Source organism: Chryseobacterium sp. HNCC26DJ241 (assembly GCF_057180505.1).
Window position 1 is genome coordinate 1 of sequence record NZ_JBXUGL010000029.1, and the last position, 41,713, is coordinate 41,713.

The 41,713-nt window shown below is 34.2% G+C and carries 48 protein-coding genes; 36 read left to right on the forward strand and 12 right to left on the reverse strand.

Annotation, left to right across the window (positions count from 1 at the left end; all coding sequences use genetic code 11):
* Nucleotides 1-342 precede the first annotated feature (342 nt).
* Complete coding sequence (locus AC2A1C_RS12545) at nucleotides 343-1,572, forward strand: hypothetical protein (RefSeq protein ID WP_484026097.1); 1,230 nt, start codon at nucleotides 343-345, stop codon at nucleotides 1,570-1,572.
* 73 nt (nucleotides 1,573-1,645) lie between these two features.
* Here the strand turns inward: AC2A1C_RS12545 and AC2A1C_RS12550 are convergent, their stop codons facing one another.
* Complete coding sequence (locus AC2A1C_RS12550; protein WP_484026099.1) at nucleotides 1,646-4,141, reverse strand: hypothetical protein; 2,496 nt, start codon at nucleotides 4,139-4,141, stop codon at nucleotides 1,646-1,648.
* Between the two features lie 3 nt (nucleotides 4,142-4,144).
* On the reverse strand, nucleotides 4,145-5,116 hold the full coding sequence (locus tag AC2A1C_RS12555; protein WP_484026100.1) for a hypothetical protein: 972 nt from the start codon (nucleotides 5,114-5,116) through the stop codon (nucleotides 4,145-4,147).
* Nucleotides 5,117-5,253: 137 nt separating this feature from the next.
* Here AC2A1C_RS12555 and AC2A1C_RS12560 point away from each other — a divergent pair, with 137 nt between their 5' ends.
* From AC2A1C_RS12560 to rplQ, 29 genes are all read left to right on the forward strand, one after another.
* Nucleotides 5,254-5,781 (forward strand): hypothetical protein, encoded by a 528-nt coding sequence (locus AC2A1C_RS12560; protein WP_484026102.1) that lies wholly within the window; start codon nucleotides 5,254-5,256, stop codon nucleotides 5,779-5,781.
* A 236-nt stretch (nucleotides 5,782-6,017) separates the two neighbouring features.
* Nucleotides 6,018-6,644, forward strand: a complete 627-nt coding sequence (rplC, locus tag AC2A1C_RS12565; protein WP_484026103.1) for a 50S ribosomal protein L3 — start codon at nucleotides 6,018-6,020, stop codon at nucleotides 6,642-6,644.
* Nucleotides 6,635-7,264 (forward strand): 50S ribosomal protein L4, encoded by a 630-nt coding sequence (rplD, locus tag AC2A1C_RS12570; protein ID WP_484026104.1) that lies wholly within the window; start codon nucleotides 6,635-6,637, stop codon nucleotides 7,262-7,264. Before rplC ends, rplD begins: the two co-directional genes overlap by 10 nt.
* Nucleotides 7,265-7,267: 3 nt before the next feature.
* A complete protein-coding gene (rplW, locus tag AC2A1C_RS12575) occupies nucleotides 7,268-7,558 on the forward strand; it encodes a 50S ribosomal protein L23 (protein WP_484026105.1) in 291 nt (96 codons plus the stop codon).
* Nucleotides 7,559-7,580: 22 nt separating this feature from the next.
* Nucleotides 7,581-8,402 carry a 50S ribosomal protein L2 gene (gene rplB, locus AC2A1C_RS12580; RefSeq protein WP_484026107.1) on the forward strand — a complete coding sequence of 274 codons (822 nt, stop codon included), beginning with the start codon at nucleotides 7,581-7,583 and terminating at the stop codon, nucleotides 8,400-8,402.
* 2 nt (nucleotides 8,403-8,404) lie between these two features.
* Complete coding sequence (gene rpsS / locus AC2A1C_RS12585) at nucleotides 8,405-8,683, forward strand: 30S ribosomal protein S19 (RefSeq protein ID WP_002983209.1); 279 nt, start codon at nucleotides 8,405-8,407, stop codon at nucleotides 8,681-8,683.
* 2 nt (nucleotides 8,684-8,685) lie between these two features.
* Nucleotides 8,686-9,084, forward strand: coding sequence for a 50S ribosomal protein L22 (rplV, locus tag AC2A1C_RS12590; RefSeq protein ID WP_050020604.1), 399 nt, complete (start codon nucleotides 8,686-8,688; stop codon nucleotides 9,082-9,084).
* Nucleotides 9,085-9,091: 7 nt separating this feature from the next.
* Complete coding sequence (gene rpsC / locus AC2A1C_RS12595) at nucleotides 9,092-9,832, forward strand: 30S ribosomal protein S3 (protein WP_484026109.1); 741 nt, start codon at nucleotides 9,092-9,094, stop codon at nucleotides 9,830-9,832.
* A gap of 97 nt (nucleotides 9,833-9,929) precedes the next feature.
* The gene (gene rplP, locus AC2A1C_RS12600; protein WP_484026110.1) at nucleotides 9,930-10,355 is read left to right on the forward strand and encodes a 50S ribosomal protein L16; all 426 of its coding nucleotides are present in this window, start codon (nucleotides 9,930-9,932) and stop codon (nucleotides 10,353-10,355) included.
* A gap of 12 nt (nucleotides 10,356-10,367) precedes the next feature.
* Entirely contained in the window at nucleotides 10,368-10,553 is a 186-nt protein-coding gene (rpmC, locus tag AC2A1C_RS12605; RefSeq protein ID WP_484026111.1) for a 50S ribosomal protein L29, read from the forward strand.
* 12 nt (nucleotides 10,554-10,565) lie between these two features.
* Nucleotides 10,566-10,820 (forward strand): 30S ribosomal protein S17, encoded by a 255-nt coding sequence (gene rpsQ / locus AC2A1C_RS12610; RefSeq protein ID WP_002661338.1) that lies wholly within the window; start codon nucleotides 10,566-10,568, stop codon nucleotides 10,818-10,820.
* Nucleotides 10,820-11,188 carry a 50S ribosomal protein L14 gene (gene rplN / locus AC2A1C_RS12615; RefSeq protein WP_327610434.1) on the forward strand — a complete coding sequence of 123 codons (369 nt, stop codon included), beginning with the start codon at nucleotides 10,820-10,822 and terminating at the stop codon, nucleotides 11,186-11,188. Before rpsQ ends, rplN begins: the two co-directional genes overlap by 1 nt.
* A 20-nt stretch (nucleotides 11,189-11,208) precedes the next feature.
* Complete coding sequence (gene rplX / locus AC2A1C_RS12620) at nucleotides 11,209-11,529, forward strand: 50S ribosomal protein L24 (protein WP_484026112.1); 321 nt, start codon at nucleotides 11,209-11,211, stop codon at nucleotides 11,527-11,529.
* 10 nt (nucleotides 11,530-11,539) lie between these two features.
* Nucleotides 11,540-12,091 carry a 50S ribosomal protein L5 gene (gene rplE / locus AC2A1C_RS12625; protein WP_484026113.1) on the forward strand — a complete coding sequence of 184 codons (552 nt, stop codon included), beginning with the start codon at nucleotides 11,540-11,542 and terminating at the stop codon, nucleotides 12,089-12,091.
* A gap of 3 nt (nucleotides 12,092-12,094) precedes the next feature.
* On the forward strand, nucleotides 12,095-12,364 hold the full coding sequence (rpsN, locus tag AC2A1C_RS12630; protein WP_419868960.1) for a 30S ribosomal protein S14: 270 nt from the start codon (nucleotides 12,095-12,097) through the stop codon (nucleotides 12,362-12,364).
* A gap of 149 nt (nucleotides 12,365-12,513) precedes the next feature.
* The gene (gene rpsH, locus AC2A1C_RS12635) at nucleotides 12,514-12,912 is read left to right on the forward strand and encodes a 30S ribosomal protein S8 (protein WP_484026115.1); all 399 of its coding nucleotides are present in this window, start codon (nucleotides 12,514-12,516) and stop codon (nucleotides 12,910-12,912) included.
* Between the two features lie 17 nt (nucleotides 12,913-12,929).
* Nucleotides 12,930-13,475 (forward strand): 50S ribosomal protein L6, encoded by a 546-nt coding sequence (gene rplF, locus AC2A1C_RS12640; RefSeq protein WP_484026116.1) that lies wholly within the window; start codon nucleotides 12,930-12,932, stop codon nucleotides 13,473-13,475.
* 14 nt (nucleotides 13,476-13,489) lie between these two features.
* Nucleotides 13,490-13,843, forward strand: a complete 354-nt coding sequence (gene rplR / locus AC2A1C_RS12645) for a 50S ribosomal protein L18 (RefSeq protein WP_484026117.1) — start codon at nucleotides 13,490-13,492, stop codon at nucleotides 13,841-13,843.
* Nucleotides 13,844-13,863: 20 nt separating this feature from the next.
* Nucleotides 13,864-14,385 (forward strand): 30S ribosomal protein S5, encoded by a 522-nt coding sequence (rpsE, locus tag AC2A1C_RS12650; RefSeq protein WP_047401284.1) that lies wholly within the window; start codon nucleotides 13,864-13,866, stop codon nucleotides 14,383-14,385.
* Between the two features lie 10 nt (nucleotides 14,386-14,395).
* Nucleotides 14,396-14,572 carry a 50S ribosomal protein L30 gene (gene rpmD, locus AC2A1C_RS12655; RefSeq protein ID WP_484026119.1) on the forward strand — a complete coding sequence of 59 codons (177 nt, stop codon included), beginning with the start codon at nucleotides 14,396-14,398 and terminating at the stop codon, nucleotides 14,570-14,572.
* Nucleotides 14,573-14,655: 83 nt separating this feature from the next.
* On the forward strand, nucleotides 14,656-15,105 hold the full coding sequence (rplO, locus tag AC2A1C_RS12660; protein WP_484026121.1) for a 50S ribosomal protein L15: 450 nt from the start codon (nucleotides 14,656-14,658) through the stop codon (nucleotides 15,103-15,105).
* 10 nt (nucleotides 15,106-15,115) lie between these two features.
* A complete protein-coding gene (gene secY / locus AC2A1C_RS12665) occupies nucleotides 15,116-16,495 on the forward strand; it encodes a preprotein translocase subunit SecY (protein ID WP_484026123.1) in 1,380 nt (459 codons plus the stop codon).
* Nucleotides 16,496-16,503: 8 nt separating this feature from the next.
* A complete protein-coding gene (gene infA / locus AC2A1C_RS12670; protein ID WP_095072756.1) occupies nucleotides 16,504-16,719 on the forward strand; it encodes a translation initiation factor IF-1 in 216 nt (71 codons plus the stop codon).
* A 105-nt stretch (nucleotides 16,720-16,824) separates the two neighbouring features.
* Nucleotides 16,825-16,941, forward strand: a complete 117-nt coding sequence (gene rpmJ / locus AC2A1C_RS12675; RefSeq protein ID WP_007839480.1) for a 50S ribosomal protein L36 — start codon at nucleotides 16,825-16,827, stop codon at nucleotides 16,939-16,941.
* A gap of 9 nt (nucleotides 16,942-16,950) precedes the next feature.
* Nucleotides 16,951-17,328 (forward strand): 30S ribosomal protein S13, encoded by a 378-nt coding sequence (gene rpsM / locus AC2A1C_RS12680; RefSeq protein ID WP_484026125.1) that lies wholly within the window; start codon nucleotides 16,951-16,953, stop codon nucleotides 17,326-17,328.
* A 12-nt stretch (nucleotides 17,329-17,340) separates the two neighbouring features.
* Complete coding sequence (gene rpsK, locus AC2A1C_RS12685; protein WP_484026127.1) at nucleotides 17,341-17,730, forward strand: 30S ribosomal protein S11; 390 nt, start codon at nucleotides 17,341-17,343, stop codon at nucleotides 17,728-17,730.
* A gap of 18 nt (nucleotides 17,731-17,748) precedes the next feature.
* Nucleotides 17,749-18,357, forward strand: a complete 609-nt coding sequence (rpsD, locus tag AC2A1C_RS12690) for a 30S ribosomal protein S4 (protein WP_484026129.1) — start codon at nucleotides 17,749-17,751, stop codon at nucleotides 18,355-18,357.
* Nucleotides 18,358-18,393: 36 nt separating this feature from the next.
* Nucleotides 18,394-19,389 carry a DNA-directed RNA polymerase subunit alpha gene (locus tag AC2A1C_RS12695; RefSeq protein ID WP_484026130.1) on the forward strand — a complete coding sequence of 332 codons (996 nt, stop codon included), beginning with the start codon at nucleotides 18,394-18,396 and terminating at the stop codon, nucleotides 19,387-19,389.
* A gap of 6 nt (nucleotides 19,390-19,395) precedes the next feature.
* Nucleotides 19,396-19,929, forward strand: a complete 534-nt coding sequence (gene rplQ, locus AC2A1C_RS12700; RefSeq protein ID WP_484026131.1) for a 50S ribosomal protein L17 — start codon at nucleotides 19,396-19,398, stop codon at nucleotides 19,927-19,929.
* A 60-nt stretch (nucleotides 19,930-19,989) separates the two neighbouring features.
* Here rplQ and AC2A1C_RS12705 read toward each other — a convergent pair whose 3' ends face one another.
* The gene (locus AC2A1C_RS12705; protein ID WP_484026133.1) at nucleotides 19,990-20,355 is read right to left on the reverse strand and encodes a hypothetical protein; all 366 of its coding nucleotides are present in this window, start codon (nucleotides 20,353-20,355) and stop codon (nucleotides 19,990-19,992) included.
* A gap of 110 nt (nucleotides 20,356-20,465) precedes the next feature.
* On the opposite strand from AC2A1C_RS12705, the gene eno reads away from it, so the two are divergent.
* Both eno and AC2A1C_RS12715 read left to right on the forward strand, forming a co-directional pair.
* Complete coding sequence (gene eno / locus AC2A1C_RS12710; RefSeq protein ID WP_484026134.1) at nucleotides 20,466-21,758, forward strand: phosphopyruvate hydratase; 1,293 nt, start codon at nucleotides 20,466-20,468, stop codon at nucleotides 21,756-21,758.
* A 207-nt stretch (nucleotides 21,759-21,965) separates the two neighbouring features.
* On the forward strand, nucleotides 21,966-23,252 hold the full coding sequence (locus AC2A1C_RS12715) for a citrate synthase (RefSeq protein ID WP_484026136.1): 1,287 nt from the start codon (nucleotides 21,966-21,968) through the stop codon (nucleotides 23,250-23,252).
* Nucleotides 23,253-23,311: 59 nt separating this feature from the next.
* On the opposite strand, the gene AC2A1C_RS12720 is transcribed toward AC2A1C_RS12715, so the two are convergent.
* The 7 genes from AC2A1C_RS12720 to AC2A1C_RS12750 form a co-directional block, all read right to left on the reverse strand.
* The gene (locus AC2A1C_RS12720; protein ID WP_484026138.1) at nucleotides 23,312-23,845 is read right to left on the reverse strand and encodes a hypothetical protein; all 534 of its coding nucleotides are present in this window, start codon (nucleotides 23,843-23,845) and stop codon (nucleotides 23,312-23,314) included.
* Nucleotides 23,846-23,922: 77 nt separating this feature from the next.
* Entirely contained in the window at nucleotides 23,923-28,947 is a 5,025-nt protein-coding gene (locus AC2A1C_RS12725) for a hypothetical protein (RefSeq protein WP_484026139.1), read from the reverse strand.
* Nucleotides 28,948-29,126: 179 nt separating this feature from the next.
* On the reverse strand, nucleotides 29,127-29,444 hold the full coding sequence (locus AC2A1C_RS12730) for a helix-turn-helix domain-containing protein (protein WP_484026141.1): 318 nt from the start codon (nucleotides 29,442-29,444) through the stop codon (nucleotides 29,127-29,129).
* A gap of 70 nt (nucleotides 29,445-29,514) precedes the next feature.
* Nucleotides 29,515-29,952: a hypothetical protein gene (locus AC2A1C_RS12735; protein WP_484026142.1), complete on the reverse strand. Its 438-nt coding sequence runs from the start codon at nucleotides 29,950-29,952 to the stop codon at nucleotides 29,515-29,517.
* A gap of 17 nt (nucleotides 29,953-29,969) precedes the next feature.
* Entirely contained in the window at nucleotides 29,970-30,407 is a 438-nt protein-coding gene (locus AC2A1C_RS12740; RefSeq protein WP_484026144.1) for a transposase, read from the reverse strand.
* 265 nt (nucleotides 30,408-30,672) lie between these two features.
* Entirely contained in the window at nucleotides 30,673-31,002 is a 330-nt protein-coding gene (locus tag AC2A1C_RS12745; protein ID WP_484026145.1) for a DUF4870 domain-containing protein, read from the reverse strand.
* A 92-nt stretch (nucleotides 31,003-31,094) separates the two neighbouring features.
* Entirely contained in the window at nucleotides 31,095-34,364 is a 3,270-nt protein-coding gene (locus AC2A1C_RS12750) for a beta strand repeat-containing protein (RefSeq protein WP_484026146.1), read from the reverse strand.
* Between the two features lie 669 nt (nucleotides 34,365-35,033).
* On the opposite strand from AC2A1C_RS12750, the gene AC2A1C_RS12755 reads away from it, so the two are divergent.
* The 4 genes from AC2A1C_RS12755 to AC2A1C_RS12770 all read left to right on the forward strand — a co-directional run bounded on the left by AC2A1C_RS12755 (nucleotide 35,034) and on the right by AC2A1C_RS12770 (nucleotide 39,269).
* Nucleotides 35,034-36,053, forward strand: a complete 1,020-nt coding sequence (locus AC2A1C_RS12755; RefSeq protein WP_484026147.1) for a helix-turn-helix domain-containing protein — start codon at nucleotides 35,034-35,036, stop codon at nucleotides 36,051-36,053.
* 145 nt (nucleotides 36,054-36,198) lie between these two features.
* Nucleotides 36,199-37,113, forward strand: coding sequence for a dimethylarginine dimethylaminohydrolase family protein (locus AC2A1C_RS12760; protein WP_484026149.1), 915 nt, complete (start codon nucleotides 36,199-36,201; stop codon nucleotides 37,111-37,113).
* A gap of 45 nt (nucleotides 37,114-37,158) precedes the next feature.
* A complete protein-coding gene (locus AC2A1C_RS12765) occupies nucleotides 37,159-37,887 on the forward strand; it encodes an SDR family NAD(P)-dependent oxidoreductase (RefSeq protein WP_484026150.1) in 729 nt (242 codons plus the stop codon).
* Nucleotides 37,888-37,904: 17 nt separating this feature from the next.
* Nucleotides 37,905-39,269, forward strand: a complete 1,365-nt coding sequence (locus AC2A1C_RS12770; protein ID WP_484026151.1) for an amidohydrolase family protein — start codon at nucleotides 37,905-37,907, stop codon at nucleotides 39,267-39,269.
* Between the two features lie 119 nt (nucleotides 39,270-39,388).
* Here the strand turns inward: AC2A1C_RS12770 and AC2A1C_RS12775 are convergent, their stop codons facing one another.
* Together AC2A1C_RS12775 and AC2A1C_RS12780 are read right to left on the reverse strand one after the other, a co-directional pair.
* Nucleotides 39,389-39,931, reverse strand: a complete 543-nt coding sequence (locus tag AC2A1C_RS12775; protein ID WP_484026152.1) for a hypothetical protein — start codon at nucleotides 39,929-39,931, stop codon at nucleotides 39,389-39,391.
* A gap of 53 nt (nucleotides 39,932-39,984) precedes the next feature.
* On the reverse strand, nucleotides 39,985-41,526 hold the full coding sequence (locus AC2A1C_RS12780; protein WP_484026153.1) for a T9SS type A sorting domain-containing protein: 1,542 nt from the start codon (nucleotides 41,524-41,526) through the stop codon (nucleotides 39,985-39,987).
* Between the last annotated feature and the right edge of the window lie 187 nt (nucleotides 41,527-41,713).

Here is a 41,713-nt window from a genome sequence, read left to right on the forward strand (position 1 = left end):
TATTTTGTTTTAGGAAATTTTTTCTTTTTAGGTTTTATCTATTTGAAATATTCAATGTTTTAAAATTATCTTTAAATTATCTTCAGTGTATTTTTTGTTGAAAAAAATATTTTATTTTTAAAATTATTCTATAAATATTAAAATTTAATGTATAATTTGTGTAAATTGAATTTTACATGTATTTTCGCGCGAATATTTTTCTGAAAGAAAATGAAAAGGAAGAGATTACTCATAATAGCAGCTTTGCCCCTTTTTTTATATAATTTTTCAGAATTTAATTTTTATCTACTATAAGTAGATTAGCATAAGTAATGCTAAAATAATTTACAAAAACATATTTTTATGAAAAAAAGTTTGCTAAACTTAAATGTGGTGGCATTTATTGTCATACCCATTATCTCTTATTCGCAAGTTGGGATTAATACAGATGCACCTTCAGCTACTCTTGACATTGTAACAAAATCATCGGAAACAAAATCTTTAGAAGTCAATAATACCTCAGGTATAGAAACTTTTACTGTTTTGGAAAATGGAAGTATCGGAGTTGGAGATGCATCTCCTACAGTTCCTATTCATTTCAATTTAAATAGTACACCTGCTATTACGGCAAAAAGTGTTGGATCTCAGATGTATGATGTTACAGGTTTTATTTCTGATCAAATTGTACAAAACGCTACTACTAATGCAAATAATGCACAGAGTTTATTCCAAAGTACTTTTTCATATACAGGTACTTCAAAGAACAATAGTGTGTTGGCAATAAACGCAATATCCAGATCTCCGGCTTTGAATAGTTATTCCGGTACTTTTGCTCTTACTGCAGTATCAGAAAACAGAAATTCTAGTAATGGTACAGTATCAGCAATTAATATTTTAAGTAGATCTGCTGCAAATATTGGAACACTTACAGGTGGGATTGCAGGTTTTTCTAATGATTCTGGAGCTGCGAATTTTGCATCGGGATTGCTTATTAGAAATTCTAACTCGGCGAATATTTCCAATTATAGAGGTATAGACCTGAGCAATATTATAAATACAGGTACTATAACCAATACAACGGGTATTTTTATCGGATCTTTAACAGCCGGAACGCAAACCTCAAAGTATTCCATTCAATCTACTGATGCGAATGCAGGAATGTGGCATAGAGGAAAATTGAGTTTGACTCCATTGGTTGATCCTAATTCTACAACTACACAATTTACTACTTCTTCCATGGCTGTAGCAATAGATCCTGATAGTGCTGTTCCAACAATCGGTCTCGGCTCGTTTCAAAATACTATAGTAATGGGAGACGCATTTGTTACTACTAATTCTACATATATGTTGCCTAATCCTAGTACAGCCAAAGGAAGGTTGTATACAATTATTGTGACAAGTACACTGTCTCCGGTTACTTTAAGTGTGAATGGAGGTGCAAGCATTTTTCATATAAATGCTTTTGGCGAGTATACAGGTGATGTTTCTTATGATTTGCAAAAGGGTAGTAGAACATATATTTCTGATGGTTTTAATTGGTATGTTACGGCAAGTACTACAGAAAAAAATATTGATGGATTTTCTTCAAATTAAATAAATTAAAATAAAATCCCGATTTTCAAAATCTTGAAAATCGGGATTTTTTATTTCTTACTATTTTTAAGGGTTATTTATTCATAAAATAGCTAAAATAAGAACAACTTCCCATCAGACTTTTTGCAGTTTGTGTTTGAGCATAATTTTTCTTTAGCTCCGTGAAATACGTTCTGTATTTTTCATTTTTTGTTCTATCCCAAAGATTCTGTCTGTTTTTTTCTTTTTCAGAATAGTTAGCATCGCTCCAATCCAAAGAATCATCGGTGGTATTTTCCCATTGGTAGTATTTTCCTTGTTCCGCACTTGCCATTTGGAAAAGTATTCTGGCTTTTTGTTCTTTATCTTTAGCTGTATTTAAAGCCTTTTGATAATAAATGATAGCCAGATCAAAATTATCAGGTTCTATATAGCTGTTACTTCCAAAATCTTTGTAATAATAATGATACGGATTAGAATTTTCATTCCAAAAGTGAAACTTAGGACCATTAGAATTATCAATATCCATCACAAAAATTTCACGGAAATATCCTAAAATAGAAGTATTGTAAAGTAGATTACCGATTAACTGATTGGCTTTTGCGGCTTTTTCGTTATTGCCTTCCCCTATTTTTTTCAACTGAATTAAGACGTTTGCTAATTCCAGCTTGTTCATTTTTGGTTTTATGAAAGGGAATAATGAAGTGTTTTCAGGCTTCATGCTTTCTTCGGGTTTGCTTTCAAAACTTTCCCAAACGTTATGCCCGAAAACTAATTCCGAAATATTATTAAAACCATTGTAATTATTTTTAAAATCATAAGGTTTTTCAGTTTGTGTAGCCTCGTCCCAGTAAGTAGTGGCAGATCTTGGTATTCCTGTAAAATTTTGAGCTTTTTCATAATAGGTTTTGGCTTTTTCAAAATCAGCTAAACGCATGGCTCTGTCTCCGTAAATTACATTGAAAAAAGAATCTACGTCTCCTACATTATTCAGGTTTTTAGCGATCAATTTTTCAAAAGAATTTTTATTGGTTTTACGATAAAAATCTTCTACACTTTTCACCAAAGCAGAGTTTGGGCTGTATTGCAGATCAGATAAAGTATTATTCATCAGAAATGACTTTCCGTCTTCACCTTGCAGAAAATACCGATTGGCAAGAATATCAAAAATAAAATCTTTGGTAGTTGGGTAGGTTTCCCAGTCGTATTTGCCTCTCTGTTTATCATTAGCAAAGAAATCACCGTATTTTTTCATCATTTCTTCTTCAAAGGCGGAAGTGATTTTAGGTTGGGAAACAATATCATTCAGCATTTTCAGCTTTTCAATTTCGGAAAGATAGTCTTTATCAGAAGTTTTGATCTGAGATAAAATAAGTTGGCTTCCTTTATAATCTTTGTTTAAAAATTTTACATACGCATTGCTTATTTGCCAAAAACTATCTTTTCTGTTTTGACTTACTTTTTCCAAAAACGCTCCTAATTCTTTTGCATAGTCTTTCGATTGCTCTTCTGAATCTATACTTTGAGAAAAAATAGGCAGGCGTTTCTCTTTTTTGTCACAATCTTTATTGCAATAGAGATAAATGGGCAGATAATTACGTTCCAAATCATTGATTGCTCTTGCTGTTAATACTTTCAAAATTTCAGAATCGGCATCATTGGCATACATTTTTTGCATCTGAGGAAGCGGATTGCTGTAATCATTGTAAGCTAAAAGAAAATACGCCATGTTTTTTTCTTCCAGTGTTTTTATTTTTGAAAGCAACTTATTGAAATCTTTTTCTTCCGCCAAAAACATAGAACAATAGGCACTTTCTTTTTTGTTTCGACTATGCATAAAAACTTGGAAAAAATTCCAGTTGGCTTCGTCTTTCATGTTCAGTCCTCTTTGTGCGCCGGCTTTTTGGTCAAGAGCGTACCAATAAATTGGAGTATCTGCTTTCACAGGCGTTACAAATTTGTCAAAACTTTGAATGGCTTCTTTGTAGTGCTTTGTATAATGATTGAAACGGACTAACTGATAAGCATATCTTAGCTTAATTTCCGGATTTTTTGTGGCGGTGTATAGCGAAGTAAGTGCAGAAACTGTTTTGGCATAATTCATTGAAGAAGCACTTTTCAGCGTAATTGGATGGTCATAGTCATTATTTTTATAAACAGTTTCGTCACTAAATCTCATATATGGCTCCAAATATTTTGCTTCTATAAGATAATCTATCCCTTCTTTATAATTGGAGTAAAAATCTTTGCTCGTTTTTTTGAATAAATCATGGCTTACAATTCCTTTCTTTAAATTATTGAGATGTTTGATGTCGATAATTTTTACCAAAGCATTGATTTCATCGTAATTTAGCTGATTTTTAAAATACTTTTGCCATGCTTCTATATTTTCGTCGGGAATATCTCTCTTTTCGCTATCTCCGTAAAAAGCATTGGAATAGGTAAGTAGAAAAGGTTCATACTCTTTATTATGAATTATTTCCTGAGTGAAAAGTCCAAAATATTCAAAATCCGGATCGTACCAAGCACAAGCTTTGGAATTTTGAAACCCGAAAAATAAAATGGAAGCTGAAAGGATGATTTTTTTCATCGATTAAAATTTTTGGTTTTTAACAAAATTACTATCTAATTGATAATATACAATACTATAATGATGTATTTTTTTATCTAAAAAATCAACAACATCATTAAGTTGATGATTAGAAATTTCTTCTACCTTTATTCTGAAGCCTTTATTTAGATAGTTGCCAAAATAGAATCCGTCTTTTAGAATTTCTACTTCATTTTCTGAAATCTTTTTAAAATTCGGGTTATTTAAGTCTTGTTGGGAAATAGCATTGATGAGTTTGTGTCTTCCAAGATGATTGGTGATAATTCCCCAAGAATAAATCGGAAGAGCAACATCTATTTTTTTGATGGGGTATTTATCAATTTCAGAAAGATAATTTTTTAATGTTCTAACATCTAAAATAGAGTTTTTATCTGAATTTTCTAAAGGTGAAGAAGTAGAGTAGCACATCAAATATACTTTTTCTACTGGTGGAATTCCTGTTTCAGTTTTATCTTTTACCTGATGGAGACGGAGCGTGCAGGTGATTTCCTTTCCTGAAATCTTTTTTAATTCTTTCAAAAATTTAAAATAATCATCTTTTGTTCCGGATGTCCAGTCGCAATCAATTTGTATTTCATTCTTGGTTTTCAGATGGAGTTCTGAATTTTTTTTATTGATAAGATGATGAATGCTTTCTGCAAGAAACAGTATTTCGTTTTCGGAAATGCTCAGGAACGTTTGATTGGTTATAAAAACAGTCGGAACAATCTGCTTATTAGTTTGAAAACTATTGTCTTTTGTAATAACAGCAATCGACTGGAATTTCCCATTGATTTTATCAACATCGAAAAAGCGAGTATACAGATAGGGAACTGTTGTTTGCTGTAAAGCTCTGCCTTCTGTTTTATTTAAAGATAAGTTGGTTTTCCAGTAATAGAAAGTATAAGGATGTTCTTTTTCTTTATTGCAGGAAACAATAAGTAATATAAAAAATAAATTCAGTAAGTTTTTCATTATTTATTTGTCAAATGGACAAAAATACGATTGCTATTTAAAATTAATCAAAAATACCATTTTTATGGTATTCTTTCAAAAGAATATGGATTATAGTTTTGCATAAATTATTTTTAACAATTAAATATTTATACTTTATGAAAAACAAATTAAAAGGATTAGCAATCGGAATGTTTGCAGCTCTCACGATTGTTTCATGTAATAGAGCTGATGAAAATTCTTCACCAAAAAAAGAATTGGATAGAAGTAATATTACATCTTTAGGTTATAAAAAAAGTAAGGATTTTTCTACTAACAGAGGTGGGGGTGGAGTCGGATTTGCATTTGATCTTGGGAGAGCTTCAAAACACTGCAATGGTGGTTTTGGTATTTGTAGATTGGCTGCATTTTGGGTAGTTTTAATTTGGGATAAAACTGCAAACAAAGAAGAATATGCTTATACAGGTTTAATTACTACAAAAAATGATGATGAATCAAGATATGCTGCTTATATTACATTAGATAAACCATTAGGAGGAGAATTTGATACCACTTTTTATGTGGATGAAGATTTAGAATTGGATACTGAAAATGGCTTTTATGTTATTAAAGCAGGTGAATATTCTTTAAATAAAGAATTAGGTGAATTTGGAGGATATGAATTAGATGTTGATAAAATCAAATAGTCAAGAGAAACTAATCTATTCAAAAATAGGTAAGAAAATCTTCCAAGGAAACTTGGAAGATTTTTTAATTGCCTAAAAATCAAAATATTTTACAAGAAAATTTGTCAGTTTAAAAATTATCCATAAATTTGCACACTCATTTTAGGGGCGAAGTATGCCTATATCAAAAGTAGAAATTGCTTTAACCTCTTTAAAATGGTGATAAATAAAGGATAAATTTTATTATAATATAAACAATGTCAGGTATTATTGGTAAAAAAATCGGTATGACATCTTTGTTTAACGAAGAAGGAAAAAATATTCCTTGTACAGTTATTCAGGCTGGTCCATGTCCGGTTTTGCAAGTCAGAACCTTAGAAGTTGACGGTTATGTAGCTGTTCAATTGGGTTTCGATGACAAGAGTGAGAAGAACGTTGGTAAAGCGTTAGCTGGTCATTTCAAAAAGGCTGGTTCAACTCCGAAAGCTAAAGTGATGGAATTCAAAAATGAATTCGAACACGAAGTAAAAGTAGGGGATTTAGTGGAGGTAAACATGTTTGCAGAAGGTGAGTATGTAGATGTAACAGGTACTTCTAAAGGTAAAGGTTTCCAAGGTGTTGTTAAAAGACACGGATTTGGAGGTGTAATGCAGGCAACTCACGGACAGCACAACAGACTTAGAGCTCCAGGTTCTATCGGTGCTGGTTCAGACCCTTCAAGAGTATTCAAAGGGATGAGAATGGCTGGAAGAATGGGAGGTAAGCAGGTAACTGTACAAAACCTTCAAGTGTTAAAAGTGGATCAAGAACAAAATCTTTTAGTAGTAAAAGGTGCTGTTCCGGGAGCTAAAAATTCTTATGTAATTATCAAGAAATGGAACTAGTAGTATTAAATACATCAGGAAAAGAGACCGGAAGAAAAGTAACTCTAGACGAATCAGTATTCGGAATTGAGCCAAATCAGCACGCGGTTTACTTAGAAGTTAAACAGTATCTTGCTGCTCAAAGACAAGGTACTCATAAAGCAAAAGAAAGAAGCGAAATCACTGCTTCTACTAAAAAGCTTAAGAAGCAAAAAGGATCTGGTTCTGCTAGATACGGGGATATCAAATCTCCAGTTTTCAGAGGTGGAGGTAGAGTATTCGGACCAAAACCAAGAGACTACAGATTCAAATTAAATAAAGCTCTTAAGAGATTAGCTAAAAAATCTGTTTTATCTCAGAAATTAAGAGATAATAGCATCAAAGTTTTAGAAGATATGAGCCTTAATGCTCCTAAGACTAAAGATTTCATCAGTGTATTGAACGCATTGGAACTTAACGGTAAAAAATCTTTATTCGTTCTTCCTGAAGCTAATAAGAATGTATATTTATCTTCAAGAAACTTACCTAAAACTAAAGTAATGAACTTCAATGAAATCAGTTCTTATGATTTAGTAAATGCAGGTGAGATCGTATTCTTCGAAGGTGCAGTTGAAAAATTCCAGGAAAATTTAAAGAAATAAATCATGTCAGTTATTATTAAACCAGTAATTTCAGAAAAGGCTAATTACCTTACAGATTTAAGAGGTTCTTATTCTTTCTTAGTAGACACTAAGGCGAATAAAATCCAAATTAAAAAAGCTGTAGAAGCAGCTTACGGTGTAAAAGTAGCAGACGTAAATACAATGATTTATGCTCCTAAAGTTTCTGCTAAATATACAAAGAAAGGTCTTCAAGTAGGAAAGACGAACAAATTGAAAAAAGCGGTAATCAAACTTGCTGAAGGGGAGGTTATCGATATTTTTGCTGTAAATTAATTATCAATAATAAATAATAGTAATGTCTGTTAGAAAATTAAAACCTATCACCCCGGGACAGAGATTCAGAATTGTTAACAATTTTGAGGAAATTACTACTAACAAACCAGAGAAATCTCTTACAGTTGGTATTAAAAAGTCAGGTGGACGTAACCAAACAGGTAAAATGACCATGCGTTACACCGGAGGTGGACACAAAAAGAAATACAGAATTATTGACTTCAAAAGAAACAAAGCAAACGTTGAAGCAACTGTAAAATCTGTAGAATACGATCCAAACAGAACTGCATTTATCGCTTTATTAGAGTACGCAGATGGAGAGAAGAGATACATCATCGCTCCAAATGGTATCAAAGTAGATCAGAAAGTAGTTTCAGGAGACAGCGTAGAACCAAACGTAGGTAACGCAATGAAATTGAAAAATATTCCATTGGGTACTGTAATTTCTTGTGTTGAAATGAAGCCTGGTCAAGGTGCTATTTTAGCAAGAAGCGCTGGTTCTTCAGCTCAATTAACTTCAAGAGACGGAAAATATGCAATCATCAAATTGCCTTCAGGAGAATCAAGAATGATCCTTACTGAATGTATGGCAATGATTGGTTCAGTTTCTAACTCTGATCACCAATTAACTGTATCAGGTAAAGCTGGTAGAAGCAGATGGTTAGGTAGAAGACCAAGAACAAGAGCGGTAGTAATGAACCCGGTAGATCACCCAATGGGTGGTGGTGAAGGACGTTCTTCTGGAGGTCACCCAAGATCTAGAAATGGTAAACCGGCTAAAGGTTACAAAACTAGAAAGAAAAACAAAGTGTCTAACCGTTACATCGTATCTAAAAGAAAATAATTATGGCAAGATCACTTAAAAAAGGACCATTCATTCATCATACTTTAGATAAGAAGGTTCAGGCAAATATAGAGTCTGGTAAGAAGACAGTTATCAAAACTTGGTCTAGAGCATCTATGATCTCTCCGGACTTCGTAGGACAAACTATTGCTGTACACAACGGGAAATCTTTTATCCCTGTATATGTTACAGAAAACATGGTTGGTCACAAGTTAGGCGAATTTTCTCCAACAAGATCTTTCAGAGGTCATGGTGGTAACAAAAACAAAGGAAGCAGATAATCATGGGATCAAGAAAACAAGATAGCGCAATCGCAAGAAAAGAAGCTAACAAAGACGTTGTTAAAGCTTCATTAAACAACTGCCCATCTTCTCCAAGAAAAATGAGATTAGTTGCTGATATCATTAGAGGAGAGCAGGTAGATAAAGCACTTTATATCCTTAAATATTCTAAGAAAGAAGCATCTAACAAATTAGAAAAATTACTTCTTTCTGCTATTGCCAACTGGCAAGTGAAAAACGAAGGAGCTGACATTGAGGAAGCAAACCTTATCGTTAAAGAAATATTCGTGGATAGTGCAAGACAATTGAAGAGACTAAGACCAGCTCCGCAAGGTAGAGGGTATAGAATCAGAAAAAGATCTAACCACGTTACATTAATCTTAGGTAATAAAGAAAATTAATCAAGGTATGGGACAGAAGACAAATCCAATTGGTAACAGATTAGGTATCATCAGAGGATGGGATTCTAACTGGTTTGGTGGAAACGATTATGGAGACAGAATCGCTGAAGACTACAAAATCAGAAGATACCTTGAAGCGAGATTATCTAAAGGTGGTATTTCAAAAATTTATATTGAAAGAACTTTAAAATTAGTTACAGTTACTATTACTACTGCTAGACCGGGACTTATCATCGGTAAAGGAGGTCAGGAAGTTGATAAATTAAAAGAAGAGTTGAAAAAGATTACTGATAAAGATATCCAAATCAACATCTTTGAAATCAAAAGACCTGAACTAGATGCAGTTTTAGTTGCTGATAGTATTGCTAAGCAAATTGAAAACAGAATTTCTTACAGAAGAGCTGTTAAAATGGCAATGGCAAGTACAATGAGAATGGGTGCTGAAGGTATCAAAGTTCAAATCTCTGGTAGATTGAACGGTGCTGAAATGGCAAGAAGCGAATCTTTCAAAGAAGGAAGAATTCCATTGTCTACTTTCAGAGCAGATATCGATTATCATATTGCTGAAGCTCACACTACTTATGGTAGATTAGGTGTAAAAGTTTGGATTATGAAAGGTGAAGTTTACGGTAAAAGAGAACTTTCTCCTTTAGTAGGACAACAGAAAAAAGCACCTCAAGGTGGAGGTAGAGGAGATAGAGATAACAGAAGACCTAAGAGAAGCAACAATAACAACAATAATAATTAAAAATTTTAGATTAGAAATTTTGAATTTTAAATTACCGTTACTTTTTTAAAATAAAAAAATCTAAAATCTAAAATCTAAAATCTAAAATTTAGAAATTATGTTACAACCAAAAAGAACTAAGTTTCGTCGAGTTCACAAGATGAAGATGAAAGGTAATGCTAACAGAGGACATCAGTTGGCTTACGGAACTTTCGGAATCAAAGCGGTAGAAGGAGCTTGGATCACGGCAAGACAAATTGAAGCTGCGCGTATCGCTGCTACAAGATATATGAAAAGAGAAGGTCAACTATGGATCAAAATTTTCCCAGATAAGCCAATTACTAAAAAACCTGCCGAAGTAAGGATGGGTAAAGGTAAAGGTGCTGTGGAATATTGGGTAGCTGTAGTAAAACCAGGTAAAGTAATGTTCGAAATAGGAGGTGTTCCTTACGAAGTAGCAAAAGAAGCGTTAAGGCTTGCTGCACAAAAATTACCTGTAGTTACCAAATTTGTAGTTGCTAACGATTTTGTTAAACCTCAATAATCTTTGAATACAATGAAAAAAGCTGATATTAAAAATTTAAGCGCCGGAGATATTCAAAACAAATTGGCTGAAGCTAAAGCTGAATATACAAAAATGAAATTAGCTCACAGAATTAGCCCTATTGAAAATCCGATCCAAATCAGAGATTTGAGAAAAACGATCGCAAGATTAAATACAGAATTAACTAACAAACAATAATTTCATTTTACAATGGAAAGAAATTTAAGAAAAGAAAGAATTGGAGTTGTTTCCAGCAATAAAATGGAAAAAACCATTGTTGTTAGTGAAACGATGAGAATGAAACACCCGATGTACGGTAAATTCGTATTAAAAACGAAAAAATATACTGCACACGATGAAAACAACGAATGCAACGAAGGAGATACAGTTCTTATCCAAGAAACTAGACCTTTAAGCAAGAATAAAAGATGGAGATTAGTAAGAATCATTGAAAAAGCTAAGTAATGTTACAAACAGAATCAAGATTAAAAGTTGCTGATAACACAGGTGCTAAAGAAGTATTAGTTATCAGAGTTCTGGGAGGAACCAGAAGAAGATATGCTTCAGTTGGTGATAAAATCGTAGTTACTATCAAAGATTCTACACCATCAGGAAACGCTAAAAAAGGTCAGGTATCTAAAGCTGTAGTAGTAAGAACTAAAAAAGCAGTAAGAAGAAAGGATGGATCTTACATCTCTTTCGATGATAATGCTTGTGTATTGCTAAACGCAGCAGGAGAAATGAGAGGTACCCGTGTTTTCGGACCGGTTGCTCGTGAGTTGAGAGACAAAGAATATATGAAAATCATTTCATTAGCTCCTGAAGTACTTTAATTTTAAAATTTTAAGAAAAAATGACAAAAGTTAAAATAAAAAGAGGAGATAATGTAATCGTTACTACCGGTAAAAACAAAGGTAGTAAAGGTGAAGTTCTTGAAGTGATAAGAAAAGAAGGTAAAGATCCTAGAGTGGTTGTAGCTGGTGTTAATATTGTTAAAAAACACGTTAAGCCATCTGCTTCTAATCCTCAAGGAGGAATTGTAGAAAGAGAAGCTTCTCTACATATCTCTAATGTAGCACTTACCGATAAAAACGGTAAAGCTACAAAAGTTGGGTACAAAGTAGAAGGAGATAAAAAAGTAAGAGTAGCTAAAACTACTGGTGAAACCTTATAATTGAAACAATATGGAATATATAGCAAGACCCAAAAAAGCATATAAAGAAAAAATTGTTCCTGCAATGATGGAAGAATTTGGGTACAAATCTGTAATGCAAGTGCCTAAATTAGAAAAAATCGTTGTATCACAAGGTTTAGGTGATGCTACTGCAGACAAAAAAATCATTGATTATGCTGTAGAAGAATTAACTAACATCACTGGTCAAAAGGCTGTAGGTACTATCTCTAAGAAAGATGAAGCAGCTTTCAAACTAAGAAAAGGGATGCCAGTTGGTGCAAAAGTTACTTTAAGAGCTGACAGAATGTATGAATTCTTAGACAGACTTACTTCTTCTGCATTACCACGTATTAGAGATTTTTCTGGAATTAAAGCAGACGGATTCGATGGTAGAGGTAATTATAACTTAGGTATTACTGAGCAAATTATCTTCCCTGAAATCGTAATCGACAAAGTGAAAAAAATCCAAGGGATGGACATCACTTTCGTTACAACTGCGAAAACAGATAAAGAAGCTAAAGCATTATTAACTCACTTCGGTTTACCATTTAAAAAGAACTAAGAAATGGCTAAAGAATCAATGAAAGCGCGTGAGCGCAAAAGAGAAGCACTAGTTGCTAAATACGCTGACAAAAGAAAAGCTTTAAAAGAAGCGGGTGATTATGAAGCACTTCAAAAATTACCTAAAAATGCTTCTCCTGTAAGATTACACAACAGATGTAAATTGACAGGTAGACCAAGAGGATATATGAGAACTTTCGGTATTTCCAGAGTAACTTTCCGTGAAATGGCAAACCAAGGTCTTATCCCGGGAGTTAAAAAAGCCAGTTGGTAACAATTTAGAATAATCGAGGTAGAAAAGTTGATTATCAGATAAAAGAAAAAAGAGTAAAGAGTAAAGATGCAAATCTTGGCTCTTTGTTCTTAGCTCTTGTTTCTGTTTTCAAAACTAACTGCCATTAACCAATAATTTAAAATAGAAAAATGGTAACAGATCCAATTTCAGATTTCCTAACAAGAGTAAGGAACGCACAAAGCGCAGGCCACAAAGTGGTGGAAATTCCTGCATCGAAAATCAAAAAGGAGATTACTAAAATCTTGTTTGATCAAGGGTATATCTTAAACTACAAGTTTGAAGATAGCTCTGTTCAAGGAACGATTAAAATCGCTTTAAAGTATGACAAACAAACCAACAAACCTGCTATTAAGTCTATCCAAAGAGCTTCTAGACCAGGTTTGAGACAGTACAAAGGTTCTGCTGAACTTCCAAGAGTACTTAACGGTTTAGGTGTAGCTATTATCTCTACTTCTAAAGGAGTAATGACAGATAAAAAAGCTAGAGAAGAAAAAGTAGGCGGTGAAGTAATCTGCTATGTTTATTAATTTTTAATCAAAGGAAAATGTCAAGAATTGGTAAAGCAATTATAACAATTCCTTCAGGAGTTACAATCACTGAAAAAGATGGTGTTGTAACTGTAAAAGGTTCGAAAGGAGAACTTTCTCAAGAACTTACAGGAGGAATTACTTTAGAACAAAAAGATGGAGAGCTTACTATGAGCAGACCATCTGATTCTAAACAACACAAAGCGCTTCACGGTTTATATAGAGCGCTCATCAACAACATGGTTGTTGGTGTTTCAGAAGGTTTCGAAAAGAAACTAGAATTAGTAGGGGTAGGATACAGAGCTTCTCACTCAGGACAAAAACTTGAGTTGGCTTTAGGATTCTCTCACGGTATCGTATTAGAACTTCCAGGTGAAGTAAAAGTTGATACATTGACTGAAAAAGGTAAAAATCCAATTATTACTTTAACGTCTCACGACAAGCAACTTCTTGGAATGGTAACTGCAAAGATCCGTTCATTCAGAAAACCTGAGCCGTACAAAGGAAAAGGTGTAAGATTCGTTGGTGAAAATGTTAGACGTAAAGCTGGTAAATCTGCTTAATAAATTATAAGAAAATGGCATTAAGTAAATTAGAAAAAAGAAATAGAATAAAAAGAAGAGTAAGAGGGAAAATCTCTGGTTCTTCTGAATTGCCAAGATTATCTGTATATAAAAGTAATAAGGAAATTTACGCTCAGTTAATCGACGATAACAGTGGAAAAACTTTAGCTTCTGCTTCTTCAAGAGAGAAAGGTGTAGATGCTAAGGGTACAAAAACTGAGGTTTCTGCTGCTGTAGGTAAAGCTATCGCTGCTAAAGCTATCGCTGCAGGAATTGAAAGTATAGTGTTTGATAGAAACGGATTCGTATATCACGGTAGAGTAAAAGCTCTTGCTGATGGTGCGAGAGAAGGTGGACTTAAATTCTAATCATTAAAATTTCGGAAAATATGTTAGGACTAGATAATATAGAAAGAGTAAAACCGGGAGGATTAGAATTAAAAGATCGTCTCGTAGCTGTAAACAGAGTAACAAAAGTAACCAAAGGAGGTAGAGCTTTCGGATTTTCTGCTATCGTAGTAGTAGGTAATGAAGACGGTGTAATCGGTTACGGTTTAGGAAAATCTAAAGAGGTAGCTTCTGCTATTGCTAAGGCAGTAGAAGATGCTAAGAAAAACCTTGTAAAAGTTCCTGTAATGAATCACACCATTCCTCACCAGACTACTGCAAGATATGGTGGTGCAGATATCTTCTTAAGACCAGCTTCTCATGGTACCGGGCTAATTGCCGGTGGTGCAGTAAGAGCGGTATTGGAATCTGCAGGTATTCACGATATCCTTTCAAAATCTAAAGGATCTTCTAACCCTCACAACGTGGTGAAAGCTACTTTCAAAGCGTTATTGGATATCAGAAGACCAGAAGAAATCGCAAGAATGAGAGGAGTTTCTTTAAGTAAAGTGTTTAACGGTTAATATTAAAACAATGGCAACAATTAAAGTAAAGCAAGTAAGAAGCGCTATTGGAAGAACAAAAACCCAAAAGAGAACGCTTGAAGCATTAGGATTTAAGAAACTTCACCAAGTTGTAGAGCACGAAGCTACTCCTTCTATCTTAGGTATGATAGCTGCAGTGAGTCATTTAGTAGAAGTTCAGAAATAGACAATAGATAATGAGATAAGAGATTAGAGAAATTTCTCTTTAATCTCAAATCTCAATCTTTAAATCTCAAATCTTTATAAAAAATGAATTTAAATAACATAAAACCTGCTGCAGGATCTACACATAACTCTAAAAGAATTGGTAGAGGACAAGGTAGTGGTAAAGGAGGTACTTCAACAAAAGGGCATAAAGGTCAAAAATCAAGAGCTGGTTATTCTGAAAAAATCGGTTTCGAAGGAGGTCAAATGCCTTTACAAAGAAGATTACCTAAATTCGGTTTCAAAAACGTAAACAGAAAAGAGTTTAGAGCTATCAATCTGGATACTATCCAAACTTTAATAGAAAATAAATCCTTGACAGGAGATATTACTAAAGAAGTTTTAGTAGAAAATGGATTAGCTTCTAAAAACGAATTAGTGAAAGTTATGGGTAGAGGGGAATTGAAATCTGCGGTTTCAATCTCTGCGGATAAATTCACTAAATCTGCTGAAGAATTAATTTCTAAGGCAGGAGGAAAAGCAATTACTCTATAATATTTACTAAATGAAAGAATTTATACAAACACTTAAAAATATTTGGAGTCTTAAAGAACTTAGAGATAAAATTCTTTATACTCTTGGAATTATACTCGTGTATAGATTCGCATCTCATGTTTCTATTCCGGCGATTAACCTTGCTGAAGTAGGAGATCTATTAGAGCATTATAAAAATCAAGGCGGTAACAAGCAAGGAGCAGGTCTCCTTGGCTTGCTTTCGTCATTTACAGGGGGAGCTTTCAGTCATGCTTCTGTAATGGCGTTAGGTATTATGCCTTATATTTCTGCTTCTATTATTGTTCAGCTAATGGGGATGGCTATTCCTTATCTTCAGAAGCTTCAGAAAGATGGAGAGTCAGGTAGAAATACATTGAATCAAATTACAAGATGGTTAACTATCGGGGTTTGTTTAGTACAAGCACCTTCTTATTTAACATCTATTACTCAATTGTTTTTACCATATACTCAGTTTCAATCTGCATATTATGTAGAACCAAACTCTATCATGTTCTGGCTACCAAGTATTGTAATTTTGGTTGCAGGTTCGGTATTTGCGATGTGGTTAGGAGAAAAGATTACTGACAAAGGAATAGGAAATGGTATATCCATTCTTATCATGGTTGGTATCTTATCCAGATTGCCTGAAGCATTTATCCAAGAAGTTGCTGTACAGAATGGAAAAGAAGGAATGGGATCGATCATGATTCTTATTGAAATATTATTCTGGATGTTGGTTGTTCTTTTAGCAGTAGTATTATCTGTTGCTGTTAGAAAAATTCCTATTCAGTATGTTAGCAGAGCTCAAGCAAGAGGTGGTGTAAATAGAAACCTTATGCAGGGAGCAAGACAATGGATTCCATTAAAAGTTAATGCAGCTGGAGTTATGCCAATTATCTTTGCACAGGCATTGATGTTCGTACCTGGTTTATTAACGAAAGTAGATGAGTCCAATACTTTTCTTGCAGGTTTCAAAAACGTTTTTAGCTGGCAATATAATGTATTATTTGCCCTATTAATTATAATCTTTTCATTTTTCTATACTGCTATTACCATTCCGGTAAACCAAATGGCAGATGATTTAAAGAGAAATGGAGGCTTAGTACCAAAGGTAAGACCTGGAAAAGAAACAGCTGATTATCTGGATGATATTTTATCAAAAATAACTTTGCCGGGTGCAATATTTTTGTCTATCTTTGCAGTCCTTCCGGCGATAGTGCATGGAAGCTTTGTTCAGACGGATGCTTTTGCTCTATTTTTCGGAGGAACTTCACTGTTAATCATGGTTGGGGTTATTCTTGATACGGTTCAGCAAATTAATACATATCTTCTGAATCATCATTACGATGGCTTGATGCAATCCAAATTATCGAGAACATCAAACTATTAATAAGATAAATGGCAAAACAAAAACATATTGAACAAGATGGCGTGATTGTGGAAGCACTTTCTAACGCCATGTTTCGTGTAGAGCTGGAAAACGGTCATGTGCTTATTGCTCATATTTCCGGTAAAATGAGAATGCATTACATTAAACTTCTTCCCGGAGATAAGGTGAGATTGGAAATGTCTCCTTATGATCTTACAAAAGGAAGAATAACTTTTAGATATTAAAAGCAAACGTTTCTTTTAGAGACGTTTGCATTTTGAAATTATAAAATCATTTAAAATGAAATCGCAAGATTCCATTTGTCCTAAAGAAACATTAAAATAGAACAAATGAAAGTTAGAGCATCAATTAAAAAAAGAAGTGCTGATTGCAAAATTGTACGCAGAAAAGGTGTACTTTTCGTAATCAACAAGAAGAACCCAAAATTTAAACAAAGACAAGGCTAAAATTAAATTATGGCGAGAATTTCAGGTATTGATTTACCAAAAAACAAAAGAGGCGTTATCGGTTTAACTTACATCTACGGAATCGGAAGAAGCACTGCTTCTGAAATTCTTAAAGCTGCCGGTATCAGCGAAGACAAGAAAGTCAACGAATGGAATGACGATGAATTGGCTGCAATCAGAAATTACATCTCTGAAAACATTAAAGTAGAAGGAGAACTAAGATCTGAAGTGCAATTGAACATCAAAAGATTGATGGACATAGGATGCCAACGAGGAATACGTCACAGACTGGGATTACCTTTAAGAGGCCAAAGAACGAAAAATAATTCTAGAACCCGTAAAGGAAGAAGAAAAACTGTTGCTAACAAGAAAAAAGCAAGTAAATAATCGTTAGGAATTATGGCAAAACAAACAAAAGTAGTTAAAAAAAGAAAAGTAAAAGTAGAAGCTATTGGAGAAGCACATATCCAGGCATCTTTTAATAATATTATTATTTCTTTGACCAATAAAAACGGAGAGGTAATCTCTTGGGCTTCTGCCGGTAAAATGGGTTTCAGAGGTTCTAAAAAGAATACTCCTTTCGCCGCTCAAATGGCTGCTGAAAACTGCGCTGCAGTTGCACATGAAGCAGGACTCAGAAGAGTGAAGGTGTTCGTGAAAGGTCCAGGTGCAGGTAGAGAATCTGCAATCAGATCTATCCACAACTCAGGAATTGAAGTTAGTGAAATCGTTGATGTGACTCCAATGCCACACAACGGATGTAGACCACCAAAAAGAAGAAGAGTTTAATTTTTAGAAATTACCATTATGGCTAGATATATTGGACCTAAAACTAAGATTGCCAGAAAGTTTGGTGCTGCAATCTACGGAAGTGATAAAAACTTCGAAAAAAGAAAAAACCAACCACCAGGACAACACGGTCCTAACAAAAGAAGAGGAGCTAAGAAATCTGAATATGCAACTCAGCTTGCTGAAAAACAAAAAGCAAAATATACCTATGGTATTCTTGAAAGACAATTTGCTAATTTGTTTGATAAAGCACACAGAAGCAAAGGTGTAACAGGTGAAGTTCTTTTACAACTTTGTGAATCAAGATTGGACAATGTTGTTTTCAGATTTGGTTTTGCTAAAACAAGATCTGCTGCAAGACAATTGGTTTCTCACAGACACATCACTGTAAACGGTGAAATCGTAAACATTCCTTCTTATCTATTGAAAGCAGGAGATGTAATTGCTGTTAGAGAAAAGTCTAAATCTTTGGAAGTTGTAGCTGATGCTTTAGCTTCAAAATCAAATTACGAGTGGTTACAGTTCAATGACGAGAAAAAAGAAGGTACCTTCATTAATGCTCCTGAAAGAATCCAAATTCCGGAAGACATTAAGGAACAGCTTATCGTCGAACTTTACTCTAAATAATTTATTAATAAATTTTTGCTCAACCTAACAAATAACATGGCAATTTTACAATTCATAAAACCCGATAAAGTAATTCTTTTAAACTCTGATGAGTTCAAAGGTCAGTTCGAATTCAGACCTTTGGAACCAGGTTTTGGGCTTACCATCGGTAATGCTTTGAGAAGAGTACTTCTTTCTTCTCTTGAAGGATATGCTATTACGTCTATCAAAATTGAAGGTGTAGAGCACGAGTTTTCAACCATTCCGGGAGTTATCGAAGATGTTACAGAAATTATACTTAACCTTAAGCAATTAAGACTAAAAGCCAAAGCTGAAAATCAAGCAAATGAGCAAGTATCAGCTAAAATTTCTAAACAAAATACTATAACTGCTGGTGATATAGGAAAATCAATGAACGGATTTGAAGTTTTGAATCCTGAATTGGTAATCTGCAACCTGAACAAAGATGTAAATTTTGAAATTACTTTCAATATTGAGAAAGGTAGAGGGTATGTTCCTTCTGAACAAAATAAATCAAACAATGCTCCAATGGGAACTATTGCTATTGATTCTATTTTTACCCCGATCAAAAAAGTTCAGTATGCAGTTGAAAATTATCGTGTAGAGCAAAAAACAGACTACGAAAAATTGATTCTGGATATTGAAACTGATGGTTCTATCAGTCCTCAAAATGCTTTAACAGAGGCTTCAAAGATATTGATTTATCATTTCATGTTATTCTCCGATGAGAGAATTACTCTTGAAACTGAAGCTGTAAAAGCATCTATCCAATACGATGAAGAAACTTTACATACAAGACAACTTCTTAAATCTAAATTAGCAGATATGGATCTTTCTGTAAGAGCTCTTAACTGCTTGAAGGCTGCTGAAGTTGAAACTCTTGGAGAGTTAGTTTCTTATAGTAAGTCTGATTTGATGAAATTCAGAAATTTCGGTAAGAAATCTTTGACAGAACTAGAAGAATTAGTGCATTCAAAAGGTCTTAACTTCGGTTTTGACGTTGCAAAATATAAACTTGACGCTGATAATTAATTAACAATGAGACACGGTAAAAAAATCAATCACTTAGGAAGAACGGCTTCTCACAGAAGCGCATTGCTTTCTAATATGGCTTGTTCTCTTATCGAGCATAAAAGAATCAACACTACTGTTGCTAAAGCGAAAGCTTTGAGAGTATATGTTGAACCAATCTTAACTAAAGCTAAAGAAGATACTACACATAACAGAAGAACAGTTTTCTCTTATCTTCAGAATAAAGAAGCAGTTGCTGAACTTTTCAGAACAGTTGCTCCAAAAATTGCTGAAAGAAATGGAGGATATACAAGAATCATCAAAACTGGATTCCGTCCGGGCGATGCTGCTGATACTGCTCTTATCGAATTGGTAGATTTCAACGAGCTTTACAATCCAAATGCTGAAGAGAAAAAAGCAACAAGAAGAAGCAGAAGATCTGCTGCTCCTAAAAAAGCTGAAACTACAGTAGTAGAAGCTGCTCCTAAAGCAGAAGAACCAAAATCGGAAGCTACTGAAGAACCAAAAGCTGATGCAGCTGAGGAAAAAACTGAGGAATAATTAAGATTTTTTCAGATAAATAAAAAACCGTTTCAAAATTTTTTGAAACGGTTTTTGTTTTTATAAATCCTTTACCAAAGGAATCACATTATCACCTTGGATAATAAAAACAGAATCACCTTTTATTTCAGCCTTTACTCCATTTCTTTCATATAAAGTTTCAGTTTTTTTGTCCAGCTGAAATTTTTTACCGTTGGCCTGAATTGTCATCGTTTTTTCGTTAGGAGTGTCTACAATTTCAACTCCGGCTCTGGTTCCATCCGTTCCTTTATAGGTTTGAGAAATTCGTGTTTCTATTTTTCCATTATCGTTGGTGACTGTTTTTTCTGAAGTTCCTTCCGAAGTCACAATTTTATTACTATCCGTTGATTTTTTACAGGCTATTATTGCGGAAAATAACGCTGCGGATAAAAGTATTTTTTTCATAATATTAAGTTTTTATTAACTCATCAAAAATTATACTAAAATAGTATGCAAATCTCTCTAAATTTATTTTAAAAATAATTAATTTTGCACCAAATTTAAAATAAAAAACAATGAGTTACATTTCTTACATTGAAGCAAGACAAATTCTGGATTCCAGAGGAAATCCTACAATTGAGGTAGATGTTTTTACAGAAAGCGGAGCGATGGGTCGTGCTGCTGTTCCTTCTGGAGCATCTACAGGAGAACATGAAGCAGTAGAACTTCGTGATGGAGGTTCGGAATTTTTAGGAAAAGGAGTTTTGAAGGCTGTCGAAAATGTAAGAGAAGTAATCGCTCCCGAAATTATCGGACTTCCGGTTTACGATCAAAATCTTATTGACAGAATTATGATCGATTTGGATGGGACTAATAATAAAGGAAATCTTGGTGCAAATGCAATTCTTGGAGTTTCTTTGGCTGTTGCAAAAGCTGCAGCTACAGAATTGAGAATGCCACTCTATAAATATGTTGGAGGTGTAAATGCAAACACTCTTCCTGTTCCAATGATGAATGTAATTAATGGAGGTTCTCACTCTGATGCTCCGATTGCATTTCAGGAATTTATGGTAATGCCGGTAAAGGCGGATTCTTTTTCTCATGCTTTAAGAAAAGGAACTGAAATTTTCCATAATTTGAAATCTATTCTTCATTCCAGAGGTTTGTCTACTGCAGTAGGTGATGAAGGTGGTTTTGCTCCAACATTTACAGGAACGGAAGATGCTTTAGATACTTTGCTTAAAGCTATTGAAAAAGCAGGTTACAAACCTGGTGATGATGTGATGATCGCTTTAGATTGTGCTGCTTCAGAATTTTACAAAGACGGAATTTACGATTACAGAAAATTCCAGACTCCGGATTCTGCACAATTCAGCAGCAGCGAGCAGGTTTCTTATTTAGCTGAATTAGCAAATAAATATCCAATTATTTCCATTGAAGACGGAATGCACGAAAACGACTGGGAAGGTTGGAAAATGCTTACCGATAAAATTGGTGACAGAGTACAATTAGTAGGAGATGATTTATTTGTAACAAACGTAGAAAGACTTTCCAGAGGAATTAAAGAAAATACAGCGAATTCTATCTTAGTAAAAGTTAATCAGATCGGTTCACTTTCTGAAACTTTGGATGCTGTACAAATGGCTCAGAATAATAAGTATACTTCTGTAATGTCTCATCGTTCCGGAGAGACTGAAGATGCTACTATTGCAGATTTAGCAGTAGCTTGTAATTGTGGTCAGATCAAGACTGGTTCTGCTTCACGTTCTGATAGAATGGCAAAATACAACCAGCTTTTAAGAATAGAGGAGGCTCTTGGTGAGACTGCGGTTTTCCCAGGTTTGGATGCCTTTAAAATTAAAAGATAAGAAAATATAAAATAGTAAGTAAAGCATCTGAATTATATTCAGGTGCTTTTTTGATTCTGTATATCAGGTTTTTAAGGATTTAAGTCTGATTGTGTTCAGAGGATAATTTGTGATTTTTTTTAATAGAAATTTTTAATGATTACATAATTTAAATCAGATTTGATTTTTCACACTAATTCCTTATATTTAGCAAAAATTTTCAAAAAAATGTCAGATAATAAAGTAGTATTGAACTATGATGGAAATTCTTATGAGTATCCTATTGTAGACAGCACAATTGGTGATCGCGGAATAGATATTTCGAAGCTGAGAGATCAGACCGGACTTATCACCTTGGATTTAGGATATAAAAATACGGGTGCTACTCTGAGTGAAATTACTTACCTGGATGGAGATCAGGGAGAACTTTTCTATAGAGGGTACCCAATTGAGCAAATTGCAGAAAAATCAAACTTTACAGAAGTGATGTATCTTCTTCTTCATGGAGAGTTACCAAACAAGTCACAGTTTGAGCAATTTGAAAATAATATTAAAGAATATAATTTCATAGCTGAGGAAATGAAGAAAATAATGGATGCTTTTCCTCGTTCTGCACATCCGATGGGAGTTTTATCTTCGCTTACTTCTGCACTTACGGCATTCAATCCAAAAGCTGTAGATGTTACTTCCAAAGAAGATCTGGATCACGCAGCAGAGTTAATGATTGCAAAATTTTCTCACCTCTGTGCATGGACTTACAGAAAAAAACAAGGATTACCTTTAAATCATGGAGATAATAACCTTAACTATGTAGAGAATTTCTACAAAATGGCTTTCAGGCTTCCATACGAAGATTTTGAAATGAATCCTGTGATTGTGAATGCTCTGGATAAATTATTAATTCTTCATGCGGATCATGAGCAAAATTGTTCTACTTCTACAGTAAGAATGGTAGGATCTGCTCATACCGGTCTTTTTGCTTCTATTTCTGCGGGAGTTTCTGCACTTTGGGGGCCACTTCATGGAGGTGCAAACCAAGCGGTGATCGAAATGCTGGAATTGATCGAAAAAGATGGGGGAGATGTTGCAAAATATGTAGCAAAAGCTAAAGATAAAGAAGATAATTTCCGTTTGATGGGATTCGGGCATAGAGTGTACAAAAATTTTGATCCGAGAGCGAAAATCATTAAAAAGGCTGCGGATGATATTTTAGATGCTTTAGGTATTGACGATAAAGCTCTGGATATTGCAATGCAACTGGAAAGAGTAGCTTTGGAAGATGATTATTTTGTAGAAAGAAAATTATATCCAAATGTAGATTTTTATTCAGGAATTATTTATAGAGCTTTAGGAATTCCGACTGATATGTTTACAGTGATGTTTGCATTAGGAAGATTGCCGGGATGGATTTCTCAGTGGAAAGAAATGAGACTGAAGGGAGACCCAATCGGAAGACCAAGACAGGTTTATCAAGGTGCTCAAAAACGAGACTATATTTCAATGGAAAGTAGATAATTAAAAAAGACTGACAAATTTTTGTCAGTCTTTTTAATAAAATATGAAATCTCAAAGCTTTATGGTTTCCAATAACTCCATACATTGCCATTAAAAACAGCAACCTGATGTGCTGTGGTATCATAAACAATCATCCCAGCTGATGGGCTTATAATATTAAGATGCGGACTGGCTACTTTAGGAAGTATCATTGCTTTATTGGTATCGGAAAGCACCAAAATACCAGGAGTGTTATTTGTTGAGCCGTTAGAACCAATTACAACTTTTGCATTAGGCTTGTCAGATTTAGTATCTTGTATACTAGTATCTACAACACCATTATTGTTGGAAAGATCTTTCCATACTCCATTTTCTCTAAATTTTACTGCTTTGCTGGAAACATCATATATAAAAGTGCCATCTACTACTCCCGCTGTTTCCACTGCAGATACCGAATCTACCCATGGCAATATTAGCCCCCTATTTTCTAAGGAGCTAAATTCTAATGAAGCAGAGATAGAGCTGGGTGTGCTTCCGCCTATCACAACTTGGGCAGAAGATATTGCAGATATCAATATGATGAAAATATTCAATATTTTTTTAGTTTTTACCATAATGTATAATTTTAATTGATATTTGAAAAATTCAACCACAGGAAAAAATAATTCCAATGGTTGAAAAAATTTATATTTTAATTTGGACATGTTTGTGTTGATAGACACTTCCATCCATATGTAACGCCATTATCTGTAGTAGTATAGATTTTTAAACATTTTGCTTCTTCATCATATACTATCATACCTTCCGTAGGATTTGCAATTGCATTTACCTGTGCTGATGTAGGAATTCTGTTGATTACAAAACCTTTGGTTTTTGCTTCTAATACAGTCCATGCACCTTTGCGTATCATAGGCCAGTTGTCTGGATTTTGATTTCCGGCTCTTCCCAGTGCAGTAATTCCATATTTAGTATCCAATGCCTGACCGTTAGTATTTGCGGGATTATAACATATCAAAGTAAAAGTATCAGAAGTAGAAGAACAAATACAATTATTATTTGCTGAAATCCTGGCAAGAACTTTTACCGCATTCGTACACATAGTAACCGGTAAAGAAAAATTTTCTGTTACTGATGTTCCTGCTGGAATACTTCCTGTCAAAGTATAAGAACCTAAAAATTGTCCTGTGGAAACACCATTGAAATCAGCACAATAAAAATCTACTTTCACAGGATTTGTCGGATTAGTATTGGTTTGGTTTATTGCCGAAGTATTGGCTACGGTAATACTGCCCGATAACAAGCCTGAAGAAATAGTACCACTAATGGCATTTATATTCAACACCGGATTATCAATGGTAAAATTGTAATTGTAGCTTCCTGTTTGCACTACGATTTGTGAACATGTTCCTGTAATTTCTGTAGGACAAGGAATGTTTCCTGCTACATCAAAGCCCCTTATCAGTATAGTATTTGCACCACAGTTTGTAGGCGAGATTTTCTTAATGTCTATACTATATATCAGTTTATCTCCCGAAGTCATTCCACTTGGAATTTTTAAAACCATATATTTTGTTCCGTTGATACCATTGGTATATACTCCCACCACAGTAGGACAGAAAGTAGATGTGCAGTTTACAGTAGTACTTACAAAATCATAGCCTGTAGGAAGATCAATCTGCGTGGAGGCAGTATTTCCTGTGGAGGTGGTGCTTACGATTGTTTGCTCTACCGGAAGCGCAAGTGGCGTATTACAATTATCGAACGTACCTATTGGTGATAAGTTTATTTTGCTGGATACAAGATAATCAGGTGTAGCTCCAACCACGTCTAATGATCCTGTATAAGTTGTTGCTCCATTTCCTGTAGCATCTGCACCACAGGTTTTTTTTGCATACGGCGTTAGTGAAAGGTTAGACCCTGATACAAATGTACAATCTGTAATTATGGCGAATTTTACAGGTATTAGCCTTTTGTTGGAATCTCCACCATCATTTAGTGTTCCTGGCAATCCTGCAGAAGGATAGTTAGGGTGTGTGGTGAGGTCTGCCGTAATGATATTACCTGCTGTTGTATAATTTACCGCCGCCCAATTATTAGCACCTTTAGGATATTCTGCCAATAGAGTTCCTGGTACTATCGATGCGCCTTGAGGCAATGTAATATCCAGTTTTACATTGATGAGGTTTCCTGCACCGGCAGAGTTTATTTCATATTGGTAATTGAGAGGAGAGCATATCCCTGAAAGAGGAATAGAAGGTTGAGAAACAGACGACAATTGAACCTCTCCTGTCTGTGGGATGAAAGGTAAAGTTACCGAACTTGGTGTACACAAATAACTATCAGGACTTGTTGGATATCCTGCACAATCCCAGCCTGAAAGTACAGTAATAGCATCGGCAGTACAGGTAGTATAGGTAAAATCAATACGGATATCCTTTGTAGCTGAAGACGTTAATGAAGAAGCAACTTGATACCATTTGCCGTTAGAATACGCAGTTCCTGTTAAAGAGGTATTGGTTGCTAAATCAACTACATTAGTAATTGTTACATTAGGATTATTTTGAATAGCCACCCACACATTATTGGCTGCACTAGCACCTGTAGAAGAAACCCTTACGGTAAAACTCTCTGTAGGGAGGGATGCTTGTATTGTACCAGTTTGGTTACTTAATGTGGTTGCTGGTTTAAGTATATAATTACTTGTAGTTGCTGCGCTTATGAATGATTGCTGTATAATTGTTGCATCCGGAATACCAGGTATTGCAGGCGCATTTTGATAGCTATAATAATAGGGTCTTACCTTCATTGTAAGTGCCGGAATACTTACAATACCAGTATTGGCACCACAGTTAGCTACAATAGGAATAGTAAAACCATAGGATGTACTAGAGTGTAAATTTTGATCGCTCAATCGCCATGAACCATCATTGGTATAGGTAAGCACATTACCTGTAATAATTGGAGCAGGAGGATTATAAGAAAAACTACTACCTCCATCATTAGTCCCAGTGAAAACAGTTAATCTTGAAGCATCATATGAGAATCCTGTTGGCAGAGTAAATTTCATTTCATCAATATATGCAGCAGGTCTAAACTCATTAGGAAAAGGATCTGTTTCTGTTGGTATGAATTGCACATATGAACCAGTGAGTACACCACCTGTACATCCTGAACCTAAAGTACTCTGTGCAAAAAATTGCACACTCTTACCAGGATTAGGTATTATATAAAGTTCGGCAAGTCCTCCTCCGCAACCCATAATGACATTGGTAGCATCCAGATTATAAAATTTAGCGTTTGGCGAAAGTGCTTTCTCTATGTTGGTTGGAGTTACGGCTGATCCTGTGTATTTTACATTCATATTCAGAGTGTAGGTATCTCCTGGTTCAAACATAAATCCAGCAGGTAAAAGCGTACCAATTAAAGAACCAAAATTGTAGGTATAAGTTTCTTGCGTAGCTGTAACATTACTTGTTGTAGGTGTCGGTAGTGGTAATGCATATACATTTCCTGTACTTGCATCGGTAATAGTAACGGTGGAAGTATTTAAAATGTTTAAATACGCATTGGAAAGACTTGGTCTTTCAAAGTTGATACTTAAGTACATATTATTAAATGTTGCTCCCGCTGCTTGGGTACCGGCCATTGTAATTATTGCTTCATCATTAGTTAGTAATCTTTTTAATGATCTGGCTGGTAATGAAGCTGCTGTTACATGGGTAGAAAGAGTGTTATTAGTCCAACCCAGTGTTGTTCTTTGCGCAGTGGGAATAGTACTTATTACTCCACCTGCTGTTAAAGAAGGACAAGGACATAAATTATTTATTTTGAAAGTGCCACATTCCAATAAATTTTCGTAGGATGGGCAAGTAGTACTGAAATAAACAAAACTGTACGGCATAGATATATCGCCACATACAGAGCTGTCAGTTATGAAGTCTACATAAAAACTTTGGGTTTGAAAACTATTATTGTTGTATAAAAAGGTTAAGGTAACATTATTCCCCGTCTGTACAGCAGTTACAGCGTTTTGAGCTCCGGTAATAGTAGCCTGATAAAAAGCATTGGTACTAGAAAGACTTATACCTGCAGGTAAGGTAAAGCGAAGCTGTAATCGACCATCGGCTGTTGAACCAGGCATTCTGTTTTCATTAAGATTGATTAAAAAGCGTGCTGTAAAAGGTGTTCCTACCGCTACACTCGGAGTACTTATCACCATTGTATTGTCAGCACCAGATAACATATAACGTAAGCTACTTGCTGGTGTTGGATTGAAATTAGAAAAAGTTGTACTACACTGGTTGCTATAATCTATACGTGCATTGGGAACTACATCTAAACTAGAATCATTGACACAAGTATGCGTGAAAAAACTGTGTGTTGCATCCCACATCATTTGGTAATCAATTATTAAAGTAGCACCTTTAGGCAAATCATCAAATTGCCCGTCACCATCAGCATCAGTCAATCCACCTGTGCCATCAGGATCAGAGGTTAGTTGTGATAAATCCAGTGTCCACCCTTGTGTTCCCGTTCTGGGATTAAAACTAACAGGTACTCCATTGATAGTAAAATTGGTTAAATACGCTGGACCAGATTGTACTGCGGTTGTGGGAGTTGGCCATGTTCCTGTTCCTAATAGTGTTTTAATGTTAAAGGCAGTTCCTGCACCTGTAGTATTTTCAGAACCATTGTTTACATAAGTGTAACGCCAGGTATCTCCTGTACAAAAATCTCCGGAAGAAACACGGGTGAATGTTAAACCAATATTCGGAACTCCTGTAGCCATAGTAACTCCGGCACTACCTGTTACCGTTTGACACCAAGCAGAACTTGTACTGCCGCAACCCCAACCCGCTGCATAATTTGTAGCAGGATTACAGATTTTTACTTTATAGGTTTCGGTAATGCTAAGGTTTTCACCAAAATCAAAGCTACCTCCAGAAAGATTGGCAGCTGTGATTGTATAGTAACTTGTTGTTCCTACCGTTGAAGTAGGTGTTAATATTACCGGAGTTCCTGTACTTCCTGAACCTCCTGTCAGCTCTAAAGCGGTTTGTTGTATGCCATTAGATGGATAATCTATAGAAAAGTGGACCTCTGTTGCCTCTCCATTACCACCGTTTGAAATGGTAAAGATTCGGCTGTATGTTTGCCCTACAACTGCATTGGTTTGTGTGGTAGGCTGTGTAAAACTAAATACAGGATAGGAAATGGTATAAGCTGATGATGAACTTGTACTGGCAGTTTGCCCTGTAATAGTACCTGTAACCTCATCTTTGAAAGTAGTTCCGGCTATAGCTGCCGTACGTGCGGAACACGTGGCTTTACGATCTATAGTAAAAACAATATCATCACCAATAGCGATGGCATTACTGAGCTTAAACTTGGGTGCTTGTGCAGTACCACCATTTTCGACGATGGTAAGTCCCGCATTGCTGCTAATAGTAGCTAAAGATCCACTTACATATTCTATACCGGTAGGTAACGAAATAGTGATGTCTGCTCCTGTGGAAGACGAAGCGGCTGCACTTAGTCTTACCTGTAATTGGGATGAACCGTTACACACTGTAAGGTTTCTGGGGTTAGTAACGGGAGCAGTGGAAAAATTTGGAAATCCAATAACAAAGGATTGGGCAAAGGTGTTCAAAAAGAACATGATGAATAAGGTAATCCAAATTTTTACTGAGAGGAAATTAATAGTGTTCCTTTTCATTATTTTATTTTTAATTATATAATTATTTTGAAAGGGCAAAAGAGAAGTCATAAGGATTGTTGGAAAATTCCTTAGTCAATATTTTTTTGCTTTAAATGATTAAATTTTAAAGTCTTGGACTTTTAAGATTTACTTGAAATTCTTGTTTGTATTAAAGTATAATAAAAACAATTTTTCACCTATATTTCTTCTGCAAACCATTTTTTCCATTGAGCAATAGTGTTTCTGCTTACTTTATATTTCATAGAAATAGATTGATTGGAGAGCATATTCTTTTTTTGGTAAAGCAATATTTTTATAATACTTTTTTTATCATAGGATCTTAGTTTTTGATTCTCCGATATATAATTGTTGCTATAGATAAAATCGTTAATTTTTATAATATCAAGATGTGAATGATCTTTACCGGAAAAAAAACTTTTTACTTGTTGGGTTTCCATTTTTTCCGGAAACTTTTCTAAAATGATATCCTTGTAAATGTTAATATAATTAGGCATGAGATTTAAGTTATGAATTAGAAGCTAGGAATTAAGGATTTAGCAGTTAGAAACTAAATATTTCTAATTACTAATAGTTGTTAAAAGTTTTTTCAATAACTAATAGATCTGTTCGCCTTATGTTATCAATTGGAAAATGAATTTTCACAATTTTCTCATCGTCTTTCTGTACTTTGATGATGAGGTAGTTATACCAAAAAGATTTTTGTACACGTATGGTATTAATTTTATTCAGTGGCATTTCTATTTGGTTTTTTAGATTCTTTTTTTGAAATATTCCATAGCTTTTCAGCGAGAGAACTTCACCCGAGTTTTCATATTCAATATATTTTAGACGGAATATTCTTATAATGCTATAGACAATGAAGGTAAAGCCGAAATATTTTATTTTACCGAAAATATCAGAAGAGAATATTCTGAATCCTAAAAGTGACACAATGATGAGCAATAAAAAAATGCTATGGGTCAGGAAAAGAAATTTGATGATGCTTTTGTTGTTGATTTTCATGATTTTGTGTTTGTTATTTATTTAGATTCTTCTGTTACATTATGTTTTTTTAACCATTTGTATAGAGTTGTTTTTGGGATTCCATAGCGTTCTATCACTTCCGGAATGCTTTTCTTTTTATTTTGAATCAGATCAATCAGATAATTGATGACCTCCCGAGTATAAATGTTTTTCCTGAAAACAGGCAGATCTGAAGGTTGTGGTGTTGGATTTTTGCACGGAGGAGAATAGAGAATCAAATGTCCGGTATATATCCTGAAAAAGTCATAATCCAGAAGTTTGCACCATTTTAGTAATTCGGCTGCACTGATATCTTCATTGCGGTAATATTCTTCAATTTTTTCTTCACTGGTGCTAAAAAACTTGCAGATTCTGTCGGAATTGATACTGCTTTCTTTTACCTTGAGCTCTATATATTTTCCGATATGGATGTACTTTAAGCTTTTATCAATCATATGTTTTTTGCGTTTTTTTGATTTTTTTCAGAAATTGATAGAACAAGCCATCGTACTTTGTTTTGGGATGACGGCTTGTTTTTGGAAAGAACCTATGAAACTAACTTTCCAAAATGTATAAATTATCAACTATCAATTTGTTTTAATTTCTCATTTCTGTTTTTACAAGAACATTTTCTGATCTTTTAGCTTTGCTTTCTTTTTTTTTTACATTCTCTTTTTTGTGTTTTCGTCGCCTTTGTTTATTATTCGTTTTTCGAGTTGGTCATTTATGGAGAAAAGAGAATTTATCATTAAATAAAATTCCGATAATTGGCAGAACAGTGATTTTATTATTCGCAGCATTGATAATACCTGTTATGATAAGCACAAAAAACAGGACATTGACGTATGACAAAGGTGCCAGAAAAGGAACCATTGTTGTAACTATTGAAATGATAATGCTTGTGACCAAGGAAATAATGAACATACCAAGACTTTGTTCCAAATGCTTTACAAGAAGAGGAGTTCTGGATTCATTTTTTGAACTAAAGTATGCGACCAGCCATCCGATAATGGTGATGTAGCTGATAATGGATAATGTTTTTTGATTCATAATTTACTTTTAAATAAAAATTCTTAATTTTTGTGGTATTAATTAGATTAGTATTTAGGGAGAGAAAGAATTTCTCTCCCTGATTTTTAGTTCTATAATTTAATTTTGAGATCTCCTGCTGCGGTTTTATAAACATCCCCTGTTACCAAACCACCTGCACCTGCTGTTGCATCATCTGCATATGTAGCCAAACCTGTAAAATTAATATCCTTAGCTTTGATGGTACCGTTTACTTCTAATTTTTTGGTTGGATTGGTTACACCGATACCGATGTTACCTGCCGGTGCGGCTAAAGTACCGTTCATGTTATTACCGAAAATAATATTACCGATATTCATTTGGTTGCTTCCGGTACTAGATGTAACATCGGTATTGCTACCAATAGCAATATTATTATCACCGGCTGTACTATTTAGCAAAGCTTTATATCCTAATGCAGTATTCTTTGAGCCTCCTACAGTAACTCCCCCAGCAAATGCGAAAGTTCCTACAATTGTATTATAGTTGGATGCAATACCTATAGTGCCCATAGCTTCTGCGCCAATTACTACATTTTCTGTGGCATTTGCTAAAACTTGTAAAGCTCCTCGTCCCATTACAGTATTTTTACCTCCTGCTGTTAAGTGTCTGATTGCGCTTTCTCCAATAGCGGTGTTACCATCTGTGGTTTTATTGCTGTTGAGGGATGCATATCCTAATGCTGTATTTAATGTTCCAGTGGTGTTACTTTCTAAAGATGTTTGCCCTACAGCAGTATTATAGCTTGCAGTATTTGACTTTAAAGCCTGCGACCCAATACCTGTATTATTAACCCCTGAAATATTACTTGATAATGCAAAGTTACCAACAGCGGTGTTTTGGAAGCCTGTATCATTGTCTTGTAAGGCTCCTGTTCCAATAGCTACGTTCTGCTGTCCTGTAGTATTAGAAAACATCGAGGAAGATCCTATAGCAATATTATAAACTCCTGTGGTATTTTTTCTAAGAGTAGAAGATCCTACAGCTACATTCATTTGTCCAGAGGTATTAGAAAGCATAGATGCAGATCCTATTGCAACATTATAGATTCCTGTAGTATTTTGATTGAGTGCAGTATCTCCTATAGCTACCAGGTTACTTCCCGTGGTGTTCGTTACTAATGTATTAGCTCCAACTGCGGTGTTAGATGCTCCTGTAGTATTTATTCTTAGTGCATTTACACCAAAGGCACTATTGCTAGATCCAGTAGAATTAAGGCCTAATGCACTGTATCCAAAGGCACTGTTACCACTGGCAGTAGTATTTTCTCCTAAAGCTAAAAGACCAAAAGCACTATTTTGTGAACCAGTAGTGTTAAGCTCTAAAGCACTTGTTCCCAATGCACTATTAGAACTCCCAGTAGTATTGGAGTATAAAGCGCCGCTTCCTATGGCAACATTTTGTTGCCCTGTAGTATTTTTAAGTAAAGAAAAATTACCTACAGCAGTATTGCTACCTCCCGAAGTGTTGTTTGAAAGTACATCTTGACCGATAGCGATATTGTATGTACCTGTACCTACACTGGTACCATTGCTTCCAACTCCTGCATCTTGGGTAATATGGTTGCTAGTACCTACCAAACGTAAATCGCTGATAAAAGAAGCTGTTGTAGCCGTTGTTTTCTTCAACACACCGTTTGCATCTACGGTTACGATATTATCGGTTGCAGAACCTGCTGTCAATCCTTCAAAACGAACTGGGTCTGTGGTATCATACACATGAAGTCTGTTTGTTGGCTTTAGTTGACCAATACCCATGTTATTGGTAGTTTTTGTAAATACCGCAACATCTGTTGTATTATTCCTTATTACCATGTTTCCTTCTTGAGGACCGACACCATTAGTACCACTAGAATTGTTTCCTCCAACGCGCATAGACCATGCTTGTCCTGAAGTTCCGGTGTTTGTTAATCCGATATAAGCGACGCCATTATCGTTATTGTTGGTAACATTCATAATAGATTGTCCAGATGTACCTGCTGTTACTGTAATGGAATGCGCAACACTCATATCACCATTTATAACACCAGTGCGTCCAAACTGAGATTGTCCGTAAACATCCAGCAATTTAGTAGGGGCATTGATACCAATACCTACATTGCCCATCTGATAGATATTTTGTGTGTTGGAAGTTGCTCCTGTATTGGTAGCCTGATTATACCAAGGTTCTGTAGAAGAACCTACAGATGATGCAGAAACGGTTTTCAATACTCCCGTTGCATCTACTGTAACAATGTTATCTGTTGCAGCACCAGTTTGTAATCCTTCAAAACGAACAGGGTTTGCGGTGGCTGTTACGTGAAGCAGATTGGTTGGTGTATTGGTACCAAAGCCGGAAAATCCTTTAAAATAATTCTTAAAATCGTTATCGATATATATACCATATCTGTTGGTAATAGTACCTGTATTCCCATTGGTAACTCCCATATAATAACCGTAATAATCTGTAATAGTTCCTGCTCCTTGGTTATTTGGAGTTAAATTAATACCATAAAATCTAGAGGTTGTTCCTAAAGAACCAGTTCCGTTACCAGCAAAAAGATTTAAGCCGGACATTACGGCAATAGAACCTGTACCATCTGTGGTGAGAGCTGTTGCAGGACCACGATAAGCATAAATACTTGCACCTGAAACATCTCCACTTGGTTTTGTTCCTCCTGCTTCTGCTGTTAGATTTAGTCTTGTGGTAAATGATCGTATAGAGCCTGTACTGGATGTCCCAGATTTTATATTTGTATCTAAAATATTTCCTATACCAAAAGCTGGTTTAGGAGGATTATTGGTTGGATTTCCATCTACATCATCATTACGGTATTGGATTCTTATTCCTGAAAAGTTATTCTGCATATTGGAGTTATACACCTGAGTAGAATCTCCGATTACAATACCTCCGTGTTTATTGATATGCATCCTGTATTGTCCATTGGTTTTGAACATAAGATCATTATCATCATTTGTCCCAATATAGTTGGTACCTCTTGTTGTTCCAGAATTTCCTGTTGTTTTCCATGCATCATTCGTTGCTCCTTTAAAGACTTGCCAAACCGTTCCATCAAAATAATAATATCCGGGAGCGGAGACATTTATTACTTGTCCGGATAATGCAGAAGCGGCAGCTGTTATGTATACCATCGCTCCGGTTTGGTCTGTAGTGTAGGTTTTTGCAGAAAGTTGGTCTCCGCTAATTCTGGGAGCGATCAGTCCGTCTAATTGTGAAGCATCAGTTGGTTTTCCTGTTACATCTAATGTTGCTTTTGGATTTACGGTGTTAATCCCAACTCGCCCTTCTTGAGCTAAAGCAAATGAGCTAAAAAGAAGAGCAATGGGGAAAATAGTTTTTCTCATCAAGTTATATTTTAAAATTAATTTTCAAATCCTGTTGTATGTGTTAAAACAAGATGCTGAAACTATCCTGTTTTTTCCGGACTACAAATTTTTATCTTTTTTTAAACGAAAATGATAAGTCTATCAGTCAATTCATTGATTGATTGATTTTTTTTGTTATGTTTTTGATTAACAGGTTTTTACAAAACGTAAAATGATAAAATTTAGAAATTAACTTATATCAATTTATGAATTGACTTATTGCATTTTGCGAATTGTCTTATGCAATACATTGGATTATGGAAGGAAATTTGCTTTACCTGAATTTTTAGTATAAAAAAGTGATTTTGTATCTTTGAAACATTTGATTTAATTTAATTTTTTTTTGAATAAAATTTTATAGTTTATTTAAAATATTGTGTAAGTTTGAAAAAAAAAGAAAAACTTACAGGAAAAACTTAGATAAACTAGTCTTTAATACAGAATTGAAAATAAGACGTTAGCTTATCATCTACCCGCAGGAATCTGGTAAATTCTAAAAATAGGGGAATAGATATATAAGTAGACGTTCACGTTTTTTGGCGTGGGCTTCTCTTGTTTGTTTCCCCTATGGTTTTACCAGAACCTCTGCAGATAAATAAGATGCTTTGCCCCACGCTTTATTTTTCAGCTGCTTAATATCTGTAGCATATGGAAAATTTCGAAAAAGAATTGAATGAAAAACGAAATGAGTTTGGAAAAATATTTACATACTCTATTTTGGGAATTTTTGCATTTTACAATATTTTTGCATTTATACAGATATATATAGGAAAACCACCGATTATATTATCCCAAAAAGTTTTGTTTTTTTTATTTTTGGCAACCATCTATTTGAGTTTTTTTATTTATAAAGCACAATTCAATTTCTGGAGGATATATAGTATAATTATCATTTCTTTATTGGTGTGTGTATTTTATATAAGCATGATTTTATGCCACGTCTCCAAAGTAATTTTCATGTTTTATGTACCTATTATTGCAATGATTTTAATGCTTACCTCTATAAGGGTAGCATTTTTTGTTTCACTGGGTGTTATTCTGCTCTGTTTTTTTACTCCTGCTTTTTCCGAATTATTAGATATTTCACATCCTAAAAAGCTTTCTGAAGAATATCTTTCTAATTTAAAATACCGAGAATATATTATCATTTGCATTTCTATTTACCTGTCCTTTCTTATTCTTTATTATTATAATGAATTCAATAAAATAGAACACAAACAGCAACTTCGCCAATTAGTAAATCCTCTACTGCATGACTTACAAAATGAAAGTTTAAAAAGACAAGATATAACGAAATTAAAATACAATCCTGAAGACAAACTAAATACTTTGTACGAAAGCATCATAAGATGCATGGAAGAGATAAAACCTTATCAGGATCCTAACTTTAATATTAAAAAATTAGCAGAATTATTAGAGACCAATACTACTTATATTTCCAGAGCATTAAATACTATTGGAAATAAAAAATTCAGTCAATTGGTAAATGAATACAGAATCAGTCAGGTGAAAGAAGAAATAGCAAATAATGCTCATCAGAGATTTACTATAGAACATATTTACACAAGAGCAGGATTTACACAGCAATCTACATTCAATCGTATTTTTAAAGAACAAACAGGCAGTACTCCTTCAGATTATATTGATAGTATTAGTGCTAAATTTTAAATGCTTAACAATTCAAAATTGGGATTTAGGAAATCAGAAAAGTAAAAGACAGGTTGATCTCTAAATTTTGCTACCGAAAAAATAATGTAGTACGAAATTTTTGGTATTAGAATCCTTTCTTTATATTTGTCTACTTCACATCTTTATGAAACTGAATATAAAAAACGAATCCGGAAAGCTGAAAAGCGTTGTACTTGGACAGCCAAAATCAATGGGGTCAGTTCCTACTTTGGAAGAAAGCTATGATGCAAAATCATATCATTCCATAGAGAATAATATATATCCCAAAGAAGAAGACATCATCTTCGAGATGGATGCTTTTGAGGCCGTTCTGAAAAAATATGACGTAGAAGTATTACGTCCTAATGTAATTAAGGATTACAATCAGGTTTTTGCAAGAGATGTTGCTTTTGTGATTGATGACAAAATGATTATTTCCAATGTCATTAAAGATCGAGCTGATGAGCAGGACGCATATCGCAAAATTTTTGAAAAAGTGCAATGGAGAAAGATCATCAATCTTCCGGAAACTGCTCATATAGAAGGAGGAGACGTCATTGTCTGGAATGATTTTCTTTTCATCGGAACTTGTTATAGTGAAGATTATAGAAATTTTAAGACGGCAAGAACCAACGAATATGCTATTGAAATTTTGAAAGAATATTTCCCTAAAAAAAGAATCATTGATTTTGATTTAAAGAAAAATGACACCAAACCTTTTGAAGGTGTTTTGCATCTAGATTGTACTTTTAATCCTTTAGGAAAAGACAAATGTATCGTTTATAAAAATGGTTTTGTAGATGAAAGCGATTATCATTTGATTCTCGATATTTTTGGAGAAGAAAATTGTTTCCATGTCACGGATGAAGAAATGTTTGAAATGTACCCGAATATTTTTTCTATTTCTCCTGAAGTTGTGGTTTCGGATAAGGCTTTTACCAGAATGAACAATCATCTTCGCAATGAATGGGGTCTTACTGTGGAAGAAATTCCGTACCGCGAAATTTCCAAAATGGGAGGATTATTAAGGTGCTCTACAATGCCTTTGATACGGGAATAAATTCATGTTTTTTCAATCAAATGATGCGTTGCATCTGTGTTATCTGTGAAAAATAAAAAAACAGTTCTCATTCTCGGAGCCAATTCCGATGTTGCCAAACAGTGCATCAAACAATATCTTGAAAAAGGATTTTCGGTAATCGCTGCTTCCAGAAATACAAAATCTTTGGAAAATTTTGCGCAGGAAAATCAGCTGGATCAATCAAAATTTACAATTTTACATTTTGATGCGGCAGATTTTGATTCCCATCAAAAATTTTATGATGAACTTCCTGTAAAACCAAACATCGTGGTGTATGCAGCAGGATTTTTAGTTGAAAATCATGAAGCATTGAGAAATTTTAATGGAGCTAAGCAAATGATGCAGGTCAATTATATGGGCGCAGTTTCCATCCTGAATATCGTTGCAATGGATGAAAACAACAAAAATTTGGAAAGAATTATTGGATTATCATCACTTTCGGGAGTTCGCGGAAGAAAAAGCAATTTCGTTTATGGAAGTACAAAATCGGCTTTCACACAATATTTAGCAGGATTGAGACAGGAATTAGCTTCAAGAAAAATTAAGGTGAACGTTTTAGTGATTGGTTATATCAATACCAAAATAAATGCAGGTCTGGAACTCAACAAAAATCTGATAATGGAACCGGATTATGTTGCAAAATTTGTTGTGAATGCTGGAAATTCTTTTACCATTGTCCCGAATTTTAAATGGAAAATGATTTATTGGATTCTGAAATTTTTACCTGAACGATTGGTAGCGAAATTACCATAAATGCTATAAAAACACAAATGAAACCTATTTTGCTATTGTTTTCTTTGTTGCTTGTTTTAAGTTGCAAAACCAGCAAAATGTACGATCTGAAAATCACCGATGGAGCAATTCTGGATGCAAAATCAGGAGAGATTATTAAGAATAAAACCATTCTGATTAAAAACGGGAAAATTCAGGAAATTGTAGGAAATAAAACGAATTACAAAAGCAAGGAAACTCTTAATGTCAGCGGAAAATTAGTAACTCCAGGTTTTGTAGATACTCATATTCATCCAACGGATGTATTTGGAGATTATGAAAAAGCACCGGAATTTTTACCTGAAAATAATTTACCAACTTTAAGAAAAAATTTATCAGATCAATATTTACCTTACGGAACAACCACTGTTTTGACAATGGGACAGTCTGAAAAATGGCTAAAACCTCTTGTAAAATGGCAAAATAATTCTGATTCTGACAATGTGGATTTTTATGTTTGTGGAGGTGCATTAATCTCAAAAGACAATAGAACGCCTTATATAGCTCATACTGAAGTTACTTCGCCAGAAATCGCGAAGAAAAAAATTTTGGAATATCATTCTTTGGGAATAAAACGCATCAAATTGTATTATCGATTAAAAGAGCCTGAATTTTCTGAAGTAATTAAAACCGCAAACCAACTTAACATCCGAATGTATGGTCATATCGGAGATTTTAGCTCGGAATATTTAACCATTAATCAAACTTTGAAATTAGGATTGACTAATTTTGAACATTTAGCAACCATTCCAAACAGTGTGATTACTAATGATGATGATTGGACTTTGCTGGATAAACAGTTTAAAGATAATTACGGAGAAATCAATAGTGAATCCAAAGTAATAGAATTTTTTCTGGAGCAATTCAGATTTATTGATGAGCATAAAACGGCTGAAATGCAGGCTTTTATTCAGGAATTGAAAAATAAAAATGCTACTTTTTCTACCACTCTTCACAGATTATACGAACAATTTGAATCCACTTTTTTTACTCAACCGAAAGACAACACTTTAACACCGAAACAACTTAAAAGAACAAAAGAAAACTTTGCCATAATGATGAAATTTGTAAAGCAAATCAATGATAAAGGTGTTGAGTTGAGATTGGGTTCGGATCTTCCAAATGGAGGAAAAGCCAATATTTCTGAGCTAATGATTTTAGCAAAATACGGTTTCAGTATTCAGGAAATTTTCAAAATTGCTACCTATAGCGGAGCAAAAGCTATCGGAATCGAAAATGAGGTCGGAACTATTGAAAAAGGTAAAAAAGCAAACCTGATTATCTGGAATAAAAATCCTTTTGAGGATTATCTGAACTTTAATGCCAGAATGAGCGTGATGAAAGACGGTAAATTAATCAAATAAAAAAGTCCGTCTCATAACTAGTGAAAACGAACTTTTTTTATGATTTTTATCGACCTACCTCCAAGAATGGTTTTCTTATAAAGGATTCTCAACCCACATTATTTAGTTGTGAGAATAACTCAAAATTTTTTCTCTTTTGAATATTTTTTTACGATGGAGACTAAGTTTTCATAATTTTCTCTTCCAATTTCTTTTTCTTCAAATAAAAATGATTGCAAATTTTGTTCAAAATTTACTATAAATAAATCTTTTGCATATTCATATGAAGTTTTTCTCCATATTAACTTTTGCTCCATAAAAGAATTTTTAAAAAACATATAACTATCTGTTAGTTCTAATAATGCAACATTGTTATTTTCTCTACATTCTTTAATAGTTTCATCTATTTTTTTAAAAAAATGCTTTTTGTTTCTAAAATATTGAAATAATAGCACATACAATATTGTAATTAAAATGGTTACAAGAATTAAGGATATAGTTGACGGTTCTCCCTTAACTAAATATGAAAAAATAGTAGTAAGAATCATTATTAAAATATAAACTACAATTCTTTTAATTTCTCCTATACCTTTTTTCCAACGATGATAAAAGAAAGTTTTAAGTTGCTTTTTGTATAATTCCTCATTAAGAGGTATCTCTATAATTAATAATTTTTCTTCCATTAAATTTTTTATTTTAAAAAGCGGAGAATTTTCCCCGCTCTTATAAGTTAGAATTATTTAATAAAATTTTCTGATTTTGCAATTTTCCCATTTACTTTTAATACACATAAGTAGCTTCCTTTTGGTAGGTTTAGTTGGTCTATATCAATCTTTTGGATGTATTTTCCATAATTCTGATATTCATTAATTATTTCTTTTATCAGCTTTCCGGATTTGTCATATACGTTTATTTCAACTTTTGATTTGTCGTGTAGTTTGTAAGAAATATAGGCTTCTTCGTTTACAGGATTAGGATAAAATGTAATAGCATTATCTTTATGATCTGTAGTTTCTGATGTATTCAGGAACATAGTATCGTTTACAATAGCTGTTAATATTCTGCTACTTCCATTCAACTTGTCGCCCCATATTGGTCTTATTACGCCGTTTTTCGCATCAATATTAGTATAATCTCCAAAAAATATTTGACTATTGGGGATGAAAGAAGTCGTATTTATTTTAATATTGGTAAATGTTTGTCCGCCATCAGTAGATCTTGCCATATATACATCGGTGGTATTGTCGGAAAAATTTCTTCTATCATAGAAAACAAAATATAAATAGCCATTACTTTGATCTATCGCCATCCAAGTAAGAAACTGATGTTTTCCTGAATTATCGTTGTTTACCTTAATAGGAGCAGACCAAGTATTTCCATTATCTGTGGATTTACTTAAAAAAATATCGGTATTATTAACTCCATTTCTTTGGTCAGACCAATTTACATAAATAGTTCCACGATAGGGACTATTGCTTACATCGCAAGCAGTAATAGGAAGCCCATTGCTACGATCCAATCCCGGAATAGTATAATCCCAGCCATTAGGAATGGAAGAAATTAAAATGTCATTAGAAAGCCAAGTATTTCCTCCATCTAAAGATCTGTCAAAAACTAAACCTGCCGGTCCAGCCCAAGATACATAGATTTCATTATTAGGGCCAATTGCAGGAACAGCTCCTTCTACAGTATTATCCTCGTCCACACAATCTCCATCTATCTGATTTATTTTAACCGCATTGCTCCATGTATTTCCATTATCCGTAGATTTGGAAAACATGATAGAGGTTTTATCAGCAGGATCAGTACTTCCATAGCTGTCAAACTGTGTCCATGTCATGTACAGATTATTGTTTTTGTCTACAGCCAGCCATTGCTTATCTTGAGCTTTTGCACCATTGAGACCGGCAAAACTACCATTGTTATAGCTCGCACCTCCATTTGTAGATTTTTGAACGACGATTCTATCTATCCAGTTACCGTTGGAAGGATTGGATAGATGAGCAAAAAATAAATTATTCTGATAATCAAATAGTAAAGTGGGATCTCCCCAAACACCATATGTAGAGGATAGAGTGCCTTTTGTCCAATTCAGTCCCCCATTTGTAGAATAGTAATAATTGTTGATATTAGATCCTGCAGCCATTATATTAGTATTGTTGGGATTAATGGCAATGCTTGGTTCTGTAGGAGTTCCGGTATGTATTACAATATTTTGTTGGGATTTGATACAAATTGCAGTAATGAGTGAAAAGATAATGGTGTTGAGTTTTTTCATGATTAGATGTTGCTAATTTAAAAAATAAAAAAATTTAATGAAAGACGATATTTCGATTATAATATTTTGGGGATAAATTTAAACTTTTTTATTGTAACGGAATCAAATCGGTTTTTTGATTTGTATTTTAGTAAAAAATTGTGGGATTGAAAACGAAGTCGGAAATATTGAAAAGAAAAAACTAGCA

Bases quoted from the DNA above. Each gene is read 5' to 3' on its own strand.
- rplD (WP_484026104.1), top strand. From the start codon at position 6,635: ATGGAACTAGTAGTATTAAATACATCAGGAAAAGAGACCGGAAGAAAA.
- AC2A1C_RS12560 (WP_484026102.1), top strand. From the start codon at position 5,254: ATGAAAAACAAATTAAAAGGATTAGCAATCGGAATGTTTGCAGCTCTC.
- AC2A1C_RS12555 (WP_484026100.1), bottom strand. From the start codon at position 5,116: ATGAAAAACTTACTGAATTTATTTTTTATATTACTTATTGTTTCCTGC.
- AC2A1C_RS12755 (WP_484026147.1), top strand. From the start codon at position 35,034: ATGGAAAATTTCGAAAAAGAATTGAATGAAAAACGAAATGAGTTTGGA.
- rplF (WP_484026116.1), top strand. From the start codon at position 12,930: ATGTCAAGAATTGGTAAAGCAATTATAACAATTCCTTCAGGAGTTACA.
- AC2A1C_RS12720 (WP_484026138.1), bottom strand. From the start codon at position 23,845: ATGGTAAAAACTAAAAAAATATTGAATATTTTCATCATATTGATATCT.
- secY (WP_484026123.1), top strand. From the start codon at position 15,116: ATGAAAGAATTTATACAAACACTTAAAAATATTTGGAGTCTTAAAGAA.
- AC2A1C_RS12550 (WP_484026099.1), bottom strand. From the start codon at position 4,141: ATGAAAAAAATCATCCTTTCAGCTTCCATTTTATTTTTCGGGTTTCAA.
- rplC (WP_484026103.1), top strand. From the start codon at position 6,018: ATGTCAGGTATTATTGGTAAAAAAATCGGTATGACATCTTTGTTTAAC.
- rpsK (WP_484026127.1), top strand. From the start codon at position 17,341: ATGGCAAAACAAACAAAAGTAGTTAAAAAAAGAAAAGTAAAAGTAGAA.
- rpmD (WP_484026119.1), top strand. From the start codon at position 14,396: ATGGCAACAATTAAAGTAAAGCAAGTAAGAAGCGCTATTGGAAGAACA.
- AC2A1C_RS12705 (WP_484026133.1), bottom strand. From the start codon at position 20,355: ATGAAAAAAATACTTTTATCCGCAGCGTTATTTTCCGCAATAATAGCC.
- AC2A1C_RS12740 (WP_484026144.1), bottom strand. From the start codon at position 30,407: ATGATTGATAAAAGCTTAAAGTACATCCATATCGGAAAATATATAGAG.
- AC2A1C_RS12735 (WP_484026142.1), bottom strand. From the start codon at position 29,952: ATGAAAATCAACAACAAAAGCATCATCAAATTTCTTTTCCTGACCCAT.
- rplR (WP_484026117.1), top strand. From the start codon at position 13,490: ATGGCATTAAGTAAATTAGAAAAAAGAAATAGAATAAAAAGAAGAGTA.
- AC2A1C_RS12725 (WP_484026139.1), bottom strand. From the start codon at position 28,947: ATGAAAAGGAACACTATTAATTTCCTCTCAGTAAAAATTTGGATTACC.
- rpmC (WP_484026111.1), top strand. From the start codon at position 10,368: ATGAAAAAAGCTGATATTAAAAATTTAAGCGCCGGAGATATTCAAAAC.
- rplP (WP_484026110.1), top strand. From the start codon at position 9,930: ATGTTACAACCAAAAAGAACTAAGTTTCGTCGAGTTCACAAGATGAAG.
- eno (WP_484026134.1), top strand. From the start codon at position 20,466: ATGAGTTACATTTCTTACATTGAAGCAAGACAAATTCTGGATTCCAGA.
- rpsS (WP_002983209.1), top strand. From the start codon at position 8,405: ATGGCAAGATCACTTAAAAAAGGACCATTCATTCATCATACTTTAGAT.
- infA (WP_095072756.1), top strand. From the start codon at position 16,504: ATGGCAAAACAAAAACATATTGAACAAGATGGCGTGATTGTGGAAGCA.
- AC2A1C_RS12770 (WP_484026151.1), top strand. From the start codon at position 37,905: ATGAAACCTATTTTGCTATTGTTTTCTTTGTTGCTTGTTTTAAGTTGC.
- rpsC (WP_484026109.1), top strand. From the start codon at position 9,092: ATGGGACAGAAGACAAATCCAATTGGTAACAGATTAGGTATCATCAGA.
- rpsD (WP_484026129.1), top strand. From the start codon at position 17,749: ATGGCTAGATATATTGGACCTAAAACTAAGATTGCCAGAAAGTTTGGT.
- AC2A1C_RS12545 (WP_484026097.1), top strand. From the start codon at position 343: ATGAAAAAAAGTTTGCTAAACTTAAATGTGGTGGCATTTATTGTCATA.
- AC2A1C_RS12775 (WP_484026152.1), bottom strand. From the start codon at position 39,931: ATGGAAGAAAAATTATTAATTATAGAGATACCTCTTAATGAGGAATTA.
- AC2A1C_RS12760 (WP_484026149.1), top strand. From the start codon at position 36,199: ATGAAACTGAATATAAAAAACGAATCCGGAAAGCTGAAAAGCGTTGTA.
- AC2A1C_RS12750 (WP_484026146.1), bottom strand. From the start codon at position 34,364: ATGAGAAAAACTATTTTCCCCATTGCTCTTCTTTTTAGCTCATTTGCT.
- AC2A1C_RS12715 (WP_484026136.1), top strand. From the start codon at position 21,966: ATGTCAGATAATAAAGTAGTATTGAACTATGATGGAAATTCTTATGAG.
- AC2A1C_RS12780 (WP_484026153.1), bottom strand. From the start codon at position 41,526: ATGAAAAAACTCAACACCATTATCTTTTCACTCATTACTGCAATTTGT.
- AC2A1C_RS12730 (WP_484026141.1), bottom strand. From the start codon at position 29,444: ATGCCTAATTATATTAACATTTACAAGGATATCATTTTAGAAAAGTTT.
- rpmJ (WP_007839480.1), top strand. From the start codon at position 16,825: ATGAAAGTTAGAGCATCAATTAAAAAAAGAAGTGCTGATTGCAAAATT.
- rplW (WP_484026105.1), top strand. From the start codon at position 7,268: ATGTCAGTTATTATTAAACCAGTAATTTCAGAAAAGGCTAATTACCTT.
- AC2A1C_RS12745 (WP_484026145.1), bottom strand. From the start codon at position 31,002: ATGAATCAAAAAACATTATCCATTATCAGCTACATCACCATTATCGGA.
- rplO (WP_484026121.1), top strand. From the start codon at position 14,656: ATGAATTTAAATAACATAAAACCTGCTGCAGGATCTACACATAACTCT.
- rplQ (WP_484026131.1), top strand. From the start codon at position 19,396: ATGAGACACGGTAAAAAAATCAATCACTTAGGAAGAACGGCTTCTCAC.
- rplN (WP_327610434.1), top strand. From the start codon at position 10,820: ATGTTACAAACAGAATCAAGATTAAAAGTTGCTGATAACACAGGTGCT.
- AC2A1C_RS12695 (WP_484026130.1), top strand. From the start codon at position 18,394: ATGGCAATTTTACAATTCATAAAACCCGATAAAGTAATTCTTTTAAAC.
- rplE (WP_484026113.1), top strand. From the start codon at position 11,540: ATGGAATATATAGCAAGACCCAAAAAAGCATATAAAGAAAAAATTGTT.
- rpsQ (WP_002661338.1), top strand. From the start codon at position 10,566: ATGGAAAGAAATTTAAGAAAAGAAAGAATTGGAGTTGTTTCCAGCAAT.
- rpsH (WP_484026115.1), top strand. From the start codon at position 12,514: ATGGTAACAGATCCAATTTCAGATTTCCTAACAAGAGTAAGGAACGCA.
- rplV (WP_050020604.1), top strand. From the start codon at position 8,686: ATGGGATCAAGAAAACAAGATAGCGCAATCGCAAGAAAAGAAGCTAAC.
- rpsE (WP_047401284.1), top strand. From the start codon at position 13,864: ATGTTAGGACTAGATAATATAGAAAGAGTAAAACCGGGAGGATTAGAA.
- rpsN (WP_419868960.1), top strand. From the start codon at position 12,095: ATGGCTAAAGAATCAATGAAAGCGCGTGAGCGCAAAAGAGAAGCACTA.
- rpsM (WP_484026125.1), top strand. From the start codon at position 16,951: ATGGCGAGAATTTCAGGTATTGATTTACCAAAAAACAAAAGAGGCGTT.
- rplX (WP_484026112.1), top strand. From the start codon at position 11,209: ATGACAAAAGTTAAAATAAAAAGAGGAGATAATGTAATCGTTACTACC.
- rplB (WP_484026107.1), top strand. From the start codon at position 7,581: ATGTCTGTTAGAAAATTAAAACCTATCACCCCGGGACAGAGATTCAGA.